70 protein-coding genes (1 of these 70 cut by a window edge) are annotated in these 56,752 nt (G+C 30.8%); 27 read left to right on the plus strand and 43 right to left on the minus strand.

All coding sequences use genetic code 11. The features are described from left to right. Positions 1 to 243, plus strand: a 243-nt coding sequence (locus tag Q9968_RS05765; protein WP_305514380.1) for a transposase, incomplete at its 5' end; no start/stop codon positions are given. Here the strand turns inward: Q9968_RS05765 and Q9968_RS05770 are convergent. From Q9968_RS05770 to Q9968_RS05780, 3 genes are read right to left on the minus strand one after another with little or no spacing between them, the layout of a single operon-like run. Beyond that, entirely contained in the window at positions 238 to 585 is a 348-nt protein-coding gene (locus Q9968_RS05770; RefSeq protein WP_305514382.1) for a hypothetical protein, read from the minus strand. The two genes, Q9968_RS05765 and Q9968_RS05770, sit on opposite strands and share 6 nt — an antisense overlap. Further along, entirely contained in the window at positions 554 to 1,147 is a 594-nt protein-coding gene (locus tag Q9968_RS05775) for a NosD domain-containing protein (protein WP_305514384.1), read from the minus strand. The genes Q9968_RS05770 and Q9968_RS05775 overlap by 32 nt, the downstream gene beginning before the upstream one ends. Further along, complete coding sequence (locus Q9968_RS05780; protein ID WP_305514386.1) at positions 1,123 to 1,665, minus strand: right-handed parallel beta-helix repeat-containing protein; 543 nt, start codon at positions 1,663 to 1,665, stop codon at positions 1,123 to 1,125. Before Q9968_RS05780 ends, Q9968_RS05775 begins: the two co-directional genes overlap by 25 nt. Positions 1,666 to 2,331: 666 nt before the next feature. Here Q9968_RS05780 and Q9968_RS05785 point away from each other — a divergent pair. Beyond that, positions 2,332 to 3,408, plus strand: a complete 1,077-nt coding sequence (locus tag Q9968_RS05785; protein ID WP_305514388.1) for a right-handed parallel beta-helix repeat-containing protein — start codon at positions 2,332 to 2,334, stop codon at positions 3,406 to 3,408. Positions 3,409 to 3,458: 50 nt separating this feature from the next. Then, positions 3,459 to 5,552 (plus strand): hypothetical protein, encoded by a 2,094-nt coding sequence (locus Q9968_RS05790; protein WP_305514390.1) that lies wholly within the window; start codon positions 3,459 to 3,461, stop codon positions 5,550 to 5,552. A 315-nt stretch (positions 5,553 to 5,867) separates the two neighbouring features. Here the strand turns inward: Q9968_RS05790 and Q9968_RS05795 are convergent, their stop codons facing one another. The 22 genes from Q9968_RS05795 to Q9968_RS05900 all read right to left on the minus strand — a co-directional run bounded on the left by Q9968_RS05795 (position 5,868) and on the right by Q9968_RS05900 (position 17,450). Further along, a complete protein-coding gene (locus Q9968_RS05795; RefSeq protein WP_305514392.1) occupies positions 5,868 to 6,503 on the minus strand; it encodes an ERCC4 domain-containing protein in 636 nt (211 codons plus the stop codon). Positions 6,504 to 6,714: 211 nt separating this feature from the next. Further along, positions 6,715 to 7,170, minus strand: a complete 456-nt coding sequence (locus tag Q9968_RS05800; protein ID WP_305514394.1) for a hypothetical protein — start codon at positions 7,168 to 7,170, stop codon at positions 6,715 to 6,717. Between the two features lie 19 nt (positions 7,171 to 7,189). Next, the gene (locus Q9968_RS05805) at positions 7,190 to 7,588 is read right to left on the minus strand and encodes a hypothetical protein (protein ID WP_305514395.1); all 399 of its coding nucleotides are present in this window, start codon (positions 7,586 to 7,588) and stop codon (positions 7,190 to 7,192) included. Beyond that, positions 7,585 to 7,917, minus strand: coding sequence for a hypothetical protein (locus tag Q9968_RS05810; protein WP_305514396.1), 333 nt, complete (start codon positions 7,915 to 7,917; stop codon positions 7,585 to 7,587). Before Q9968_RS05810 ends, Q9968_RS05805 begins: the two co-directional genes overlap by 4 nt. Positions 7,918 to 8,168: 251 nt before the next feature. Beyond that, complete coding sequence (locus Q9968_RS05815; RefSeq protein ID WP_305514397.1) at positions 8,169 to 8,315, minus strand: hypothetical protein; 147 nt, start codon at positions 8,313 to 8,315, stop codon at positions 8,169 to 8,171. 40 nt (positions 8,316 to 8,355) lie between these two features. Continuing rightward, positions 8,356 to 8,574 (minus strand): hypothetical protein, encoded by a 219-nt coding sequence (locus Q9968_RS05820; protein ID WP_305514399.1) that lies wholly within the window; start codon positions 8,572 to 8,574, stop codon positions 8,356 to 8,358. A gap of 140 nt (positions 8,575 to 8,714) precedes the next feature. Then, entirely contained in the window at positions 8,715 to 8,846 is a 132-nt protein-coding gene (locus Q9968_RS05825) for a hypothetical protein (protein WP_305514401.1), read from the minus strand. Further along, on the minus strand, positions 8,843 to 8,986 hold the full coding sequence (locus tag Q9968_RS05830; protein WP_305514403.1) for a hypothetical protein: 144 nt from the start codon (positions 8,984 to 8,986) through the stop codon (positions 8,843 to 8,845). The genes Q9968_RS05825 and Q9968_RS05830 overlap by 4 nt, the downstream gene beginning before the upstream one ends. Positions 8,987 to 9,074: 88 nt before the next feature. Next, a complete protein-coding gene (locus Q9968_RS05835) occupies positions 9,075 to 9,311 on the minus strand; it encodes a hypothetical protein (protein WP_305514405.1) in 237 nt (78 codons plus the stop codon). A 22-nt stretch (positions 9,312 to 9,333) separates the two neighbouring features. Further along, positions 9,334 to 9,783, minus strand: a complete 450-nt coding sequence (locus Q9968_RS05840) for a hypothetical protein (protein WP_305514407.1) — start codon at positions 9,781 to 9,783, stop codon at positions 9,334 to 9,336. 2 nt (positions 9,784 to 9,785) lie between these two features. Next, positions 9,786 to 11,402, minus strand: coding sequence for a helicase C-terminal domain-containing protein (locus Q9968_RS05845; protein WP_305514408.1), 1,617 nt, complete (start codon positions 11,400 to 11,402; stop codon positions 9,786 to 9,788). Then, positions 11,389 to 11,706, minus strand: a complete 318-nt coding sequence (locus tag Q9968_RS05850) for a hypothetical protein (protein ID WP_305514410.1) — start codon at positions 11,704 to 11,706, stop codon at positions 11,389 to 11,391. The genes Q9968_RS05845 and Q9968_RS05850 overlap by 14 nt, the downstream gene beginning before the upstream one ends. Positions 11,707 to 11,966: 260 nt before the next feature. Beyond that, positions 11,967 to 13,982: a hypothetical protein gene (locus Q9968_RS05855; protein ID WP_305514412.1), complete on the minus strand. Its 2,016-nt coding sequence runs from the start codon at positions 13,980 to 13,982 to the stop codon at positions 11,967 to 11,969. A 3-nt stretch (positions 13,983 to 13,985) separates the two neighbouring features. Beyond that, a complete protein-coding gene (locus Q9968_RS05860) occupies positions 13,986 to 14,837 on the minus strand; it encodes a hypothetical protein (RefSeq protein WP_305514414.1) in 852 nt (283 codons plus the stop codon). 5 nt (positions 14,838 to 14,842) lie between these two features. Then, a complete protein-coding gene (locus Q9968_RS05865) occupies positions 14,843 to 15,199 on the minus strand; it encodes a hypothetical protein (RefSeq protein WP_305514416.1) in 357 nt (118 codons plus the stop codon). Positions 15,200 to 15,203: 4 nt separating this feature from the next. Beyond that, positions 15,204 to 15,584 (minus strand): STIV orfB116 family protein, encoded by a 381-nt coding sequence (locus tag Q9968_RS05870; RefSeq protein ID WP_305514418.1) that lies wholly within the window; start codon positions 15,582 to 15,584, stop codon positions 15,204 to 15,206. Continuing rightward, on the minus strand, positions 15,581 to 15,850 hold the full coding sequence (locus Q9968_RS05875; protein ID WP_305514420.1) for a hypothetical protein: 270 nt from the start codon (positions 15,848 to 15,850) through the stop codon (positions 15,581 to 15,583). Before Q9968_RS05875 ends, Q9968_RS05870 begins: the two co-directional genes overlap by 4 nt. Then, positions 15,847 to 16,131: a hypothetical protein gene (locus tag Q9968_RS05880; RefSeq protein WP_305514422.1), complete on the minus strand. Its 285-nt coding sequence runs from the start codon at positions 16,129 to 16,131 to the stop codon at positions 15,847 to 15,849. The genes Q9968_RS05875 and Q9968_RS05880 overlap by 4 nt, the downstream gene beginning before the upstream one ends. Then, on the minus strand, positions 16,128 to 16,493 hold the full coding sequence (locus Q9968_RS05885; RefSeq protein WP_305514424.1) for a hypothetical protein: 366 nt from the start codon (positions 16,491 to 16,493) through the stop codon (positions 16,128 to 16,130). The genes Q9968_RS05880 and Q9968_RS05885 overlap by 4 nt, the downstream gene beginning before the upstream one ends. Beyond that, positions 16,490 to 16,870 (minus strand): hypothetical protein, encoded by a 381-nt coding sequence (locus Q9968_RS05890; protein WP_305514426.1) that lies wholly within the window; start codon positions 16,868 to 16,870, stop codon positions 16,490 to 16,492. The genes Q9968_RS05885 and Q9968_RS05890 overlap by 4 nt, the downstream gene beginning before the upstream one ends. 17 nt (positions 16,871 to 16,887) lie before the next feature. Continuing rightward, the gene (locus Q9968_RS05895) at positions 16,888 to 17,040 is read right to left on the minus strand and encodes a hypothetical protein (RefSeq protein ID WP_305514428.1); all 153 of its coding nucleotides are present in this window, start codon (positions 17,038 to 17,040) and stop codon (positions 16,888 to 16,890) included. Further along, positions 17,040 to 17,450, minus strand: a complete 411-nt coding sequence (locus tag Q9968_RS05900) for a hypothetical protein (RefSeq protein WP_305514430.1) — start codon at positions 17,448 to 17,450, stop codon at positions 17,040 to 17,042. Before Q9968_RS05900 ends, Q9968_RS05895 begins: the two co-directional genes overlap by 1 nt. Before the next feature lie 192 nt (positions 17,451 to 17,642). Between Q9968_RS05900 and Q9968_RS05905 the strand changes: the two genes are divergently transcribed. Beyond that, a complete protein-coding gene (locus tag Q9968_RS05905; RefSeq protein WP_305514432.1) occupies positions 17,643 to 17,780 on the plus strand; it encodes a hypothetical protein in 138 nt (45 codons plus the stop codon). A 623-nt stretch (positions 17,781 to 18,403) separates the two neighbouring features. Here Q9968_RS05905 and Q9968_RS05910 read toward each other — a convergent pair. The 6 genes from Q9968_RS05910 to glp all read right to left on the minus strand — a co-directional run bounded on the left by Q9968_RS05910 (position 18,404) and on the right by glp (position 23,113). Further along, the gene (locus tag Q9968_RS05910; protein WP_305514434.1) at positions 18,404 to 18,793 is read right to left on the minus strand and encodes a hypothetical protein; all 390 of its coding nucleotides are present in this window, start codon (positions 18,791 to 18,793) and stop codon (positions 18,404 to 18,406) included. Positions 18,794 to 18,795: 2 nt separating this feature from the next. Further along, on the minus strand, positions 18,796 to 19,254 hold the full coding sequence (locus Q9968_RS05915; RefSeq protein WP_305514436.1) for a hypothetical protein: 459 nt from the start codon (positions 19,252 to 19,254) through the stop codon (positions 18,796 to 18,798). Continuing rightward, positions 19,255 to 20,031 (minus strand): TIGR04255 family protein, encoded by a 777-nt coding sequence (locus Q9968_RS05920; protein ID WP_305514438.1) that lies wholly within the window; start codon positions 20,029 to 20,031, stop codon positions 19,255 to 19,257. Positions 20,032 to 20,150: 119 nt separating this feature from the next. Continuing rightward, positions 20,151 to 20,456, minus strand: coding sequence for a hypothetical protein (locus tag Q9968_RS05925; RefSeq protein ID WP_305514440.1), 306 nt, complete (start codon positions 20,454 to 20,456; stop codon positions 20,151 to 20,153). A 4-nt stretch (positions 20,457 to 20,460) separates the two neighbouring features. Beyond that, positions 20,461 to 21,813 carry a hypothetical protein gene (locus Q9968_RS05930; RefSeq protein WP_305514442.1) on the minus strand — a complete coding sequence of 451 codons (1,353 nt, stop codon included), beginning with the start codon at positions 21,811 to 21,813 and terminating at the stop codon, positions 20,461 to 20,463. A gap of 76 nt (positions 21,814 to 21,889) precedes the next feature. Beyond that, positions 21,890 to 23,113 carry a gephyrin-like molybdotransferase Glp gene (gene glp / locus Q9968_RS05935; RefSeq protein WP_305514444.1) on the minus strand — a complete coding sequence of 408 codons (1,224 nt, stop codon included), beginning with the start codon at positions 23,111 to 23,113 and terminating at the stop codon, positions 21,890 to 21,892. 114 nt (positions 23,114 to 23,227) lie between these two features. Between glp and eif1A the strand changes: the two genes are divergently transcribed. Further along, positions 23,228 to 23,533, plus strand: coding sequence for a translation initiation factor eIF-1A (gene eif1A, locus Q9968_RS05940; RefSeq protein WP_305514446.1), 306 nt, complete (start codon positions 23,228 to 23,230; stop codon positions 23,531 to 23,533). Positions 23,534 to 23,559: 26 nt separating this feature from the next. Then, positions 23,560 to 24,330, plus strand: coding sequence for a serine protein kinase RIO (locus tag Q9968_RS05945; protein ID WP_305514448.1), 771 nt, complete (start codon positions 23,560 to 23,562; stop codon positions 24,328 to 24,330). Positions 24,331 to 24,361: 31 nt separating this feature from the next. On the opposite strand, the gene Q9968_RS05950 is transcribed toward Q9968_RS05945, so the two are convergent. Next, positions 24,362 to 25,027: a M48 family metallopeptidase gene (locus Q9968_RS05950; RefSeq protein ID WP_305514450.1), complete on the minus strand. Its 666-nt coding sequence runs from the start codon at positions 25,025 to 25,027 to the stop codon at positions 24,362 to 24,364. A gap of 231 nt (positions 25,028 to 25,258) precedes the next feature. Here Q9968_RS05950 and Q9968_RS05955 point away from each other — a divergent pair, with 231 nt between their 5' ends. From Q9968_RS05955 to mtrA, 8 genes are all read left to right on the plus strand, one after another. Next, positions 25,259 to 26,857 carry an ABC transporter substrate-binding protein gene (locus Q9968_RS05955; RefSeq protein WP_305514452.1) on the plus strand — a complete coding sequence of 533 codons (1,599 nt, stop codon included), beginning with the start codon at positions 25,259 to 25,261 and terminating at the stop codon, positions 26,855 to 26,857. 106 nt (positions 26,858 to 26,963) lie between these two features. Continuing rightward, positions 26,964 to 27,956, plus strand: coding sequence for an ABC transporter permease (locus Q9968_RS05960; RefSeq protein WP_305514454.1), 993 nt, complete (start codon positions 26,964 to 26,966; stop codon positions 27,954 to 27,956). Next, positions 27,946 to 28,791, plus strand: coding sequence for an ABC transporter permease (locus tag Q9968_RS05965; protein ID WP_305514455.1), 846 nt, complete (start codon positions 27,946 to 27,948; stop codon positions 28,789 to 28,791). Before Q9968_RS05960 ends, Q9968_RS05965 begins: the two co-directional genes overlap by 11 nt. A gap of 10 nt (positions 28,792 to 28,801) precedes the next feature. Next, complete coding sequence (locus Q9968_RS05970) at positions 28,802 to 29,758, plus strand: ABC transporter ATP-binding protein (protein WP_305514457.1); 957 nt, start codon at positions 28,802 to 28,804, stop codon at positions 29,756 to 29,758. 12 nt (positions 29,759 to 29,770) lie between these two features. Further along, positions 29,771 to 30,394 carry an ABC transporter ATP-binding protein gene (locus tag Q9968_RS05975; protein WP_305514459.1) on the plus strand — a complete coding sequence of 208 codons (624 nt, stop codon included), beginning with the start codon at positions 29,771 to 29,773 and terminating at the stop codon, positions 30,392 to 30,394. Positions 30,395 to 30,663: 269 nt separating this feature from the next. Next, on the plus strand, positions 30,664 to 31,182 hold the full coding sequence (locus tag Q9968_RS05980; protein ID WP_305514461.1) for a nitroreductase family protein: 519 nt from the start codon (positions 30,664 to 30,666) through the stop codon (positions 31,180 to 31,182). An 84-nt stretch (positions 31,183 to 31,266) separates the two neighbouring features. Further along, positions 31,267 to 31,557 carry a hypothetical protein gene (locus Q9968_RS05985; protein ID WP_305514463.1) on the plus strand — a complete coding sequence of 97 codons (291 nt, stop codon included), beginning with the start codon at positions 31,267 to 31,269 and terminating at the stop codon, positions 31,555 to 31,557. Between the two features lie 74 nt (positions 31,558 to 31,631). Continuing rightward, on the plus strand, positions 31,632 to 32,195 hold the full coding sequence (gene mtrA / locus Q9968_RS05990; protein ID WP_305514465.1) for a tetrahydromethanopterin S-methyltransferase subunit A: 564 nt from the start codon (positions 31,632 to 31,634) through the stop codon (positions 32,193 to 32,195). 67 nt (positions 32,196 to 32,262) lie between these two features. Here the strand turns inward: mtrA and Q9968_RS05995 are convergent, their stop codons facing one another. After that, positions 32,263 to 34,140, minus strand: a complete 1,878-nt coding sequence (locus Q9968_RS05995) for a YhgE/Pip domain-containing protein (RefSeq protein ID WP_305514467.1) — start codon at positions 34,138 to 34,140, stop codon at positions 32,263 to 32,265. A gap of 358 nt (positions 34,141 to 34,498) precedes the next feature. Between Q9968_RS05995 and Q9968_RS06000 the strand changes: the two genes are divergently transcribed. The 4 genes from Q9968_RS06000 to Q9968_RS06015 all read left to right on the plus strand — a co-directional run bounded on the left by Q9968_RS06000 (position 34,499) and on the right by Q9968_RS06015 (position 37,586). Continuing rightward, on the plus strand, positions 34,499 to 34,663 hold the full coding sequence (locus Q9968_RS06000; protein ID WP_305514469.1) for a hypothetical protein: 165 nt from the start codon (positions 34,499 to 34,501) through the stop codon (positions 34,661 to 34,663). Positions 34,664 to 34,948: 285 nt separating this feature from the next. Continuing rightward, entirely contained in the window at positions 34,949 to 35,293 is a 345-nt protein-coding gene (locus Q9968_RS06005) for a hypothetical protein (RefSeq protein ID WP_305514471.1), read from the plus strand. Positions 35,294 to 35,371: 78 nt separating this feature from the next. After that, positions 35,372 to 35,947 carry a restriction endonuclease subunit S gene (locus Q9968_RS06010; protein WP_305514473.1) on the plus strand — a complete coding sequence of 192 codons (576 nt, stop codon included), beginning with the start codon at positions 35,372 to 35,374 and terminating at the stop codon, positions 35,945 to 35,947. Next, complete coding sequence (locus Q9968_RS06015) at positions 35,931 to 37,586, plus strand: N-6 DNA methylase (protein ID WP_305514475.1); 1,656 nt, start codon at positions 35,931 to 35,933, stop codon at positions 37,584 to 37,586. The genes Q9968_RS06010 and Q9968_RS06015 overlap by 17 nt, the downstream gene beginning before the upstream one ends. On the opposite strand, the gene Q9968_RS06020 is transcribed toward Q9968_RS06015, so the two are convergent. From Q9968_RS06020 to Q9968_RS06055, 8 genes are all read right to left on the minus strand, one after another. Then, positions 37,569 to 38,513 carry an ARPP-1 family domain-containing protein gene (locus Q9968_RS06020; protein ID WP_305514479.1) on the minus strand — a complete coding sequence of 315 codons (945 nt, stop codon included), beginning with the start codon at positions 38,511 to 38,513 and terminating at the stop codon, positions 37,569 to 37,571. The genes Q9968_RS06015 and Q9968_RS06020 overlap by 18 nt on opposite strands. A 4-nt stretch (positions 38,514 to 38,517) precedes the next feature. Then, positions 38,518 to 38,889 carry an HIRAN domain-containing protein gene (locus tag Q9968_RS06025; RefSeq protein WP_305514481.1) on the minus strand — a complete coding sequence of 124 codons (372 nt, stop codon included), beginning with the start codon at positions 38,887 to 38,889 and terminating at the stop codon, positions 38,518 to 38,520. 104 nt (positions 38,890 to 38,993) lie between these two features. After that, on the minus strand, positions 38,994 to 39,605 hold the full coding sequence (locus tag Q9968_RS06030) for an orotate phosphoribosyltransferase-like protein (RefSeq protein ID WP_305514483.1): 612 nt from the start codon (positions 39,603 to 39,605) through the stop codon (positions 38,994 to 38,996). A gap of 9 nt (positions 39,606 to 39,614) precedes the next feature. Next, positions 39,615 to 40,571: a Gfo/Idh/MocA family protein gene (locus Q9968_RS06035; RefSeq protein ID WP_305514485.1), complete on the minus strand. Its 957-nt coding sequence runs from the start codon at positions 40,569 to 40,571 to the stop codon at positions 39,615 to 39,617. 14 nt (positions 40,572 to 40,585) lie between these two features. Continuing rightward, entirely contained in the window at positions 40,586 to 41,455 is an 870-nt protein-coding gene (gene hemC / locus Q9968_RS06040; protein ID WP_305514487.1) for a hydroxymethylbilane synthase, read from the minus strand. 110 nt (positions 41,456 to 41,565) lie between these two features. After that, on the minus strand, positions 41,566 to 42,984 hold the full coding sequence (gene cfbE / locus Q9968_RS06045; protein ID WP_305514489.1) for a coenzyme F430 synthase: 1,419 nt from the start codon (positions 42,982 to 42,984) through the stop codon (positions 41,566 to 41,568). Further along, positions 42,977 to 44,836, minus strand: coding sequence for a bifunctional NADP phosphatase/NAD kinase (locus tag Q9968_RS06050; protein WP_305514491.1), 1,860 nt, complete (start codon positions 44,834 to 44,836; stop codon positions 42,977 to 42,979). The genes cfbE and Q9968_RS06050 overlap by 8 nt, the downstream gene beginning before the upstream one ends. 4 nt (positions 44,837 to 44,840) lie before the next feature. Continuing rightward, positions 44,841 to 45,299: a pyruvoyl-dependent arginine decarboxylase gene (locus Q9968_RS06055; RefSeq protein ID WP_305514493.1), complete on the minus strand. Its 459-nt coding sequence runs from the start codon at positions 45,297 to 45,299 to the stop codon at positions 44,841 to 44,843. Between the two features lie 156 nt (positions 45,300 to 45,455). Here Q9968_RS06055 and Q9968_RS06060 point away from each other — a divergent pair, with 156 nt between their 5' ends. From Q9968_RS06060 to Q9968_RS06070, 3 genes are all read left to right on the plus strand, one after another. Further along, a complete protein-coding gene (locus Q9968_RS06060) occupies positions 45,456 to 45,851 on the plus strand; it encodes a translation initiation factor IF-5A (protein WP_305514495.1) in 396 nt (131 codons plus the stop codon). A gap of 33 nt (positions 45,852 to 45,884) precedes the next feature. Then, a complete protein-coding gene (gene speB, locus Q9968_RS06065; protein ID WP_305514497.1) occupies positions 45,885 to 46,751 on the plus strand; it encodes an agmatinase in 867 nt (288 codons plus the stop codon). A gap of 569 nt (positions 46,752 to 47,320) precedes the next feature. After that, positions 47,321 to 48,658, plus strand: coding sequence for an NCS2 family permease (locus Q9968_RS06070; RefSeq protein WP_305514499.1), 1,338 nt, complete (start codon positions 47,321 to 47,323; stop codon positions 48,656 to 48,658). A gap of 446 nt (positions 48,659 to 49,104) precedes the next feature. Here Q9968_RS06070 and Q9968_RS06075 read toward each other — a convergent pair whose 3' ends face one another. Continuing rightward, positions 49,105 to 49,389: a winged helix DNA-binding protein gene (locus tag Q9968_RS06075; RefSeq protein WP_305514501.1), complete on the minus strand. Its 285-nt coding sequence runs from the start codon at positions 49,387 to 49,389 to the stop codon at positions 49,105 to 49,107. A gap of 227 nt (positions 49,390 to 49,616) precedes the next feature. Here Q9968_RS06075 and Q9968_RS06080 point away from each other — a divergent pair, with 227 nt between their 5' ends. From Q9968_RS06080 to ade, 5 genes are all read left to right on the plus strand, one after another. Continuing rightward, positions 49,617 to 50,171: a hypothetical protein gene (locus tag Q9968_RS06080; RefSeq protein WP_305514503.1), complete on the plus strand. Its 555-nt coding sequence runs from the start codon at positions 49,617 to 49,619 to the stop codon at positions 50,169 to 50,171. Positions 50,172 to 50,174: 3 nt separating this feature from the next. Next, positions 50,175 to 51,104, plus strand: a complete 930-nt coding sequence (locus Q9968_RS06085; protein WP_305514505.1) for a zinc ribbon domain-containing protein — start codon at positions 50,175 to 50,177, stop codon at positions 51,102 to 51,104. A 9-nt stretch (positions 51,105 to 51,113) separates the two neighbouring features. Continuing rightward, complete coding sequence (locus Q9968_RS06090; RefSeq protein WP_305514507.1) at positions 51,114 to 51,932, plus strand: zinc-ribbon domain-containing protein; 819 nt, start codon at positions 51,114 to 51,116, stop codon at positions 51,930 to 51,932. 712 nt (positions 51,933 to 52,644) lie between these two features. After that, complete coding sequence (locus Q9968_RS06095; RefSeq protein WP_305514509.1) at positions 52,645 to 53,865, plus strand: TIGR00300 family protein; 1,221 nt, start codon at positions 52,645 to 52,647, stop codon at positions 53,863 to 53,865. Next, positions 53,866 to 55,581 (plus strand): adenine deaminase, encoded by a 1,716-nt coding sequence (gene ade, locus Q9968_RS06100; protein WP_305514511.1) that lies wholly within the window; start codon positions 53,866 to 53,868, stop codon positions 55,579 to 55,581. It abuts the gene before it with no gap. Here the strand turns inward: ade and Q9968_RS06105 are convergent. Continuing rightward, positions 55,578 to 56,204: a DUF447 domain-containing protein gene (locus Q9968_RS06105; RefSeq protein ID WP_305514513.1), complete on the minus strand. Its 627-nt coding sequence runs from the start codon at positions 56,202 to 56,204 to the stop codon at positions 55,578 to 55,580. The genes ade and Q9968_RS06105 overlap by 4 nt on opposite strands. An 82-nt stretch (positions 56,205 to 56,286) precedes the next feature. Between Q9968_RS06105 and Q9968_RS06110 the strand changes: the two genes are divergently transcribed. After that, positions 56,287 to 56,752, plus strand: partial view of an SIS domain-containing protein gene (locus Q9968_RS06110; protein ID WP_305514515.1) — the 5' end (the start) only. 545 nt of this gene lie beyond the right edge of the window; 466 of the gene's 1,011 nt are visible here — the first part of the coding sequence; the start codon lies at positions 56,287 to 56,289; its stop codon lies beyond the right edge, outside the window.

Below are 56,752 nucleotides of genomic sequence, written 5' to 3' on the forward strand. Positions count from 1 at the left end.
AGTGTGCATCATGCTATCTTTTTCACTGAGTTATGCAATATTTTAAATATGGACTTAATTCATTTACCTCCATATTCTCCAAAATATAATCCAATAGAACGAGTTTGGAGGACAATAAAAGCAAAAATATCAAGAAAATTCATAACAAGCATTGAACAATTAAAATTTATCTTTAAAAACAAATTTGAACAAGTAGTAGATAATGAAAGTTTCTGGGAAAATTGGCTCTGGAAGTTTCTATAAAATATTATAATTTTTAGTGTCGCAAACTATAGCAGTAATCTTATTTTCACCACTTAAACCGTTGATGTATACATGACCGTACATATCGGTTTCATCATCCACACTGTCACCTGAGTTTAGGGTGTATGTGATTTTTTCACCAATAATCAGCTCACCTGCAATGTCATTTAAAACAAGTATCACAGGACCGCCCTTAACATAACTGATAGTAATGTATGTATCAGTTTTAGCTTTCGGAATCAAGATGCTGTTGTCACCTGTTTCGATTGCAGCAAACTCCAGATGGAAATCGGTTTCAGATATGGGTTCGTCAATCCTTTTGATTCGTTTCGATTGCAGCAAACTCCAGATGGAAAACCTCAATGCCCTCTGCAATATTGTTGTTTTTAACAATGATGTCATCGGTAGGGTTCAACTCAAGACTTTTAAGCACCTTCAACCAGTAAAAAGTAACACTTGCCGGATTGACACTACTGTTTAGAGTTTCAACAGTGTTTCCTGTCATGTTTATTGAACCGATTGCTGAAGGAAACCCATGATCCTCGTTTTCAGCTTCAGAATAAATCAAAAGATTATTTTCCCGTAGAACAAAAGTATTGTTTATGATATCAAGGTTATCTGATGATTTTTTAAGGCTTATTACTGGCAGATTGTCATAGGTATTGTTTTCCCATTGTTTTAAATTATTGTAATAGGAAGTTTCAAGATAACCGCAGGTAATGAATTTGTTGTTTTTGATAACTGATCCCTTGGTTGATGCACCTCCGTAGAAAACTGCATAGGCATTGTTTATGAAAGTGTTGTTTTCAACCAATACATCACCTGAAGTGGATACAATGCTCACACCGTCAAGTACCGGTCCGTCAAAGGTATTGTTGATTACCTGGATGTTATGGGCACCCATAAGATTAACCACCTTGTACCGATCTCACTTGTAATCACGTGAGTGGTTGTGTCTGTGAAATATGAATTCCTGATAGTTGAATCAGATGTTGATGATAAATACACACCGCTTTCAAAGTTAATGAACCTGCAGTTGTCAATAACAATATTTCTAGAACCGCTAACCTGAATCGCCTGACCTTCTATAATTCCCATATAACTCGGCAACGGTTTGGCATTAATGAATGTGATTCCATTAATTTTGATTCCGTCACCTCTTATTTGAATTCTACAATTGCTAGACCCAGAAGTAATATTAACATTTTCACCTTTTAAAGTGATGCTTTTAGTTATTATAATCGTATCAGTGTTAATATTGTAACTCTTGGATTCACCTAAATTTACCGTATCTCCATCACTTGCCTTGTTGATTGCACTTTGAATATCATCAGTTGTGGTACCGTTGACTCTGTATTCCGTGCTTAACGTAGTTTCATCTGCAACAGATTGTCTGATTATCGTTTTCAGCTGAAACCGCACTAATTGATAGTATAATTACTAATGCAAGCAGTAATATGATACAAATGCTTTTTCTTGTTCATAATTTACTCTCATTAATTCGAATTAAAAAGAGCTAATAAAATATTGATTAAAAAATAAGATTAGAATTTGGCTAATCTTTAATTAATATATTAATATTATCATTGATATAAAACTCGTTAATTAACCTTTAATTATTTATGTGAAATCTTTGTGTTTTGTTTTATTTGATTTTATTTTTAATAATTTTTCTTTTTTTGTAATTTTAGTTAGTATTATTTGGTAGGTTTTGCCCCCCTCGAAGAGTCATGTTTTAATAATATGGAGCAATTAGAGTGAAAATCAAAAAAAACAAGCATAATCCTTAAATATATATAATTAATATAAATATATTCGATGTGTGAATTTTTACACATCAAAAACTTTTAAAGAGTTTAAAATATTGATTAAAAAAAATAGAGGTTAAAATATAAAAAAATTAATTTGAATAAAAAAATGATTAAATCATTTTTCTCCCCCTTTATTAATAAAGAATCGTTGTGAAATGAATGATAATTCATAATTAATAAGATAGGAACATCTCAAATTAACAAAATATTATATAATAACCTCTAATTTTTAATTTATGTTTGAACTCTGTAATTAAATTTATGGAGGAAAAAATTTATGAGATTAAACTATAAAATCGTAATTGCAATGTTGGTTCTTGCAATTTTTGCAGTTGGATCCGTTTCAGCAGCAGAAGTTGTAGCTGATGATGTAATTGATGACTCAGTAGATGATGTTGTCATTGATGATGTGCCTTTATCTGATTCTGTTCAAGATGAAGATGATACAATTTATGATGAAATTCAAACTACTCGTGGTTATGATGTAAATGACTCAATGGATTCAAATACTATAAATCAACGTATTATTAATGCATCAACTGGTAGTGGAGTAGTTAATTTCACTCCAGGAACATATAAAAGTATGGCATTAGTCTTAAAAGACAATGTGGCATTATATGGTAACGGAGCAACAATTTATGGTAATGGCACAGACAATGTGTTTACTATTACTGGAAAATCTAATTTCACAATTACTGGATTTAACATAATTGTTAATTCTACACAAAAAGCTGCAATCTATGGATCAAATGTGTTTAATGTAGCAATTACTGATAATACAATTACTGGTGGAAAAGATGGAATAAACATATTCAAAACTTATGAAAATGTAACAATTACTGGAAATACAATTTCAGGTGTTACTAGAGATGCAATTTCCTTAGTAAATCATAAAACCTTTTCAGATTCTGAATGGAGTAATTGGCCAAGTTCAGTAGTTTCAAATAACAATATTACTGGTGGACAATATGCAATGTTCTTTGGAGGCAACTTTAAAGGAACAATAAGTGGCAACACCATCACTAATTCTACTTATGGTATGCAATTTGCAGGTAAAAAAAATGAAACTAATGGTAAATTGCATGCAAATATATATGGAAATACAATGACAGGTGTTCAAACCGGAATTGATATGAATCACCCATCTGTTGTTTACTTAAATATGTATTTCAATAATATTGTAACTGCAAATCCTACAGTTAATTATGCAATATCCTGTAATTCCTATTTTATAAATGCAACTCATGGACCAATTTATGTATTTTTAAATAATCTAAATGGATTAATTAAACAATCATTTATTAGTAAATGTACACTGTTTTATCCAAATACTAATTATATTATAGTACCGTAGATATTTATGAAAAAATATAGCATTATTTTTTAATATTCATTTTTTTAATAATGATTTCATCAGTGAGTGCAGCAGATATTGGATTGAATGAATCAGCAGAGTTAAATTTAGAAAATGAAGTATCTTCGGAGACTATTCCTATTTATGAAGCTCAAGATGCTAATTTAAATAATGAATTAGAACTTCAAGAAAATTATTCTAATGAAGTCACAGATGTGGCTGATCCTGTTGAAGATAATTATTCTAATCAAAGTTCTATGGATGAAGAGAATTCTATTAAAGAATCTCCACAAAATGAATCTAATGAAACTGGTGTTGTTGGTTTTGAGGATTTGTATGGTTGGACTACTCATGGTAATGTTACTGTTAATGATGATGGTTATGATGGATCATGTGTTGTTTTAAATAATGGTGCTGGTATTAGTCAAATGGTAGATTGGTCTAATATTGATAAAATAGGATTCTTCTATAAAACTTCAGCTATGACTAGTTTCTTTGCATTTATTGAAAATGAATCAAATATTAATATTATTAGTAATATTTTCATGACAGATACAGACTGGACTTATATTGAATATGATACTAGTTCTATAAACGAACCTTTAGAGTTAAAATTCATTACTACAATGGGAACTGCATATCTTGATTCTTTAAATTTTACCTTTAAAACTACTTCTGAAGACAATAATACTTTAGAAAATGAAACAAATGGTACTAATTCCAGCAATATTACTAATGGAACTGGTGTTGTTGGTTTTGAGGATTTGTCTGGTTGGACTACTCATGGAGGTACTGTTACTATTAATGATGATGGTTATGATGGATCATGTGTTGTTTTAAATAATGGTGCTGGTATTAGTCAAATGGTAGATTGGTCTAATATTGATAAAATAGGATTCTTCTATAAAACTTCAGCTATGACTTTTCTCATTGCACATATTGGAAATGAATCAAATACTATTATTAGTAATATTTTCATGACAGATACAGACTGGACTTATATTGAATATGATACTAGTTCTATAAACGAACCTTTAAAGTTAGAAATCTTTGCTAGAAGTGGAACTGCATATCTTGATTCTTTAAATTGTACCTTTAAAACTACTTCTGAAGACAATAATACTTTAGAAAATGAAACAAATGGTACTAATTCCAGCAATATTACTAATGGAACTGTTAATGTGCCCATGAATACCTCTGTTTCTATTTTTTCTAATGAGTTTGGTGTTGTTATTATTTCTTTAACTGTGAAAGACAATAGTTCCAATGTTGTTTCTGGTGTTGAGGTTAGTTATGTTATTGGTGATGGTAATTCTGTTTCTGATGTTACTGATTCAGAAGGTAAGATTACTATTCCTAATTTAACTGGTGAAGTTACTATTAAAGCATCTTTTGCTGGTAATGCTAATTATTCAGCATCAAATGCTACTGCTAGTTTTAATTTCACACAATCCAATGAAACTAACACAACCGGAAATATAACTAATGAAACAACATCTGGAAACACTACAAGTGGAAACAACACTAATGCAACTGGTGGAAACACTACAGAAGACAATACTACTGTCGTGCCTACTACTGTTGGTACTAAACTTACTGCTTCTAATGTAAACATGGTTTATAATGGTGGTAAATATTTAGTTGTTACTTTAAAAGATAAAAATGGTAATGTTTTAGCAGGTCAAAGAATTAGCATTAAGTTAAATGGAAAAACTTATACTAGAACTACAAATAATAAAGGTCAAGCTTCACTAGCTTTAAGTTTAGTTCCAAAAACTTACACCGCTACTATTAACTTTGCAGGAAAAGATAAATATACTAAATCATCAACTACTGCAAAAATTGTAGTTACTAAAGCAACTCCAAAACTTACAGCTACTAAAAAGACTTTCAAAATTAAAACAAAAACCAAAAAATACACTGTAACATTAAAAACCAACAAAGGAAAAGTCATGAAAAACACAAAAGTTACTTTAAAAGTTAAAGGTAAAACATATAATGCAAAAACCAACAGTAAAGGTAAAGCAATGTTTAAAATTACCAAATTAACTAAAAAAGGAACTTTCAAAGCAGTAGTAAAATATGGTGGGAACAAATATTACAAAGCATTAAGCAAAACTGTGAAAATCGTTGTTAAAAAATAAAATTTATCAAAATTTTGATTTATTCGTCAAGAAAAGAAAAAAAAAAAAAAAAAATTAAAAGAAGAGACTATTAAAATACTTGCACCGCCAATATGTTTAAAGCCTTTGGAAAATATTAGACCGAGATTGTCTACATCCATTTTCAATACTCCAAGTTTATTCGCCCCTTTTGCAATTTCAGCAAGATGGTTGAAATAAAGAATAAATGCCTGTTTTTTATTGCTTGTTTTTGTTTTAATTTTTTCTTATACTCTTTAGTGTATCGTTCAGCACTTGTTGGTTTATCATATTTATTTAATAAGAACTTAATATCATTCATTTTATCGCATGCAGTATTTTATTTGCCAGGACATCACCAATACCTGGAACTTTAATTAGGTCATCATATGTTAACTGGCATATATCATTAATTGTTTTTAATCCGAGGAAGTTCACTATGTTTTTTGCTCTTTCACCGCTAATATCATCAACACAATATGCAAGAACATTAAAAGCGGGGTTTACACTTTTGGTTCCGAATTGACGAACTAATGTTTTATCGTCTAGGCATTTTTCTGCTGTTACTCTCATTAATTCGAATGTTTCATTTAATGTTCGTGTTCCATGAATGATTTTAGTGTAGGTGTTGAGTCTTGCTATTGCACCAGTTATCATTTTATGATCTAAACCATTATGTTGGAATGCTTCGAGGTAGTCACGGTTGGTTCCATGAATTACCACAAAATGCATCTGGTAGTTTTCCATTTGTTTTTGTGTTTCATTCCAGAGTCTGCCGTCTGTTATGCTGCTCATGAAATCTGACCATGTTTTGAATTCCATGACAACTTTATTATTGAACAGGTAGTCTCCGGTTGGGAGTTCAGCGGTTTTTACTTGACATCTTTGTTTTTTATAGTAAGCTGTTGCTAATGGTATTCTGCTTTTTTCACGAGTGTCTATTGTGATTTGCATTTTATCAGTTCCTGTTCAAGGTGGTTGATTTCATCTAATAATGTGTTTACTGTTGTTTTTAATTGAATTATTTCAGAGTATATTTTATCGTATTTTTCTTCAGTCAGAGTATTCATTTTTTGCATGTTGTTTAGGATGTTTAGTTGTTTTTCTAGTTTTTCTGCATCGTGTTTGTTGTCGAGTCTGTATCCGTGTGCATTGTAATATTTTTTTATTTTAATCCCCCAGGGAATTGTTTTAATGCATTTTGTCCCATTCGTGTTTTTTCCAGTAGGATTGCATTGTTGAGCATTTGGTGTTCTGATTGCAGTTGTTGTTTTAATGCTTTGTTTTCTTCTTTTAATTGCATTATTTGTGTTTCACAATCGCAGATATTATCGGATTGTTTCAATGCAATATTTTCCTCGTGGAGAGTATTCAACATATCTTCAACTTCTTGACAAGACATTTCCTCACCATAATCTCTCATTTTAGGACAACATTTAGTAAATCTTTTCTCTGATTCTATCCCTCTACTACTGAAATGAATCCCTAAAACATTCATTTTACCATTTAAACAATTATTGATAGCAGATTCCAATATTTCTAATGGTATATTATCAAATTCACATAACACTTGAAATTTAACAGTTACTAATGTTGGAACATTCTGTTTAATATCAGTCATTCTAAATCAACTCATCATTTTAAACAAATAATGTTATTTTTATTCTCTCCTCATACTTTCCTGATAGTTGTTCAACTTTGCAACATTCAACTCGAATATCATCTAAATCAAAATCTTTTTTCAATCGTTCTAATTTACTTAAGTTAAATGTTTTCACAATAATAGTCCAATTTGTGTGTTCATCACATTCAATTTTAGCAAAAGGGTCTAAATATGTTCTCATTCTCCCTTTTATTTGTTTTATTGCTTCTTCTTTATCTCTTCTGATTTCTGCCAATTCGACATTCAAATCATTTTCTTTTAGTCTTAAATCTTGTACTCCCTTAAAAGAATACTCTTTTTCCTCTTCTTCAAATCCCTCATTTCGAGTACAATAAGGTACACCAAAGGGGTCAGTATCATCATTCATATAACTCATTCTAATTCAACTCCTAATTCCTCTGCAATATCATCTATTACTTCTGATGCATAACACAATGGTGATATATCTCTATGTTCTTTGTTAAGATATTCATCAAAATATTTCTGTAAGATTTCCTTGACTTTAAATTGATAATCATCATATTCAGCACTTATATTGTCTTTTTCTTCACTTTTAGAAAGGTACAATGCTTTATATGAATCATATCCATCAAGTAACCCATAATTCTCTTTGTTAAGTTCTTGGATTGTTTCTTCTTGTTTATTCAACTCATCACAAGCATCACTCATAAAATGCAAACATTTATTTTCTTTTTTTATCTTCAATAAGAACTCCATAATCTTTTGTTTCATGTAATAAATATCGCTCATCAGTCATTCCACATTCACCGCAATTAACGATTCTCATATTATTAGAATCGTAATACTTTACTTACTCCACCGCAACGGTCAATTCTACATCTTCCGTTCATATGGATTAAGTAGATATTGTTCGCTTCCCCGCAATGCCGATAATTCAAAACGATACGGGTCATGTTCCTGAACCATGATTTTCTGATACGAACCTTGATGTAGTTTCATACTTCCACCGTTACTAATTCACAAATTGCATCACTTACACTTTTATTTATATTAAATTTCATCTGCCACCAGTAGATATAATCCCATTGCAGATAAAAATCGTTCTTCGGATAAATCAAATCAACTTTAATGCCAATATTCAATTACTCCACTTCCTTATAAGTCATTTCAAATACATCAAGTTTACAAGGATAATATGCCTCCTTCATATCTCCATAACCAAGACCTTCCACTTTTAATGCCTTGTAAATAATTATCCCTTTCAGATTCTTGTTTTAATAACCTTAACAATTTATCCTGACGAATACAATCAGGTATTTCATCATGAATACACCGAGTACTAACATACCATGGATAAACTGTAATTAAATACGCTTTAACATCTTCAATAATTTGATCCATTATATCATCTTCCGGTAACGTTCCTGACGTTTATTAAATTCACGTAAATTTCTTCAATAATCATAACAATACATAACAATAACCCCCAAGATAACACCCGTGTAAAATGAAATTATTATCATCTCTAATCATCCATCATATCATATTTTTTTCATGATTTCTTCTTTTTCAGATTCCAATACTTGGATTGCCTCTTCACATGCTTGTTTTTTCCTTTTGTAATATGCTATAGTTACATTGATTTCTCTTAATGTAGTGTTTACTTCATTCATATTTCCACCTCTACGGTTATTATGGGTAAGAATTCTCCATCATTATAGATGAATTTTGATTTATGTTTTGGTTTTGGTAATGATTCATTTTCCATTAGTTTTGCTACCGATATTATGAATCTTTCATTAATATTTGTCATTTTAATGCCACCAATTCCAAATTATATCTCCTATGAATATTCCAATAATTAACAGGAGGTAAACATAGGTAGATGAAATCATAGATATTCAAAGTGTTCTACCTTTTTTTTGTAATTGTTCTCGTCTGCGTTCCAATTGCTGTGTTGCTTGCTGTAAACAAACAATCACATAACTGTAATCACAATCAACACCATCTTCTAATGGTTCTAATTCAGATAATACAGTGTTTAATCTACTTTTATACTTATTGCAATCTTTTATTTCTTTAATCATTGATTCTCCCCTCTTATTAATATTAATAATAAAAATAAGAGTATAATACATGTGATTATACTCCAGAAACTAATCATTCTTTATTCAACTCCAAGCGGATAGCATATTTTTCAAGCTTAATGTGGTCATTGATTAAGTCTAATTGTTGACGAATCAAACTAGTATTGGCTTTTGCTGTTCTCCAGGCATCATAATCATTTCTTAAAAATGTTTCCACGAAAGCAGTTATTTGTTTTTCAGTAGGTAATTTACTTAAACCTTCTTTTTCTTTAATCTTATCTGGAGATAATCTCCATTCATTAGCCTTATGCAAATAAGTTAATTCCAAGTCCAATTCTTTATCAATTGCTTTTTCCAATTCCATTAACTTATCTTGCTTATTATTAATCATAATAGTTAATGTTGTGACTGGTGAAACATCACCATTATTGTTAACTAATTTATCTGGTAAACCTTTATTCTGAATTAATGGTTTCCTTTCTTTTGCTTCATTTGCGATGTCTTTTTCATTTAAATTACTCATTTTTATTTTCCTCCTTTTGCTTTAACAGGTCGAGATAATGGTCTAGGTTTCACATAACCCTGAATTGCTTCAAGGAAATACTCATTAAATAAGTAATTATAATCACGTACCAGACGGTCAAAATCCTTGTCCAATACATAAGTTGTACAATAATCAGACATGTCACGTATTCCACGACCATATGCTTGCATTAATGGCATGATTGTTTGATAAGCATACCATACTTTATCATAATGTTTACGAATATTAATCTGGGTTGATGCTAAGCTTGGGAACGGCATTTTAAATAGTATTTGATAACGGCATTTATCTCCTTTGAAATCCACCCCGTCTTTAATTCCAGCACCTATTAATATTACTGGACGGTTTGTTTTTTCAAAACGGTTAATAGTTTCTTCACGTGATGCTCCCTGTGCAACCCAAATATTTCGATTATTGAGGCTTTTTTTAATCCACCATGCTTGTTGATTACTTGATGTATGTATAACACCTTTTTCAAACATGTGTTTACTAATGATTTCTTTAATCTTATCCAAGACTTTATTATCCTTCCACTTCGGTACCCTATTCGGATTAAAACCACTCATACTTTTAATATACTCTTTCAGTATAGGCCTATGCTCTACAGGAAATGGGCTTTTCTGATAAATATAATAAGTTTCAGTTGGATCTATTCCAATCCAATTACAAAATTTATTTTTATCTCCAAGTGTTCCTGTCAGGAATAAACGAGTTGATCCGAATTGAAGTAATGTTTCAGTATAATCTTTTATCATAATAGGTTTGAATTCAACTTTCAAACCAGTATTATAATCAGAGTCGGCTAATATTTCTTTTTTAGTGGGTAAGTCAATAACCCATTTGTCATTGGTTAACTGATTAATTAATAAACCATATCTTTTAACTAATCTTTCGTTTTGTTTGGCTTCTTTTTCATTACGTGGAAAACGAGATTTAACCGCACTTATTAGTTTTTCAAGTATATTAACCCAGTAACCATAACTATTAATGCTTTTAAGTGTAGCTCCTTTTCGTATTGGTTCAAATATATCAAAACCATATTTTTTAATAATGGTTTTTCGGTTTAATGTGGTGCTTACCAGATTCATTATTTTTTTCTCAAAATTATGCGTTTCATCTAATATTAATAAATCTCTGGTTTGGAATAGTCCGGCATATGCTCCTGCATAGAATAGGTAGTCATAATTTGTTATGATGTTAGTTGATTCTAATGCATGTCGTAAGGCCCATATGTATTCACAGTCACTGCATTTGGATTCGTTTTCTATTTCCATTTGACAATTATCACAATAGCCTCCATAATTACAAGTGTAATTGCTTCTGCCTTTGATTTCTGTTAGCATGTTTGCGAAATCATCGAGGTATTGTGATTGTAGTTGATTGGTCATTGTGCAGATGTAGCTGTCATTAACCATATTGGCTATTGTTGTTGCTATAGCGGATTTCCCGATTCCTGTTCCGGCCTCAAGGATAATATTTTTGAATCCCATTTCCATGGCTTCCCGTATTTCATCAATAATTTTGATTTGTTCAGGTCGTGGAGAGTATTTGTTTTTAAAACTCCAGTAATGGTAATTTTCCCATTTATTGTTTTCCATAACCTTTTACCTCCTCGTTTTTTATTTTTTTCTCGAATTCTCTTAGATTGTTTAAATCTTCATTTAATAATTTAATTGCTTCTTTTGTTTGCCTATAATTAGCATTTGTATAATTTCTTCCGTGTTTTAGAGCATTGAATGCTTGTATATGTGAATGTAATTCGTTTGATAAATTATTGATTTGATTTTCCAATTCTATCCTATTGGGATTGAATATGCAGTAGTGTTGGTGTGTGCAGCAGGAGTGTTTATCTGTTCCTGGGCTGTAGTAGCATGTGTTGTAATCAATAATTTTTTTCAGCATTTTATTTTTCTCCATATTTTTTTGTTACTTTGTTACTTTGTTACTTGGACTTTCACAAACTTTTGAGTTTTTTTTGTTACTTTGTTACTTTGTTACTTGGACTTTCACAAACTTTTTCATAAATAGTAGGGGGTCCCTACCATGACCAGGTAACAAAAATCAAAGTCAAAGGAAAATCCTTAAAACATATGATTAAAGCACGAAAAAAGCTCTAATTTGTTACCTGAGCTAAAAGTAACAAACAGGTAACAAAAGTAACATTACTCTCCATCCTCCATTAAACTAATATTAGGATATAAGAACTCCATAAACTCATCAAAGTTAATCTTAATCACTTTCATAGTTTTAGATTTACCAAATCTAGTATTCTTCACATTCCATCCCAATAATTCACCAATACTTTTTAAATCGGCACAAAAATCTAAATGATCACCCAATGTTTTACGCAAACCCTGAGTCAAACAAATATACTTAGTACCATTCCGACTAGTAAACGGAATAGCCCATGTCAACAAACGATTATTAACAATACTCCAATTAATATTAGTGAAATCATCACTGGTAGTAGCAGCATTAACATCTAAAGTCTGAGTGGATCTATCACCATACGAATCATAAACATTGATTTTTTTACGTGCATTGTTAAATTCAGAAACAAAAAAATTTCGTATATCTTCACGTTGAGTATCATCCAAATCACCAATGGTTTCAGATTCCTCCCATGTGGTTAACCATTCAGGTACTTCACTACCCATCTCAAAGAAAAATTGGCCAATTATTTTATCTGCCGTACTTTTCCAATCATCCAATAATAAACCAGGACTGGTAACTATATACTGAATAGCATATTCCCCCAGGAAACCTAAACTTTTCAAATGAGATAAATGAGGAGATTTCACATGAAATTTATTCTCAAATTCTTTTTTCTCAAAATCAGTTTTACGCTGATTATAACTGAATGTAATTACATGCATACGGTTAATAATCGCATCATCCTCAGGGAGATACATGTTTGCAGTGAATAATATAGGTGCAAATGCCGGTATTCCTTTGTAATGACCCCCACTATATCTGGCTCTTGCAGTTGTTGATTGAACACATAATTTAATCATTTCCTTAATAGATTTACGATTAAAAACACTTGCAGGTTCATTAACAATAACCGGGTCACAGGATTTACTAACAACTGCTCCAAGACGAGCAACAGTATCTATACTTGAACCCCCAATATCATTAACCTCAGTATTAGGTTCATCATGAATAAACAATCCAATACGAGCTAAAGTGGTTTTACCTGATTGACTTGTGCCCTTTAAGTATAACCATTCCATATCATTTCCTGCTTGTTTCATTGCATAACTGAACTCTGCCATTAAACACCATTTCAAGACAGTAGCCAAAGTAGATTCATGGCCTTTATAATATAATGATAATTCATGTAATGATTTAGCAGTACGAGCCATCTCTTCACGTGAAGGCACACGTACATTTTTTTTAACCACAGTAACCTTATCATCTTCAACATTATAATACACTCCAGGATTATCAATATCCTGTTTAATTTCAGCAAGACCTGCTTCAATCATACTGTTAATCATGCATGAAACTGCACCCGGAACCAGTCCTGGATTATGTGAATATCCTGCATCCATTAAGTAATTGCTGATTTCATTAATGGTTGCACCACTACCATCACCAGTGGTGGTGAACATTTTATCAGATAAATGAGTGGCCCATTTAATCTTGAAACTCCGTGGTTGATCTAATAATAATGGGTCATAGATAATTAATTCATGAGGTACTGCTTCAATTACCGGTGTGAATTTACTGTCGGTTTCACCATTACGTTTGAAACTGATTTTTTCCTGCAATACTTGTTTGAATTTAAAATTAGTGATAATGTTAGTACTGTCATCAATTTTACCTTCAACAATATCAGTATATTTACGAGGTTCAATAATGGTTTTTAACTCTTTAAATTCATGTGGAGTTAAGTATTTCTGTAAATGTGATTTAACCGGCAATGGTGCAGTTACTCCATCATAGATATTGGTTATTTTTTCTTCAATAGGTGTTATGTTAATTATTTCGCTAATTATAGAGCAAGTAGACTCTATATTAACATAGTTATTATAGAGCCATTGAGCAATATAAGGTAAGATATCTTCTGTTTTTTGCTCTTCTGAATAAGGAATATCAGATAAAAAGGTAACTATTTCATTAATCCTGTTATCTGGTAAACTCCTATAGGTTTCAGTACTTGCTGCTTTACTCATTTTTTACTCCAGTAATTCTTTTGCTTCATTATATTCTGATTCAGTGATTTTTCCCATGTCGAGTAAATCAAGTAATTTGTTTTTAATACTTGCATGATTAACAATAACTTCATTAGCTTGTAATTCTTTAACTGCCATGTTTAAGAATTTGTTATTGTCACACATGTCTTTGAAACTCATACTTGGTTTATCACCGGATAAGTCTTCTGTCACTATTTCAGTTGCATTTACTTCGATAGCTTCATCATCAATTGATGGTGCTTTAGGTTTATTACCTAAATTACTAGTTTTCCCTGCAGTTTTAGGTTTTGGAGCAGGTGACTTGGAAGGTGCTTCAGGCTTATTTGGTTTTTGGGCAGATGTATCCTCCATCATTTCTTCAGCCGGAGTTCCGCTTAAACTTTTATGCAAAGCAACAATACCTCTTAAAGCATTACTTAATGTTTTACTTCCTGCACGTGTTTGCGCCATACTGGCCATCTGGAAGTAGTCACGGTTTAACCAGTTTTGTTCATTGTCTAAGCAGTATGCTTCCGCACCACCTATAATGGTTCCATCACTTATACGGATTAATTTTGCTTTGGCTTTAAATCCTTTTGCTTCAAATACTTCAACTGGTTCTGCATCTCCAGTCATAACATCCAAACCAAATGCATTGCCAAGTGCTATCCAGTCTTCATACTCTAAGTGTCTTTTACCATTAACCATTACTGGATTTGGTTTATTATTCAACACTTCATTAACAACAGCCAATGCCTGAGTATTCTCAGCTTTAATCATTGACTCATTTTTAATTAAATCAATAGATTGAGGTGTTGTGGAATTATCCACAACAGTTAATTCACCATCACTCATTAGAATCACCTTTCATCAATTGGTGTTGGAAACTCCATCTTATCCTCATCATCCTGCAATACTTTATAAATAAATTTAGGATTACCAGTTTTAGATTTAGGAGGAATAATCTCAACAACTTCAACACGTGTAAATACATCCATTTCCAAATTAACATAAGTTCTTTTGAGATCTGCATGTGCAGGTAAAGTCTGAAGAATATATTCACCTTCGTCTTCATCATACCCTTTGTAAAGAGTGATCTGTTTTCCGTAATCTCCTTTATCAAATCTGTATAAATATCCTTCGGCGTAGTTACCTACTTCTGCCGGTTTCCAGTATCTGTCTTCAGATGGTCCTTTTTCAACTTCTTTTAATGCCATACACTTATGCCTCCATAGTTATTTCTTTTAAAATTTTCTGTGATTTTTCAATATCTTTCAATGTTTGTTTTTCAAATCTTACCAGACTGAACATTAGTCTGTTTTTGTAGTCTACGTAGCTCGGATGTTCCGGTAAACGACCTTTCAATGATACGAGTAGTAATACATCGTCATAGCTAATATTCAAGTTAATACGGTCATGTGGAATAGTTACTCCACAAAACTTTGTTAGACAATCCGCCATTTGCTTATGACCTATGGCGGATTTCCATTTAGTGTTTAATACTTTTTCAATGAATTCCTGCTTGGATAATGGTTCATCTATCCTTTTGATACGGGGGTCGATGAACATTCCGTTACTGAATCCATTTACAATGTAGATCATTTTTGGTTTTCCTCCAATCGTTTTTTCTTTTCAGTTAACCTTTCAATACAATTCTCCAATTTCTGTATTTCAAGATTAATGTAATACTCTTCGTCCAACATATGGTTAGGATTTAATGGTACACCCAGTTTTTCTGCAATGGCTTCTGCTATCCAGTCCTGTTGACTGATACCAGTTAATCCGCAGACATGGGTTTTCATTAAATCAACCAGATTCTTATCAATGCGAGGGTTAATACGTGTACGGTTACCGTAATCTTCACTCATATTATCGCCTCCATATGATTATAGAATGTTCCTGATTCCACACTGGAAACTCCAACAATCCAAAAGCAGAATAATATGAAAACTAACAGGAGAATGATAATAGCTGCTACGCAAATAACATAAAAGTTCCTATGGCAGAATTGATTCAATTGAATCATTGTTTGATGATGTTTTTGCTCATTACTATATCTTGGATTTAATATTGTGCTTTTATCATCCTGTGTTTCTCTGATTAGTGGAATCAGGAGTAGAGATAGTATGGAGATGATATTGTTAATCATTTTGCATCATCTCCACTATGGTAGGAATTAATTGATTGAAACCGGTTGGTTCCAGTTTTGTTATCAATTTTTGATAACTGTGAATTTATCTCATCTAATACTCTGATTATTTCCAGTTCTGTCATGTAATCAAAAGTATTAGAATCACAGATAAGTGCTTTAAGAATTCGGATAGTGTTAATATCTAATGAATCTTTAACACTATCCACCTTTTGATTAAAGGTTACACCATGTATTTCGTAGTCATTCCTGATACGTGCATATTCTCCAGTAGTGTAAAAATCACCGTCTAATCTGCAGATGAAACCTTCTTCTTGGCCACAAATTGGGCATTCAATACAGTTACCTATACTGCTGCTCATGCTGTCACCTCTTCAAGATAATCAGGATTTTTTTCAATCATGCGGATTAACTCATGAGTTGTTAAACCATGTTTCATTAGAAAATCGAATTGGTCATTATGATGCATACTATTCAAGAATCTGTATGCTTTTTCAGTAGCATGATCATCTGGATTTTCCATATTATGGATTTTCCAGTAAAGGTTCTTCTTGAGTATGTACACTTCTTTGAGTTTAAGGAAGTCTTCAGGAGTTAATACTTCAAAGTCTTCTGCTCCGATTGCATCTAAGTATTGGTATTTTAACTCATCGTATTCTTTTTCAAGGTTACGGTATTGTCTTTTGAGTTGATTAATTTCGCTTTGAGTGGGTGCTTTGTTTACTTCAGTGAAAGCCATACGGTATCCCCTCCTAGTTATTGGGATTGTTTTGCCATTAACTCTTTGAGGTGTTTACGGTAGAGTACACTATCGATTACATGCTCTTTGAGTTCGGCTGCGGTGAATTTTTTACCGTCAATGTCAACTATCATGTCTGGTTTTAAAAAAATAGGGTTATGGGATGACATTAAATATCATCTCCATAACTTGCCATTGCGTTGCAGATTTCATTTTCGTATTGTTCTGCTGCGAGTTCCGCTTTTAAAAAGGAGTTATTGTTTAACTCCATAATGTAGCCTTCAAACTCATCATTGTAACCTAACACTTCATATACAGTGAAGTCACCTAATTCCGCTAAACTGATTACTAGATCTTCAAGGTTTATTATGCTTGATTCATCTACTTGGTGGATGTATTTTTTTGGTAGGTTGTTTAGTAGGTCTTCGAGTTCTGCGGTTTGTTCTTTAAAATAAGTTAACTCATTGCCGAGTATTTTGTTGTTGGCTTCGAGTTTTGTGTTTTGTTCTCGGAGATAGTGTAGTTCTTCGAGTATTTCTTTGATTTTTATTTTTTCAGTATTTTCAATATTTTCAGTCATTTTCAATTCACCTTGTCGGTTTTATATGAAGTTACAATAACGGCCAGGTTATGTATCTTCAAGTTATGTAATATTAGTGGAAGTAGTATATAAATGTTGTTGTAAATAAAGGTTAATTTATGTACAATAATAATATATACAAGTTCCAACAAATAATAATGCATATCACAAAAACAAGTGAGGTTAGATATCATGGTTGAAACTACAATGACATTTAGTATCGACAAGGATTTAAAACAAGAATTAAAGATTATTGCATTAAAGCAAGATAAATCAGTAAAAGATATACTTGCAGAACTAATTCAAGATTTTGTAAATGAAAATAAGTAGTATTTTTTTTAAATTTTTTTATTAATGTGTTTAAGTTGTATTTATTTCTTAGCATAGCTAAGGCAGTTAAACTGCTCACAACTCTCCATTTCGACTGGAACTAAATAAGAAAAACTTATAAAGCATTTAACACATATATTATAATCGTTACTACAATTCATTTTATCCTTGTCGGTTAACTTGTTTTTGGTAACATGTAGTTTAAGATAGTGAGTTCGGCCAGGAACGTTTGAACTATCTTTTACTACGAATATTACATTCAATATTTCTGTTTTTCAACATATATAAAACATAACCCCTCCACACCATAAAGAATCCCCACCACTTATGACAAGGACATCATCCCCAAAATATTCTACATATGTCAAGTTAATATTAGATTGTTTAACTATTTAAATATTATTATACACCTAAAATGAACAACAATATAATAATATAATACAATTATCTATAATTGTTTAGCACCAAAAAATAAAACACCGTATTTTAAATTTCACTGTTTAACAAAAAACAACAAAAATTGATAACTCATACAATTCACAAAAAAACAGTACAAACTACTAAAAAAAACATTAATGTAAAAAAAATATTACAATAACCAAGATAAAAAAAAACAGTGAAAATTAACCATTCAAAATAGGCCTTACAGGATGAATATTAAATTCATTCAAAATATCCAAAATCAACTCAGCATTATTCTTAGAATTCCTAACATCATTAGGACGCAAACTTAATTCATAATCAGCACGATTCCTCAAATTCCTTAACTTACGAAGATACTCACCCAATTCCCGCTCCTCATCATACCCAGAATCTTCTAAAGCATTAATTAATATAGAATGAGCATTGCTAGACGGCAAGGTTTTTAAAAAAGCTTTTTCATAATAATCCCTAGATTCACCAAAACATGCATAATATAAACGTCCAATACCAGAACGCTGATACTCCTCTTCATCAGAATGATCCAATAAAAAAAGTCCCACATCATAAAACTTTTTCCACTTAAAAACCATATTTACCACAAATCCACAGAAACTAATTTTTTCAAAGAACTTGGAAATTTATCAAAAGACCTAATTTTTTTATTAACTTTTCTTAATAACTCCCAATCACTATCAAAAGAAGAATCATTACTATTAATATAAATAACTAATTGATTTAACAATGAATCCTCAGGATCTATAGAGAATTCAATACAAAAATCATTGTTTTTAAAAGATAATTGAAGTAAATTTTTAAGTTCATTTAAATAATCAAATAAATCATCATGTAATAAAATAAATTCATGAATTTCTTTTGGATTAATTAAATTAAAATTATTAGATAATTCATTAAATTTAAATTCAAATGATTCAAAATATTTTAAATAAGAAATGGGATTTGATTCAAAATAATTATCATTTAAACTAGCAGGTGAGGTAACATACATCTCAGTTGATTCATCATAATTAATTTCTGGAGGACTCATAACCATTCATTCTCCTTTAATAATTTTTTCAAACTTAGAAGTAATAGAATAATCAAACTTATCAAAAATCAAATGATTCATGTCAATTAAATTATCTTTAATCTCATCAATATAATTAATATTATGAAGAACACAATCAAAATCTAATATAAATATTTTATCTGCATTCTCATTAGGAAAACTTGGATTAAATAACCCATATTGCATAGTCATTAAATAATCATCTTTTTTAAAATTTACTTTAGTGAATATTTGAACCAAATTTTCCTCATTTTTCTCAAGATTATTAATAATTGCCATATTTGTTAAATCAGGACTAAAAAATTCAGAAACATTATTATTAACATTTTTATCTGTAACTTGATTAATATACCTTAATCCTAAAAAGTTTAATTTCCGATAATCAAACTGATTAAAAGCATCCATAAGTAATAAGATTTCATCTAAAAAATCTGAAAACCCTGAATATGCTTTTTCTCTATATTCTAAAACTAAATCATTAGCAGTTAATGTAACACTTTTTTTATGGTCTTGAGTTTTAAATATCCAAACTAGCTCTCCTTCACGAGTAATTCTGCGAGGTTGACCAGAATTAATATCAATATCCAAATTAATTTTATTATGAGGGATGACTTCTAAAACTGGAAAAACATTTGAAATTTTATTAGCGAAATCTTTAACTATAAATTTATCAGTACCCACCAATTCTTTAATAGTTTGGAATTCAATTCTAAAAATGACTTGACTAATAAAATTTTCATCCAAACGAATACCCTTTTCCATATAAATCACCCTATATCCAAAAAATTGAATTATAATTATTTTATAATTATAATTCATGACACATATAAATTTTACTAAAAAAATTCTCAAAAATTATAATTAAAAAAAAATAATTAATTTTAATCATAATCAATGAACTTTTGAATTAACTTCTCATCACTAATAGTAACTCCAAATTCTTCAACCATGTCAAAAGTTTCTTGAACCCTATCCCAAACATTAATTTCACTAATATTAACATCAATAGACTCTTTTAAATTAAAATATTCTTTAACAAATAAAAATCCCACATATAAAATATTCCCAAAATCAAAGATAATCTTATCAACATCATTTGGGATATCTTCAAATAAATCAATCGCATCTTGTTTACCCATACAAGTATTATTCCATGGGTCACCTATCATAATTCTTTTTTCATTCATTACATCACCTTTCCTTTAGTTCATCCCATGCATTTTGACGTGCACGAATATTATTAATCTCATCCCACAAAGCATTAACTTCCATATCCTTTTCCTGTTTCAATGCCTCATTTTCCTTTTCAAGACTATCAATTTTAGCCTCCATTTCCCTCCTTACTTCAGAAGTGTAAACTTTTGTCTCAATATTCTCAAGACTTAAATCCGGCAATGCAGATAAGTACGCCTCTTTTACTTCATCAACACCTATCTGAATATATGAAGGATCTGTTTTCACCGGTGCAACATGACCCTCCATAATAGTACATATTCTTAAATTACCACATGTTCTTGCAATAGTTGTCTGGAAGAATTTTCTTAAAGCATGAGCATGAAATTTCGGTATTTTATCTATCTTTTTTTGCCTATCTTCAATTGATAACTCTCCATTAGATATTGCTTCATCAATTTTACTGATACGATATTTTCGTAGTTTCTTATTTTTCCTAGCAAATATATCTGCTACTGATTGAACTTTCATAGGTCCTTTGAAATATTTTCTTTTATTTCCAAACAGAGCATCTGATTTAGACATTGTTAAATTTAATCCTTTTTTCTTATTAACATAAGGCAAGTATTCATTTTTGAGTTTGCGTAGGTTCTGCAGAATCAAGTTGCATGTTTCAGGCCCTATTCCTGTAATGCATGATACATTGAATCTTTTAGTTTTATGTGGTGTTAGTTCCAGGACACATATCATGTCTTCAGGTGCATTATCTATGAATTCATTTACATCAACAAAGTCATGATATTCTTTTGTTCCTGTCATGAAGTCATCGATGGTTAATTGTAATGCATCTGTTAATCTTAATCCGCTGTCTTTTAATGTGCTGATTAATATTTTATGTGCGAGGGAGGAATCATCAATGACGAATTTAATATCTTCTTTTGTGAGTAAATACCATTTTGGTGGTGTTCTTTTCATATTTGTTTTTGGGTATTCAACTGAATAGTATTTGAGGAAAGTTTTGATAAGGTCCAAATCTGCAACAATTGTATTTGTACTGTTTCCTCTTTTTTCACAGAATTCAATATACCCATCGAAGTATTGTTTTATTTTTGAGTTAGGACTGTTAATATCAAAGTGGGTTATTCTTTTTTCTATTATCTGGTTGCCGTCGTCATCTGTACCATGACTTATGATTTTTTCTGTTACTATGGATTGTTGGTTTTTGCAGGTGATTATTATTTCTTCTAGTGTAGTGTTTAATGCTTTTGTGAATTTGGTTAGTGTTTTGTAGTAATTTGCTTTGCTTGATCCACTTAAGTTTTTGGAGTTTAGGAAGTTAGTATAGTAAATGTCTTCGGTTATGTTTTTCATGATGGTTTTCACCTCTATAGTTTATACTATAGGTGGTGGAAATATTTAAATTTTTACTAACTTCGACTTTAGAAATCTAACTAAATAAATAAACTTCTACTTCTTCTCCTTCATCAACAAGTTCAACCAGTTTTAGAATTTTCACATACCCATCAGCTGTGGACAATGAAAATATTGCTCCCGAATCTTTAAATATTGGTTGTATATTATCTCCATCGACTTTAACTAATTGGTATTGCATCCTTCCAACTTGTGAGTGGATTCTTTTAGTGATTTTACCTTTAACAACATTTAATTCAAAGTCCTTATCAATTCCAGCCAATTTTGTTAAAGGTTCAGCTACAAATGCATTAAAGATCATCAATGCTGAAACTGGATTGCCCGGTAGCCCCATAACAATTTTGCCGTCAATAACCCCTACAATAGTCGGTTTTCCCGGTTGAACAGATATTCCATGAACGTAAACTTCGCCTAATTCATCAAGCACATGTTTTAAAACATCTCCTAAACCAGCAGAAGTTCCTCCAGAACAGAACAAAATATCAACTTCTTTTAGAGACTCCTCTATCTTTTCTTTTACTTCATCATAGTTGTCCCTCATAACTCCTAAAAAATGTGCATCGGAACCGCAGGAAATTGCATCGTTTTTAATCATTCCTCCATTTACATCATAAATTTTACCATATTCCAGTCTCTCTCCTTGAAGAGTAATTTCGTTTCCAGATGAAAGTATGCCCACACTAGGTTTTTTATAAACTTCAATTGTTTCAAATCCTTGTGAAAGTAAAACTCCGATTTTGCCAGGATTTAAGAAATCTCCTTTCTCAAGGATTAATTTAGATTCCCCAATATCAGATCCTTTTTTAGCAACCTCTTGGCTAGGAGTCGCAGTGGTCAATAAATTAACTTTACCATCCATTTTTTCCGCATATTCTACCATAACAACTGCATCGGCACCTTCAGGCATTGCAGCACCAGTGCTGATTTCAATACATTTGCCTTTTTCGACTTTCTTATCAGTTGTCGCCCCAGCTTCTAAAAAGTCAATAACTTCCAAAGTATTTGGTGATTCTTCAGATGCGCCAAAACTGTCACTGGAAATGATTGCAAAACCATCCTTCAATGCTTTGTCAAATGGAGGGAAATCCATTTTAGAATAAACGTCTTCAAATAATATCCTGCCATAAGCTTCATCAACAGAGACTTCCTCACTTTCTGCTTTTAAATTCTCATCAAATAATTTTTGAATAATGTCAATAGCTTCATCACATTCTTTAATTTTTAAAAATTCAGTTCCCATAATAACCACTAAAATAGTAAAATCCAATAAATTAATATATAGTATATTAATATAAATATAAATAACTTAATCTTATCGATAGAAGTACATTATTATAATATTGGAGGAGAGTATTTGTCAAAACCGAATAATAACCAACAACAAGAATATAGAAGAGTAAGAACCCCTAAAAAAGGTGAAATACCTGGAATAGTTGAACAAATTATGGGACACGGAAAATTAAAAGTCCGTTGTTCTGATGGAAACATTAGAATGACCAGAATTCCTGGAAAAATGAAGAAACGTATTTGGATTCGTGAAGGAGATGTTATTCTAGTTAAACCGTGGGATTTCCAATCTGATGAAAAAGCAGATGTTATCTGGAGATACACAAAAACCGAGTCCAACTGGCTTGAAAGAAAAGGCTACTTAAAAATGTAGTCTCTTCACCTATTTTTTTGATTTTAATGGATTCAAAAATAGCTAAAGCAGATGCAAAACATGAAAAAATTCATTCCGAAAAAAGAAGAAAGGATAATTCTGAGAGAAAAACCGGAAATGAAATTTTTGATAAAATTACATTAGAAACACTATACAAATTAGCTAATCAAGGCCATATTGATATTTTAAATGGTGCTATAAGTACGGGTAAAGAAGCTAATGTGCTTACGGGCATAACTGATGATGAAAAATTTGTTGCAGTTAAAATTTATAGAATTGCAACCTCTGATTTTAAAAAAATGGATTATTATCTTAAATGCGATCCGAGATTTAATGTCAAAACTAAAAATAAAAGAAAAATCATCTATTCTTGGGTTACAAAAGAGTTTAAAAACTTAACAAGATTATATAATGCAGGAGTTAATGTTCCAAAACCAATAACCTGTGCAAATAATGTTTTATTAATTGAATTTATTGGAGATAAAAAAGGCAATCCCGCCCAACCTGTTAAAAACCAACCCCCACAAAATCCAGACGAATTTTGGAATATTTTACTTGTTGAATTAAAACGATTTGTAAATGATGCAAAACTAGTGCATGGTGATTTATCAAATTATAATATCTTAAATTTAGATGAAAAACCTGTAATCATTGATGTTTCACAATCAGTAGTGTTAGATAACCCAATTTCAAAAGAATTACTTGAAAGAGACATTAAAACACTTGTAAGAGAATATAAGAAGATTGGTGTTGAAACTAGTTTTGAGGAAGTTTGGGAATATGTTAACCCTTACTGAAAGATGTTTTACTTAGAATGAAAAATACTTTTCAACTGCTCTCTCGGGAGACTTTCCAATTTGGACAATTTTTGTCCATTAATTTTTTAAAATTTTGGCCATGATTGAATTCTATCAGGTGGCATAATTCATGTATCATTACATATTCTAAACATTCAGGGTCTTTTTTTGCAAGATTTAAACTTAATGTAATTCCACCATCTTGTTTACAGTTTCCCCAGTTTTTCATTTTGCGAACACCAACATCTTTAGGTTTTCTTCCAACAATTTTTGTGCATTTAGTTAACACATTCGGAATAGCTGATTTCAGCTCTTTTCGATAAAATTCATCTAAGATATTTTTCCTTTTCTCAATAGTGCTTTTTTTTGAAATTGGAAGGTAAAGAATTGATTTTTCTCTGTCAATTAATACTTGTTTAACAGCAGAGTTTGAAATTAACTGCAAGTTAAATTCCTCGCCCCAAACATAATGTTTTTCACCATTATCGTATTTTAAGGGAGGTTCAATATCATTTTCAAGAATGTACTTTTGCTTTTTCAAAATCCATTCCTTTTTCGAATTAATAAACTTAACTATTTCTTCATCTGGGATAGATAATGGTGCAGATACTTTAACTTCTCCATTTGGAGGTAAAATACGTATGTACATGTGTTTTATATTTTTTTTAACAGTGATGGGAATATTTTCGATTTTCATTTAATTAAAAAATAAGATCAATAATATATTTAAACCTTGTTGTGATGTAGAATCAAATTTGAAGTCTGCTGGATAAAATGCAGTTGACTAAAAATCAACCATAAAGTATTTATATTAGGATAATTAACAATATAACATTTAATATTTTATAAACATTAAGTATTACTTTTTTATTAATTAATTGTATATATTGTAATACTTTTTACATTAAATTATATGGAGTAATTTAGTATGGATAAAAAGAAATTGGCAATTATTGCAGTTGTTATAATAATTGCAGTTATTGGTGTAGCAACGTTATTTAACGGACCATCCACTACAAGAAATCCTGATGAATTAGTTGTTGCTGCTACTGGACATGGTGGAGAACTTGAAAGCGGGTTTGATCCTATGTATGGTTGGGCTTATAATGGTGAGCCTTTAATTCAAAGTTCTTTATTTAAATTTGATAACAATAGAAGTATAGTAGATGATTTGGGAACTGGATACACAACAGAAGATAGTAAAACATGGGTAGCTACAATAAGGGATGATGCTAAGTTTAGTGATGGTAAAAAAGTTACTGCTGAAGATGTAGCATTCAGTTTTAACACAGCCGCTAAATCAGAAGGATATTTATTTTATGATGAATTTGAAAAAGCTGAAGCTATGAATGATACTGCGGTTAAAGTAACATTAAAACAACCAAAAGCAGAGTTTTTATTTACTCTTGCAAGGCAACCTATTGTTCCTCATTATTACTATGATAATACTACATACGGTACAAAACCAATTGGTTCTGGTCCGTATAAATTAGTTCAATGGGATAAAGGTCAACAAGCTATTTTTGAACTAAATGAACATTATTATGGTAAAAAACCAGCATTTAAGAAATTAACAATATTATACTATGAAAATGATGCTGCATTTGCAGCTGCAAAAAGAGGGGAAGTGGATATAGCTGCAGTACCTACAATTTATGGTAATCAATCTGTTGATGGGATGGAACTAAAAGGTTTACCTTCATATGATTCTAGATATATAACCCTGCCATTTAATAATGATAGTGGTGAAAAAACAGATGAAGGATTTGCAAAGGGAAATAATGTCACGTCTGATATTGCCATTAGAAAAGCAATGTATACAGGTTTAAATAGACAAAAATTAGTTGATGAAGTGTTTTCAGGTTATGGGGATCCTGATTTTACAGGTGTAGATAAATTACCTTGGTTTAATGAAGAAGCTAAATTACCTGATTCTAATCCTGAAAAAGCAAAAGAAATATTAAAAGATGGTGGGTGGATAGATACTGATAATGATGGAATTGTTGAGAAAAATGGGACAAAAGCTTCTTTTACTTTATTATATGGTGCTTCTAATCCTGATTCACAACAATTAGCTATTGGATTCGCTGATCAGATGAAAGAAATAGGAATTGAAGTAATTCCTGAAGGTAAAAGTGGTGATGCAATGATGCCATTAAAATTCTCTAATGCAGCAATTAATGGATACGGAACTAATGATATAGATCCAGTACATAAAGCATATCTTAGTAGTGTAGCAGGACAATCATATGCTAATCCTAACTTTTATAAAAATCCAACTGTTGATAAATATTTAAACCAATCAAATTGTGCAACATCCCTTGATGAAACATATAACTTTATTAAATTAGCAGCATGGGATGGAACTACTGGCTTTGGTCCTAAAGGTGATTGTGTAAATATATATATTTATGATCAAGAATATCTTCTTTTTGTAGATAAAAGTTTGGACATTGGAACTCCTTTAATCCAACCTCATGGATGTGGAGATATATATGGAAATATATACGATTGGAAACGGGTTTAATTAATTAAATAAAAATTTAATTAAATCTTTTTTTTCTTTTTTTAAAATATTTGTATTATTTTCATGAATTTCAGAGCTTTCTTATGTTTTCTATTATGGTGGATGTATGAATCATCAAAAATTATTCAAATTTTTATCTTATAAACTAATAAGATTAATAATATTATTAATTGCTGTTGCGTTAATAAGCTTTATTTTAGTAGATATGTCTCCTATAGATCCAGTTAAATCATATATTGGAGAAATAAGTGCTAGTCCCGAACATATTGTTAAGCTTGAGGCTTATTGGGGGGTGAATGAACCCATAACTACAAAAATGTTTAATTGGTTAGGAAATTTAGCAAAAGGGGATTTTGGAACTTCATTGATATTTAGAATGCCAGTATTAAATGTTATTTCTGAAAAGTTCACTGCATCACTAGCTTTAATGATTACTTCCTGGTCTATTTCTGGAATTTTAGGTTTTGGATTAGGTGTTGTTGCTGCAATGTATAGAGGTAAATTGGTTGATAAGATTATTAAAACATATTGTTATGTTCTAATATCTGCTCCAACATTTTGGATTGCCCTACTTTTACTAATGATTTTTGCAGTTCAATTAGGGTGGTTTCCTACTGGTTTAGGTGTGCCTGTTGGTGAATTATCAGAAAATGTTTCATTCTTTGATTGGGTTTATCGGTTAATTTTACCTGCAATTACATTAAGTGTTATAGGAATTGCTCAAATAGCCATGTTTACGAGGGATAAATTAATAAATGTCATGTCATCTGATTTTATTTTATTCGCAAAAGCTAGAGGGGAATCCGGTTGGAATTTAATAAGAAGGCACGGTATTAAAAATATTTTACTGCCTGCAATAACCCTACAGTTTTTATCTTTCAATGAACTCTTTGGTGGAACTGTATTAGTAGAACAAGTATTTTCTTATCCTGGTATTGGTAGAGCTACAGTAGCTGCAGGTTTAAGATCGGATGTTCCATTATTATTAGGTATTGTTTTATTTAGTACAATTTTTGTCTTTTTTGGCAACATGATTGCAGACATAATATACAATTTTGTAGATCCTAGGATAAAAGAAGGGGAATTTAATGAAAAATGAAAAGCTAAATTTATCTTTTAAATTAAACTTAAGAACAAAAACTATTTTAATCATTCTTTTAACAGTTTTAGCTTTAGTTATTATAATTATTAATAGTCTTTTCATTGATGCAAGTTCAATTTCGACTAAATTTACTTTAAGAAATTTACCTCCTTCTTTTGAACACCTTTTTGGTACTGATTGGATGGGTAGGGACATGTTAACAAGAACTTTAAAAGGTTTGGGTCTTAGTATTCAAGTTGGTGCTTTTTCTTCAATAATCAGTACTTTGTTGGGGGTCATAATTGGATTTTTATCTAGTTTCAATAAATATTTAGATAGCTTTGTTAATTGGTTAATTGATTTATTTTCATCTATCCCACATATACTTCTCATTATTCTAATTTCAATTTCATTAGGAGGTGGGGCTTTTGGAGTAATTGTTGGAGTTGGTGTTACTCATTGGACAGCACTTGCAAGAGTTTTAAGAGCAGAATTAAAACAAATTAAAACATCTGAATATATAAATATTTCTAAACATTTTGGAAAGTCCAATTTTTGGATTGCTAAAAATCATTTCTTACCTTTAGTGCTTACTCAAATTGTTTTAGGTACAATATTGATATTTCCACATGCAATAATGCATGAAGCCGGCGTGACCTTTTTAGGTTTTGGAATATCTCCTCATGAACCTGCTATAGGCATTATATTGTCTGAATCAATGAAATATTTGGCTATTGGAGCTTGGTGGTTAGCATTTTTCCCAGGAATATCATTATTAATCATTGTTTTAACATTTGATATAATCGGTGAAAATATACAAAAAATGATTGATCCAACACATGCAAATGAATAAAGGTTAAACCATGTCAGAAAGTTTATTAAATGTAAGTAATATTTCTATTTCTTTTACTCAATATGTCCAAGGTCTTAATCAACGAAATTTAAAGGTTATTTCTGATTTATCTATTGATATTTCTAAAGGCGAAATTGTTGCTGTTTTAGGTTCAAGCGGTTCAGGTAAAAGTTTACTAGCACATGGGGTTCTTGGTATTTTACCTAGAAATGCAAATCTTGAAGGAAAAATGAAATACAAAGGCAAAATTCTAAATAAAGAATTAAAAGAAAAGTTAAGGGGGGATGAAATTACTTTAATTCCTCAGTCAGTTAACTTTTTAGACCCATTAATGAAAGTTGCAGATCAGTCAATAGGTCAATATAAAGATAATGAAGATAAGAAAATTAAAAAACAAAAGCAAAGAAAAGTTTTTGAAAAATATGGATTAGGTGAAGAAGTGGACAATATGTATCCTTTCCAATTATCTGGGGGAATGGCAAGAAGGGTTCTCGTATCAACGGCTTTACTTTCAAACCCAGAATTAGTCATAGCAGATGAACCTACTCCAGGTTTAGATGAAAAAGCAGTACAAGAAACATTAGACTATTTAAAAGAAATGGCTGATGATGGAGTAGGAATATTATTAATAACTCATGATATTAGTGCTGCTTTAAAAATTGCTGATAAAATAGCTGTTTTTTATGCAGGGTATGTAATTGAAATAGCTAATGTTTCAGACTTTACAGGTAGAGGTGAAAAACTAAATCATCCATATACTCGTGCTTTATACAGAGCTTTACCCGAAAATGAATTTAAATTAACTGAAGGTCATCAACCTTTACAAGGTGATGAAATTGAATGTTGTCCTTATGTTAAACGCTGTGAATATTCAATTGAAAAATGCCATAAATCAATTCCAGAATTAAAAGACTTTAATGATAGGAAAGTTAGATGCTTTAAATGTGAGGAACTTGATGGAGATTAATGAGGTTATTTCATGGAGATTAAAGGAGAAAATATTAGTTTTAGATACAATATCGATTCAGATTGGATTTTAAAGGATGTTAATATTTTTCTTAAAACTAACCAAATTATAGGTTTAATGGGCAGTAGTGGAAGTGGAAAATCTACATTGTGTAAAATTTTAACTGGCTATATTAACAACTATGAAGGAGATGTTTATTTGGATGGAGAAAAAGTTAATAATAACGGGTTTAATCCCATCCAATTAGTTTTTCAACATCCTGAAAAAACTATAAATCCTAAATGGAAGATGAATAAAGCTTTAAATGAATCTTGGAATCCTCCAAAAGAATTATTAGACAAATTTGGTATTCAACAAAGCTGGTTGAATCGTTGGCCTAATGAGCTTTCTGGTGGGGAACTTCAAAGATTTGCAGTTATTCGTGCCCTCAGTCCTAAAACAAAATTTTTAATTGCTGATGAAATGACTACTATGTTGGATGCAGTTACTCAAGTTCAAATTTGGCAAAATGTGATTAATATTGCTAAAGAAAGAAAAATAGGCGTTTTAGTAGTTAGTCATGATAAAAAATTATTAAATCGTCTTTGTGATGAAACAATTCATTTAAATATTCCATTTAAAATATTCTTCATCTAATATTTATCGGCCAATAATATAATTTTATTTATCTTTCCCGTTCATTGACTTCAAAAACTTGTTTGATTTAAATATTTGCAAGTTTTTTATTAAAAACTTTTTCTTAATATTTGGAGTTATTTTTATAATTTAAAGCTAATTAATCAGTTATTTTGAAAAATTTAAATGAATAGATTAATCGAAAAAATTAGTTATCACACAAGTTTTTGAAAGAGTCCGTTCATTATACATCACAATATATAATTACTTATTTTTCTAAAAATATTAGTATGGGACTTATGGATGTAATGCTTAAAAGAAGGAGTACAAGGAAATTTGGTGACGAGCAGATAACAAAAGAAGAATTGGATAAAATCTTGCAAGCGGCACTTCTTGCTCCAACAAGTATGAATAGAAAACCATGTAACTTTATGGTAGTTGAAAGGGCTGAAACCTTGGAAAAATTATCAAAATCTAAGAATCATGGTGCAGATTTAATCAAAGGGGCTAATAAGGCCATAGTTGTTATTGCAGATACGATGATTGCAGATACCTGGTGTGAGGACTCATCAATTGCTCTGACTTATATGCATTTAATGGCAACAGAACTGGAGGTAGGAAGTTGCTGGGTACAAATACACTTAAGAAGTAAAGATGGCATTGATTCAGAAGAAATTGTAAGGGATATTTTAAAAATTGATAATCATTACAGGATTGTGGGGATTCTTGCATTGGGTCACTCAGAAGATATCCCTAAACCCCACAAGGAAGCTGACATTGATAAGAGTAGGATACACTTTTTAGTTTAAATACTTTTTACCCTTAAATAGTTACAAAATATTTATATATGTTTTAAATTAACTCTTATACATAGGTAATTAGAAGGTATTAAAATGCATGTTAAAGATTTATTGGATTATCTAGATGTTAAAATTAAATTACCACAACATTGGTATTCAACAGATATTAGTAATGATTTTGAAGGTGCAGAACTTATTCAAAATGATGAAGTTATTAAAATAGAAACAGTTGGTGAAAAAAACACAAAATTGATTGTTATTGATGTTAATGACGGAATGAGTGTGGTTACAAAATTCCCAGACGGTAAAGTAATTGGTGTTAAATATTTAGATAATAAAGATGATTTTGAATATATTGGAAAACCTTCTGAATTATATTATTAATAGTTAAGGATTATTGAGACATATTTAATGTTCATGAATTTTAAATTCAATTAAAATAAATGGAGGAATCTATCATGGCTGATAAAAAAGCACCTGCAGATGGTTGGCCGGTTATTAGTGGTGACTATATTGTAGGTGACCCAGAAAGTCCTGTTGCGGTAACTACTCTTGCTTCCCATATCGAAGCTGATTTGACAGGAGCAGCTATTGCAGGACCATGTAAAACAGAAAACTTAGGTATTGAGAAAGTAGTTGCAAATATTATATCCAATCCGAACATTAGATTTTTAATTTTGGCTGGTGCCGAAGTACAAGGTCATATCACTGGTCAAAGTTTTAAAGCGTTATACGAAAACGGTGCGGATGCAGATAAAAAGAAAATCATTGGCGCTACTGGGGCAATTCCATTTGTTGAAAATGTTCCTCTTGAAGGTGTTGAAAGATTCCAGCAACAATTAGAAATTGTTGATTTAATTGACACTGAAGATATTGGGGCAATTCAATCAAAAATCAATGAATGTGTTGAAAAAGATCCTGGAGCACTAGAAGCAGAACCTATTGTAATGGAAGTTGACGAAGAAGAAGAAAAATTAGTAATTGTCAACAAAAAAGATTCTAAGAAAAAAACTGAGGCATAACTTGTCTCAGTTTACTGTTTTTTTTTTAAAAAATTAAAAAATAGGATTGAATTAGCTAGTTCAATCCTTAAAATAAACCTGTATCATTTAAACGCTCTTCAAAGTAGTGGGCTGCATCATCTGCTTTTTCTTTAATAATGACTGCAACAATGACTGTTACAACAGCAATTCCAATTGAAATAGCTAATGCTGGAAGATAATTGGACCAAACCACTCCTAATTGGGCTTCTCTAATCAAATCAATAGCATATGTCATTGGCAGGTATGGATAAAGTGTTTGGAAAACATTATCCATAATTTCAATTGGATAGATTCCTCCAGTTCCAGAAATTTGAAGTACTAAAAGAACCACTCCAATTCCTTTTCCAACTTGTCCCAGGGCAGATATTAAAGAATACATTAACACCATAAAGGTCACCGATATCAGTGCTGCTGAAAATGTAAACAGTAATGGATTCTCAATTTCAACTCCTAATAAAAATAATCCTGAAATTGTAACAGCTGCTTGAAGCAAACTCATTATTATAAATAATAATAGTTTTCCAAAGTACATTTCAATAGGTGAATATTTGGTTTCAGTACTACTTTCTATTCTAAGCATTACGCAGGTAATTACCGCTCCAACCCACATTGATAAAACAATGTAAAATGGTGCAACATTAGATCCATAATTTTCAACGGGATATACTTCGTTACGTTCTAATTTAATCGGGGAATAAATATAATCTCCGATTTGTGATTCGTTAACTCCGGTTATTCCTGAAAGTGAATTTGATGCACCATATAATGCACTAGCTGCTGAAAATAATGCTTGTGTCGCTGAATTTGATAATAATTGGGAACCTGCTGCAAGACTTAGCGCGCCGTTTGCTAATTCAGTAGAACCATCTGCTAACTTGTTTGCACCGTCAGCTACATTGCTGGCTCCTCCTGCAACATCACTTGCACCATTTGCAAGTTTTGAAGAACTGCTGGCTAATTGAACAGAACCCTCTGCCAGGTCACTGGATCCTCCCGCTAGTTTCGAACTCGAATTTGCAAGATTAACTGAACTCTCAACTACTCCTTTTACAGGTCCAGGTAATGTTGATGGATCAACTGATGATTCTAAATCACTTGCACCTTTTTGAACTTGCTTGGAACCAGATTTAATTTTATCTGCTGATGAGGATACTTTGCTTGCTCCGTTTTCAACAGATTTTGACCCTGACTTTATTTTGTTGGCACCATGATTCACATCTGAAGCACCTGATTTTACTTTACTGGCACCGGAACTCACGGAATTTGCTCCAGATGATACGTGGTCTGCTCCAGAGGCGATTTTATTCGCTCCATTTGAAAGTTGAGTAGCCCCGCTTGAAAGTTGTCCTGCTCCTGAAGATAAACCGTCTTGTAATTCACCTAATTTTCCATATGCGGCTATGTCAATAAATTCAACGATTTTAGCATTTATACGGGTATAAACGGCATTTGCTGCAGCATCAGTGAGTTTATTTGCAACAGGGTTGGCTTTAATATTAACAAGGTAATTTATTTTTGCGGATTTTGGATTGTCGGTTGTTATTGAAATGACATCTTTACTTAAATCCTTGGGAATTATCATCCCAGCATAATAGTCACCATTATTAACTCCTTCTCGCAGTTCATCTTCTGTGACAAAAACCCATTTATAGTTGCTGTCATTTTTCAGGTCTTTTACAATTTCATTTCCAACATTCAACTTTTGATTTTCGTATGTAGCTCCTTTATCAAGATTTGCTATTGCAAATTCGATGGAATCGGTATTTTCATAAGGATTCCAACATGCTTGGATATTTAAAAGAGCGTATAGTGAAGGTAAGATTATTATAGCAACTAATACAATTATTACAATTGGATTAGAAAATGATGCTTTTAAATCTCTTTTCATAATTTCAACAATATTGTTGATCTCTCTTCCACTCATTTTATTCACGTGTCCCGTTTAAGACGATATCTAGGAAGTCTTAAATATATATCTCGCTTTGGAGTTTTTATAAACTCTCCAAAGAATCATTGGTTTAAAAAAGAATACTGATTATGCTAAAATATAATGCCTAACTTTGTGCATTTTTCGTTGTTTGATTTTAAAGTAAAAAATTCACTTAATTTTACATTATAATTTCATTAATTTTTAAAAATACATTATTTCGACAGAAAAGTTGCTATTCCTATTTTAATGACATCTAATTCATCATCGGTTAAGAAAACCACCTTGTAAAAGCAATCCATTAAATATTCTTCAAGACTTATAGAAGCCAAATTCAGATATTCCTTTGAGTTTATTGATTAAAATACACCAATGCTCTTTAGGTATTTATTGGATTTTCCATTCTAAAAAGATTAACTTCAGATTAATTACTGTAGTAGCTTCAGATATTCCATTTTTTCAAAACATGAAATGGGGTATTGATGATTTCAATACTTCCATTTACAACTTCCATATGTAAGTAAGTATTTAATTACATTTAATTATTATGTTTTTGTGGGCTTCTGTCTCACACTTTTTTGCATTTTTTTAAAAAATACAAAAACTTTATATATTTCACGAAATACATAGTATATTACAGTTTTAAAAGTGCATTTTTTGAAAGATATGATATTAATAGTTAAATTTATATATTATGAAAATTAATGTATTATTACAAAAATGCATAACTTTTTAAAAAATGCATTAATTTTAAAAACCACACCATTGTATTTAAAGGTGACAAAAAAATAACCGAGGTAATAATATGAATGCTAAAATTAACTGGAGTGAAAAAGTAAAAAATTTGGATGAAACTATAAGAAAAGAAATTGGTATTGAAGAAGAGAACCATACTAAACATATATTAATCAATGTACAGACAAATGCCTCCGAAGATATTGGACCGGCATTTATCGTTGGGGAAGATGAAATATTCCTTGATTTATTTGTACTGTCATCACAAGGACTTGGAATAACATCAACTGCTGTTTTGAAAGATAACATTCAAAGTATAGGGGTTATTGGAGGCGTTTCTGCAGAAAAAGTTAACTTATCAGAAGTTACTGACGAAACACCGCTGCTTGATGATGTTACTGATTTATATCAATAGATTAGTTTTGCCTCACCACCAAAACTAATGCTCATTCAACCACCATTATTTTTTTCCAACTTTCTTCAAGGGATTGAAATGCAAGAAATAAAATTAACTGATATAGCTGAAATAAATTCTGGCCTTTCATATAGGCGTTATTTAGATGAAAATGGGGATAAATTCAAAATAATTGTACAGAGATCCATAAAAAAAGATGGAGTATTGTCTGATTTTGAAGAAGTAACTTTAAATCACCACATTAAAGGCAGGTATTTTACACAAAGAAATGATGTGCTAATTAAAATGACATATCCCTATGATATAGTCTGCGTTAAACAAGAAAATTTGGTTATAAGTGATAAAATTGCAATAATACGACTTAAAAAAGGTTATGATCCAGAATTTATTGCACATTTACTTGCTAATGCCCATATTAAAAAACAACTTCATGAACTTGGAGGCAGTGGTAAAATGCCTCACACATCACTAAAAGAAATAAAGCAACTTCAACTTCATGTTCCTGATTTAGAAACACAAATCAAATATGGAAAATTATTGGATACAATAAATGATAAAATATTTGAGGATTTGCGCCAAGTTGAATATGACAGGAACCTCAAAGAAGCAATATTGAATGATTTATGGGATGGGGGTAATGAACTTAAAATCTAATAACTACAATATTTTAAAACAATTAATGTCAAATTCAAGAAGATTCAAGCTGCCTCCTCAAATTGACTACATTGTCCTTTACACATTTTTGTATAAATATTGCTCTGATATTGTAAAAGATTATTTGTTGATGGAGCTAAAAAATGCTGAAGTCACTCTTGACGAAGCTTATGTGAATAAAGTTTTCCAATCACAGCTTCGTCTTGATTCATTAAAATTAAATGGGTTTTTTATTAAAAGGCCTGAAGCTTTTATTGAAGAAGTAGTCAATGATAATTACTTAAAACCGGACTTTTTACAATATTTTTTAAATGCATTTCCAAAATATGCAGTATTCAGTTCGGAATATCATAATATGGAATATTTCAACCATTTATTCAAAACAATTGATGAAATTGATATATATGAATTTAGCAATGAGGGAAGTGAAAATATCTGTGAGGTGATATATTTAATTTCAAAATTAAACGTTTTTGAGCAAGATTTTGAATTTAAGGAGGTATTTAATGTAATCTCTTCCTCAAGATTGATACATGTGGAATCAAATCCTGATTATATCACCCAAGTTCTGTCTGAACTTGTTTTAAGTGATAAAAAAAGGATGGGCAGTGTGTATGATCCTTTTATTAAAAATGGAGATTCTATCATGTCCTTAAATGAGAGTAACATCCAGTATTGTTATGGTAAAGATGAAAATAAATCAAATTTCTTATATGTATTTGCTAAATTTTTTATAAATAATTTTCCATCAAATAATGTCTTTTTAAAGCATGAAAATGCAATTAATTCTATAGATATAAATGGAGCTTCATTTGATGTTATTTTATCAAGAATTCTTATAGCTATTAAAAATTATCATTCCTCAAATTTTCAACAGAATATGGAAATTGTTAAAAGGAGTAAACGTTGTGAAATTGAAACATTGTTAGTTGATAAATTAAATATTGATGAGAATTCTTTTAAACAAGATTATGAGTTAAATAAAGCTCTTGAAAATCTTGTTGATAAAATTGACTTAAACGATTCAAATGTTGATTTTTCCGGAGAGTATAAATCATTAGCGGATAGTGAATTTTTATTTTTAATTAATCTTGCTGATTCACTAAAAGATGATGGAATCATGGTCATTAGTATTTCTGAAAATTTCTTATTTAAAGATTCACTTGAAATTCTTAGGAAGTATTTGACTCTTGAGAAGAATTACATAGACACAATTATTCGCATTCCTAGTGAAATTGATAAATCAGGGCCTGAAGTTGTTATTGTATTTAGAAAAGATAAGGTTTATCGGAATATCTTATTTATTGACATGTCTTCAGATTATGAAACACAAAGAGCTAAACGAGTTTTCCCAGGTTTATTTAGGAAAAATCTCATTTTAGATAATAAAACAATAGATAAAATGAAAAAAGTATTTTCAGACAAATTAACAGTATCTAAATTTTCAAATTTCATTTCAATAAATGAAATTAAAAATAATAAGTTTAATTTGTCTGTTTCTCGCTATGTAGATACTTTTGAAGGGGAATTCATTTCACTAGATGAGTTAATTTCACAAAAAGAAGATATTGATTCTAACATTAACAGGTTAAATCTAAAAATTGAAAAAATGATGGATGAATTAAATATCCGTTTTTAAGCGGATATCCTCATAAACATCATCATTTATAATCTCTTCTGCTTTATTAAAGTAAGATAAGTGTATAATTTGATTTTCATAAAGGTATAGTTTTCCAAGCCCTTCGGGATTTTCAAAATCATATGGTTTTTCTAACCCCATGTTTTCTCTTTTTTCAAATGTAGAATCAAATACATTGTTTATTATTTCTCTTACAGTATCAATATTCACTGTAAATATTTTATCTTCAATTTTCGCGTCAATTAAATAACTTTTTAATATTTTTTCATGAAATGCATTGTAAATTGTTGGGTTTAAAAATAATTCAAATCCTTTAATTTCACCATTAATCATGATTAAAACACCATTTTGACCATCAACAATTTCAAATTCTTTAATAATTTTATCGTGATTGCTTTTCAATTGTTCATAGCTTTCTTCCATTGCACTGGTTGGTGAAGCATATGAATTTTCATCTTCTAAATCATTAATAGATGACCAAATGACGTCTTGGTATTGGGATCTACTTCTTGAGGCGATTTCTTTTGACCTTCTTGTGTTATAATTTGCAATATAGTCCGAATTTTTAAATTCACTTTTGTATCCCCATCTACCTCTTTCAGTACAGCTCACTGGAATTTTCATAGTACTTTTTGGCTCCATAACTATTGTATTGTTAACTAATCGGTTTTGATCTCCTCCGATTACTTCTTCTCCATCAATTAGGATTAAGGGGGTTATTGCATTGTTTTCAACAATTAATGTGTTTACTGTTGAGACTTCACATTCTTTAACTTGAACTAATCCTAGTTCGAATCCATTTTTAAGTGTTAAAATGTCTAACTTATTGTTAATTTGGGTTTTTAGGGGTATTATTGTAATATTTTTATGGCTTTGTGGAGTTAGGATATCAATATCTCTATTTACTTCATCTAATTTAATTGTCATGTTATCACTCTTTTAGCTCAACTTTTGATAAATCTTCACAGAGGAAATGAACATCACTTTCAAGATTTTTAATTTCTTCACTGAGTTCATCAATTGACAGTACTTTAGCTATTGCATCATTGTGGTGTATAAATTGTATTTTTGCAAAGTATTCATCAGTAATTTTGTCATATAATCTTCCAGCACTCATTGTACCTTTAATTACTGTGTTGGTGCTGTTGGATACATAACCTATTTTTCCAAAATATCTCATTTCACAAGCTATTGCTTCTGTATCTTGTCTATTTTCTGGTTCTTTTGTCAGCTTCACAATTCCATTTAGAACTAATGGTTTTGCCCCGTGCATATTCTCAAATGCCATTAGCGTAATATACATTTTTTACCTCCTTGTGTGTATCTTGTGTGTTACTATTATTTAAGGGTATCGTTAAATTGTAAAAAAATATTAAAAAAGAGTTAATAAAAAGGAAAAAATAGATTTTATAATCTGCTGACTTTAATTAAAGATTCAACAGGCACACCTTCAATTTCTGAAAGCCCTGCTTTATCAATTAACACTGTAACACAAGTAGGTTCTCCACCTAAATCTTTAACAGTGTGGATAACTTCTTTTGCAGTTTTGCCACTGGTAATTACATCATCAACAATAACAACTTTTTTGCCTTCAACAGTTCCGAAGTTAGTGCTGATTGTACCTTCATCATCAATTTCATCAGCATCTTTTCTGTGTTTTTGAGGGTGGAATATTGCAAGAGAAGTGTTTATGCCAGTCATGTCCTCAATTAAATCAGCCATTACGGTTGCAAATGGAATTCCACTAACTGCAATGCCTACAATGGTATCCACTTCCCCATGTGATAATGCCATGTCACTTAGGGCACCTGAAACATAACTTAAACGTGTTGAATTTCCACCTATGCTTTTCCAGTTAATAGCAAAGTCAACTGGTGCTTCTGCTTTCATTTCAGCTGTTTTTTGAAGGGTTAACCATCTTGCGGTGTCCATACTCACATTGAGTTCATCAGCTATTTCTCCAGTGGTAAATCCATGTTGTCTGAGTTCCTTAGCTTTTTGAATTAATTTTTGTTTCACGCTATCACCTTATTTTAGTTCTTCAAAACTAATCGGTTTATGTTCATTAGAGGATTTGTTAGCAGCAATAACCATTTTAAGGGCTTTAAGTCCATCTTCACCAGTGATTTCTGGTTCAATTCCATTCATCACTGCATTTACGAAGGATTTTAATTCGCCTTTAAGGGGTTCTTCATGTTTAATTTGAATATCTTGAGCAAATTTACCGTATACTTCAATACTCTGTTTGATGTAATCGACTGAGATTATTCCAGCAGTACCGGTAACTTCTAATTCTCTACGTTTATATGGAGTTAACCAATTTACTTCAACTATTCCAGTAGATTCATTATCAAAATTCACCATAATTTCTGCATGGTCTTCGAATTCACTGTCATCGAAACTACAGTTCATTGAACCATAAACTTGAACAACTTCTTCTTCAAATAAGTAATTCATTATGTCTAAATCATGAATAGCTAAATCTATTGACACACCGACATCTTTAATTCTTGGTGGAAGGGGCCCTACTCTTTTTGCAAAAGCAGATACCACGTCTCCAATAACTCCGTCATCAATAAGTTCTTTAGCTTTTTGAACAGCGGGATTAAATCTTTCAACATGTCCTGTTGCAAGCATGACTCCTGCTTCTTTAGCCGCGGAAATCATTTCTTCAGCTTCTTGCACGGTAAATGCAATTGGTTTTTCTACTAAAACATGTTTTCCATGATCAATAGCTTCCATTACAACTGCATGGTGGAATGTGGTTGGTACACATACACTTACTGCTTCAATTTCAGGATTTTCTAATAGTTCGCTATATTCAGTAAAACCTTTAGCACCATACTTTTTCTCAATTTTTTTAAGTGCTCTTTCACTTACATCACTTACAGCGACTAAATTTGCTTCTTCCATTTTGTGGTAAACACGAACATGGTTTTCACCCATTGCGCCTACACCGACAACTCCTACATTAATAGTTTTCAATCTAATTCCTCCGTTTAAACGTAATCCTTGAAAAGTTTCCCAATACGGCCACCAAGTTCAACCGCACTGCGAACAGATCCCTTTTCTGTTTGTCCTTTAAGGATTTCTCCTTCTTTAGTTAATAAAATTGAATAAATACTGAACTCATTATTTTTCACACGTGCTATAGCACCAATTGGCCATTGGCATCCAACGCCAAGTTCCTCTAGCACTTTTTTCTCAGCAAGTACTTCCTGCATTGAAACATAATCATTTAATTTAGAAATTAACTCGTTTTTATCAGAGTCACGTCTTGTAATAATAGCCAGTGCCCCTTGACCTGCCGGTGGCGTAATATACTCTAGTGGAAATACATTTTTAATATATTTTGTTAGATTTAATCTTTTAAGGCCAGCTTCAGCCATAATTGTTGCATCTAAATCGCTATTTAAGGCTTTTTGAATTCTAGTTTCAATATTTCCTCTGATGGGTTTAAGTTCAAATTCCTTTTCGTAATGATTACAAAAAGCTTCTCTTCTAAGACTACTAGTTCCAAGGCGTGAACCCGGACCTAGATTATTCCAGTCTTTTTTAGAGATTAATACTTCATTTGGAGATTCACGTTTTGGAACAGCTATAACTTTTAAATCTTCATCCAATTCAGTAGGCAAATCTTTAAAACTATGAACTGTAAAGTCAACTTCTTCTTCTAAAAGAGCAATATCCAATTCCTTAGTAAAAAGTCCTTTCGAATCCATATTGTACAATTGGGAGGTAGTAATTTTATCTCCTTTTGTCTTAATAATTTCAATATCAATAGTTTCGCCAGTTATTTTACTTAAATCTGAGCAAACTTGTTTTGTTTGAGCTAAAGCCAATTGGCTTCCACGGGTTCCAACAATCATTAGTTATCTCCAAAATTTAAAATTTATTTATAAGCTTATAACTTATAATATTTGCTACATTATTAATTTTTACATTAATATTTATTAAATGTTTCAATTTTTAAAAAATTTTATCTTTGTGAAAGTTTCCGGTAATCTGAACGATAAATAAAAAGGAGGTTTTTATTATTTTTTATAGCTAAATCGTAAATATCTTCATAATTTTCGAAATATAAGTAGTTTTGAGTTGTTTTTTTAGAAATTGACAATCCTAATTCTCCGGTCAAAATCAGATCTATGTTAACATTATTTAAATATTGTGTTAATTTTTCTTCATCAATCTCTTCGCAGGTAATCCCATAATCTCCTCCGATGGAAACATAATAATCATCTAGATCCTTAATCATGTTTATTGATTCTTTTATAGCTTGAGTATTCAGTCCGGGATTTATTTCTTCGATGATAATTGAGTTTTGCATTGTTTTTTTATTGGTTCTGCCGGGGATGCCTTTATAATTTTCAACTCCATTTATTATTTTGTCCAAATCAATTTCTAAACTCAGACAAGTTAAAATTACTCCTAATGTATTGCTGACATGATGAGGTCCGGGTGCAAAGCAATTCAGGCGAAGTTCGCCTGAAACAATATTGCTATTAACAGTTTTAATGTCATGATATATTATTTCAAGTTGTGTCCGGTCTAAATCATATTCCACATTTTTGATAAATAAATTTGAAGATGGGTCATTCAGTGAAAAGCTATTGATTTTGCCATGTTTTATATTAGAATAATATTTATCCAATGCTTCTTTTTGGATACATACGCATTTACATCTGAATACTTGTTTTTTAGCTTCACTTGCAGAACTTTTACCTTTTGCTATTGGATAGTCTTCGGTGATGTTTAATAGAAGTCCAACATCTCCAATTCCACTTGCTCCTAGGGAGGATTCAAAAATAGCGCAATCATATTTTCGTATGTTTTTGCTTTCAACGATGCCTTCAGCTATCTCACAAATGGGATTTGCAGTTTTATATGCTAAATCAATCGTTTCCTTGATATTGGCAGGCGCAATTGAAATATTTTTTTTTAGAATAATCTCTTTTCTGTTTTCATATAGCAATGCTCCTAAACTTGATAATATCAGTGGATTTTTATCAATTAATATTTCTTTAAGCATAAAAACGGAGGTGGTCTTTCCTTTAACTCCTGTAACTTCTATTTTGACTATATCTTCTCCCCAATCAATTAAAAGTTCTTTCATGATTTCATGATGGCTTTTGAAAGTATAGTTTAAGTTGGAATTATATGATTCAACCTCTTCAAAACTCAATGGCATATGGATTGGATATATTATAGTTATATCTCCTTTCAGATCTGCCAAATCACTTAATCGGATTAATTTAACATTATAAACGTCAAGCAGTTTACTGTCGGTACTGTTTAATGTATTGTATAGGTCATATACAAAGACATTTTTACCTTCTTTAGCTAAACTAATGGCTATTTTAACTCCTCCATGAGTTAAATCAATAACAAGATTATTCATTATTGCACCGATTATGTGTTTCAATTCCACCTTCTTTTAATTTGTCTTTTACTTTTTCATAGAAGTATTTACTTGAAGTTCTAATGAAGTATGCATCTTTCCTAGATTTTTTGAATTTAATTTCTTCTTCATATTTTGCTTCCTCATTAATCTGACCATCCATTACAAATACTGCATTTTTACCTTTTTTAAGCAATTTAACAGTGATTTCACTATTATCCGATACTACAAATGGCCTTACTCCAAGTTTATATGGACAAATTGGAATTATGACAAATCCCGCAACTTTCGGATCTACAATAGGTCCTCCTGCAGACATGGAATATGCTGTTGAACCGCTGGGGGTCGATATGATTAATCCGTCTGCTCTAACTTCTTCAATTATCTCCCCATCAACTAAAATCTCGAAATTAAGCATTTTCGCAGGTTTGTCAGTCATAACAACTACTTCGTTCATTGCTGTGAAATTATGATTTTCATGTGATACAACAAGTCGGGTTCTTTTTTCTTTATAATAATCTCCTTTTAAGATATCTTTAAATGCATCAAATGTATTTTCAACTTCAATTTCTGTTAAAAATCCTACTGTACCCATATTTATTCCAAAAATCGGAATTTCTGGTTTCAGCCTGGACTGCGCTCTTAATAGTGTGCCGTCCCCGCCGAGAATTGTTGCCATGTCACACTCAAAATTATATAACTCTTCAGCTAATTTTTCATAATCTATATTAAAATCAATGTCATCAAGCATGTTAGCAATTTTAGGGTAAGTTTCTTGGGTTTCTTTAATAATCTTTTCTAAATTAGGGTTTTGTTTAATTTCAGTTAATTTTTGAGCTAATTCTTTTTCAATGACTACTTCACAGCCATTTGTTAAAATATGGTCAATAATTTTTGCTGAAAATAAAATGGGTTTATCTTGATCAATTCTTGAAATAATTCCAATTTTACCAATAACATCTGCTTGATTATTATTTAAGATATCAATAATTTGTTTGTGCATTTCTCTGTTATTTGCAGCCACAACAATTGTTTTTTCATAAATGCTTAAGATATTGTTGAGTTTTTGACCGTATTTGTCTGTAATTATGCATCCTGCTTCTTCAAGAATTAATTTTCCTGCTGCAATATCAATTATTCTGCTTCCTCTTAAATCAAGAAACGCATCATATTTTCCGCTTGCAACATATGAAAGTTCCAAAACAACACTTCCAAGTACTCTCATACGTCTAGCACGGTCAACAAGGGTTGATGCTTCTGAAGTTCCTGTTTTTGTAAATCCTCCAAGAGTCATTTTGTTTATTTTAACATTATCCCGTGGTTTAACTTTTTCATTATTCAACAAGCATCCTTTACCTTTTTCAGCTTCAAAATAATTGCCGCTTGCTATATTATATACGAAACCAAGCTCCACATCATTTATTGTTGCAAGATTGCCTTGGTTAACTTCTGCCACAGCGATTGAAATAGCATATGCAGGAATTTCATTAATGGCATTATTTGTACCGTCAATCGGATCAATTAAAAATATGAATTTCGGAGTTTCATCTTCGCTCAAATCAGTTCTTCTCAATTCCTGGGTTAGGATAATACTTCTTTTTGTACCTTTTCCAAGTTTCAATTCCCCTACTTCTTCACTAACTAAATATGATAATACTTCTGCATTCTTTAGAATATTTATGAGTTTTTCTTCAGCTATTTGGTCGATATATGATGTTGGGGTTCCATCAGCTCCGATTTTTATTTCTGTTCCCCCTAATTCGGTTCCAACATATTCTCTAACAGCTGGACCAACTGCTTTGATTATTTTATTTACCAATTTTTTGGCGATTTTTTTGGTTTCGCTGTCCATATTATCACTCTATAATTTCGTCATTTAGATAAACTACTGAGGATACAACTGATGCAATGTTTTCAACAGTTGTGGTGGAATATTCAACTTTCAAATCTTTAATTTCACAGTGGCGTTTATTCATCATGTATTTAACCATTTTTTCGGATTCATCGATTAAATCACCAGTGTTTTTATTAATCCCTGTTGTTTCAACTACACAACCCAGTTTCTCACCAATAGCTACTGCGACAACTGCAGTTATAACATCACCTGGATTGTCTGAAGTCACTTCTGATAAAACACAGTTTACCATAGCACCGGCTTTAAGTTTTGGAAGTTTGCATATCTCAGCATTGCCTGCAAGCATGCTAGATACTTTAATCAGGTTAACATCTCCAATTCCAGCTTTGCTTAGTGCATTATCGAAAGCATTTAATTTTGCAGGTCCTTCGTCTTTTCCAGTAACAATTGCTATTTTCATGTTTATCACTTATTTTTTAATATGTATTTTAATGTATTTAATCATTATAATAAACGAATACTTTAAATAAAATGGAGAAGATAATTTATATTAATCTAATAATATTCCTTATTATAAGATTAAAAACCGGTTTTTAAATAAAATGGAGGAAAATTAATGTCAACAAAAGTTGTAGAAATTAAAACATTAAAAGTTGGAAAATATATTGTTTTAGGCGGAGAAGCTTGTAAAATTATTAGTTATACTACTTCATCTCCTGGTAAACACGGAGCTGCAAAAGCAAGAATCGAAGCAGTTGGTGTTTTCGATAATCAAAAAAGAAGTCTTGTTAAACCTGTAGATAACAAAGTTGATATTCCTATTATTGATAAAAGATTAGGACAAGTTATTTCTATTCAAGGGGCTAATGTTCAAATTATGGACTTAGAAAATTACGATACTATTGACTTACCAATGCCTGAAGATTTAAAAGATGAAATTACTGAAGGCAGAGAGGTTGAATATATTGTCGCTATGGGAAATATGAAAATAATGAGAACTAGAGGATCATAAGTTCTCTTAATCATTTTCCTTTTTAGATTTATTATGCTTTTAAATACTTATGAACCATGGAAATTTGCATTTTCTCAGGAAATTGAGAATTTAAAAGAAAATTCATATGGAATAATTGGAGTTCCATTTGACAGTACTACTTCTTATCATTCCGGTGCACGTTTAGGACCGATTGTTGTTCGCGAAGCTTCATTTAGTTTTGAAAAATACAATACTGTTTTTAATAAGGATTTAACAACTACTTTCCATGATTTTGGAGATGTTAATGTTATTCCTGGAAATTGTGAAGCAACTTGCAAGATTATTGAGCAAACTGTTGGCGAACTTTTAGATTTAAATATTAAGCCAATAATCATTGGCGGCGAACATTCCGCTTCTATTGGAGCTATTAAAATTCTAAGTGAAAAATATGATAAATTGACTGTTATTCACCTAGATGCTCACAGAGACCTTGCTTTTGAATTCATTGGTGAAAAGTATTCTCATGCAACTGTCATGAGAAGAGCTCATGAAAACGGTGTTGATTTGGTTCAAATCGGAATTAGGTCCTCTTCTTTAGAAGAAGATGAATTTGTAAAATCAACTTATAATATTCAAACATTTAAAAATAAGGATGTTCACAAACATATGGATGCTGTTGAATATTATTTGACTAATATTGAAGGGCCTATTTATATTTCAGTTGATATGGATGTTGTTGATCCAGCTATCGCTCCTAATGTAGGTAATCCTACTCCTGGGGGATTGTTTGTTTCTGAAATTGAGACTATTATTAAAACGTTAGCTCATAAAAATGTTGTAGGTTTGGATGTTGTTGAAACGGCTAGTGATAAGCTTGGAGACAACACTGCTGTTGTTGCAGCCAAAATTATTTACGATTTTTTAACATTAATCGGATAATTATTAACAATTCTTATTTTAAATAATACTTTAAACTTAGGTTTTGTTAATCATTGTTTCAATATTTTCAATTTATTTTATATCAAACGAACAAGTCTTATTTCTTAAAAAGAATTTATATTATTGAAAATATGTTAAATTCCTTGTTATGTCCTTTAATTTAGGTTTAACTAAATATTTTGTCTTCTTTTAGGTTAATATGGTTATAAAATCATTATATTTACACATGGCTTATTTGAAATTATTATTTACAAGCAGAATCATGACTGGGAATAAGAAGGTTTGGCTTTAAATCTGATTGAAATAGTTGTGTATAATGTTTAAAACAGGCTTTTATTGATGTATTCATGGTTAAAGGCCTATTGAATATGGATAATGTTGGTGATAAGAATAATTAGTTCTTTACCATTTGTATTTCATCGCCATTTTTTCCATAATGGAAATAATCTTTCTGAGCTTTTATTATTTCTCAATATGCCACAAGAATAATTTAGATAAATTTAATACTGATTTTTTCAATATATTATAGTGTCTCAGAGGAACAATTGATTTTTCTGAAGAGGTGTTATATGTTAGATAACTATTTTAATTTTAAGGGAAATGATACAGATTTTAAAACTGAAATATTGGCAGGAATAACTACATTTCTTGCTATGGCTTATATTTTGGGTGTAAACCCAACAATGCTTGCGGATGGTGGAATGTCTGCAACTGGAGTATTTTTTGCAACTGCAATTGCATCAGGTGTTGCATGTATAATTATGGGGCTTGTCTCAAAATATCCTGTTGGGCTTGCTCCTGGAATGGGACTTAACGCACTGTTTACATATACGATTATATTGGGAATGGGTAATACATGGGAAACTGCACTTGCAGCAGTATTTGTTTCAAGTATAGTGTTCTTATTAATTACTATTTCCGGTTTAAGGGAAGCTATTTTAAATATTATTCCTGTTGACTTAAAATTGGGAATTGGTGCAGGTATCGGATTCTTCTTGGCATTCCTTGGACTTAAAGGTTCAGGAATTATTGTAGCTGATCCGTCAACTTATGTTGCAATGGGCAATTTACTTGCTCCTTCAGCACTTTTAGCTTTAATTGGTATTTTTATAACATTAATTTTCCATATTCGTAAAGTGCCGGCTGCTGTGTTCATTGGTATGATAATTACAGCTGTAATTGGTCTTATAATGTCAGTTATAGGATTTGGAGCTGGAAACCCATTAATGCCAACATTACCTGCTCAGGTAATTACTACCAATTTTGATTTGTCATTATTTGGAGGATTTGCAAGAGGATTTGGACAACTTTTCTCAAATATTCCAAACTTACTCATGATTGTATTCTCATTGGTATTTGTTACATTCTTTGATACAACTGGAACTTTAATATCCTTAGGCAGGCAATGCGGATTTATCGATGAAGACGGTCAAGCTGTCGGAATTGAAAAAGCGTTTTTCAGTGATGCAATAAGTGGAATTGTTGGTTCTATTTGCGGTACAAGTACAGTAACTGCATATGTTGAAAGTGCAACTGGTATTGGAATGGGTGCTAAAACAGGTTTAGCAGCTATTGTAACAGGTATATTATTTATTCTTTCAATTTTCTTCTCACCAATCGTATTATCTTTATTTACATCTTCAGTAACTACTGCTGCTTTAGTAATTGTTGGTATCTTAATGATGGCTCAATTAAAAGAGGTAGAATGGGATAATGTTGTTGTTGCGGCTTCAGTCTTTATGACAATCATTATGATGCTTTTATCATACTCAATATCCCTTGGTATTGCATGGGGTTTTGTAACTTACGCAGTTGCAACAATTGCCACTGGCAAATTTAAAGAAATGAATGCAGGAATATATGTTCTTGCAATTGTATTCTTGATATACTTATTCTTTGGACTTTAAACTCACTTCGGTGGGTTTAAACCATTTTTTTAAAAAATTAATATATATTACTGTAAAATCTTGCTTATTTTATCATGTAATTGCTATTATTAGTTCTTTTTCTGCAATTTTCAGATCTTCCTCTCAATAGGAATATGAACTTGTAAAATCGACTTATAATATTAAAACATTTAAAGATGTTATAAACATATGAGGAAATTGAATATTTCTTGAATAATTAATTATTCTATTTATATTTCAATAGATATGGATATAATTGAGTTATATATTGCATTTATTGTTATTTACTCATGAATGTTTATTTATCTATGAAATTGAAATATTGCTTTTTTCTTATAAATGTTGTATGTTTTTGTTATTGAAACTGCATGTGTTGGTTTAGGAGATAATGTTGCAATGGTTCTAGCTAATTAATTCATGATTTTTTAACATTAAAATAAGATATTCTACTTTTGGTCTTTATACTCGTGTTCTATTTTATCAAGGTAATATTTACCTTTATCTGTAATGGCATAAAATCTATATCGTTTATCTTCTTCATTAAGACATTTTACTAATTTCGCTTCTTTCAATGTCTTTAAATATTTGGATACATGATTACTGTTATCATCAATATCTTTGCTAATTTTTGAGGGTATTTTATTTTCTTTTTCTAGAGATTTTAGAACTTTAAACCTTTTTTTAGAGCGTGTTAGTAAAGAAATAATGCTCATATCCTCTTTTCTATCCATATTTTGAATTTTAATTTTAGCTATTTAATAGATATCTATATGATATTAGCATGCTAATAGCAATGTTTATATTCTGTGTTTAATATAATCTAATAATATAAAATATTAAGGTTATAATTTTTCAATAAAATCTATTTAAATCTCATGAGGATATAAATGGAATGTCGAATAATTCTGACCTTAAAAAGTAAATGATTTAATAAATTTAGAGTTAAATAGGTGATAAAATGTTAGTGCGTAATTTAGATTTTCTATCTATTCCAAAAGAATTTTTCAAAGTAGAAATTGATATTCATGACAATAAATCAATTGTTTTAGTTTATATTGAACACAAAGGATACTCGTTAGTTTTAAAAGATGATGGCGATATTAATTCTGTATTTTTACTTAAGACAGATATTCTCCCAAATAATGTTAATGACCACTCTGACAGAGAAGATTTCATTAATGTCATTAAAATGTTGTTAAACAAAATTTACAGTGTTGCAGATATAAAAGAATATGAAAAACAACATCAAGAACATGTATTTTTAAGATTAATGGACATGTTGAATGAGGGAAAGGAGGTAGAGAAGATTAATGAAGAAAATTCTCAAACATATAAAGACATTGAAAAAGGATTCATGAAATTAGAATTAGATATTATGGATAATAAAATCAATGCGTTAAATAGCTCTATTTCTAATGTTTCAAGTAATTTGGATTCCACGGTTAAAGATATGGAAGAAAAAGCTTGGGGAAATAAAATTAAGAAAACTCTTGAACAAAATAATTGGGGTTAAATTATGGTTAATTGTCAAAACTGTGGAGCAGAAATTGTTGGATCAGATTTCTGTTTTAATTGTGGTGAGAAAGTAGAAAAATTTGAGGGTACTTCAGATGTTTGTCCAAAATGTGGAACTACGAATGATAAAAACACAACATTTTGTCGTGAATGTGGTTATAAATTAGAAAATGGAGCTTCTATTTCTTTCAAACAACAAGATTGGAATGTTAGACGTGATGAGATTCTTGCAAGGTATGATAAACTTGCTGAAGAATTCGGAATTAAAGATGAAGATTATTTCTTAACTAGTGTAAAACGTTTTAACATGTTAGAAAAATCTACTAGCAAACATAAAACTATTAATAAGTATATTGGAGGTTTTAATCCAGATAATTATATTGGTAATGAAACTATGATTGATGGTTTTTTCTTAATTAAAGAAAATAAATTCGTTTTTATGGAAATTGATAATAGAAACTGGGAAAAGGTCAATGCTGGAATAAATAATTTTTACTTTGATAAAATTGTATCAATAAGAGTTACTAAACGATTAGGTGATGAAAGTAGATATGAAGATATCACTAAAAGAGCTTGGACATCTCCTCATGATATCAGAAAAGACATTGAAAATAAAATACAATCTCTTAAAGCGACAAGATTTAAAGACATGATTGCAAATAACGACAGTGCAGATATGTTTGATAGATTATTAATAAAATTAGTTGACAATACTTCTTATGAAATTAGACTACCTAGTTTTGAATTTGGTCAAAGTTTAGTGGATTTATATGAATCTTTAAAAGACAAACCACAAACTGTTGTTGTTCAAAATCAAATTTCAAAACCTTCTAAAGCTCAACAATTAAAAGAATTCCAAGAATTATTAAATTCTGGTGCAATTACTCAAGAAGAATTTGATAAATTTAAACAAGATTTATTGTTTGGATGAGGATTTTAAATGGTTAAATGCAATAATTGTGGAATTACTGTTTCAAAGGATTCGGAAAATTGTCCAAATTGTGGAAATGATCTTATTAACTCTGATGAAAATCAAAGTTCATCAGATAATAATATTAACATAAACTCTGATAAATGTGGTGCCGAACTATCTTTTAATAATGACTTTTATCATTCTTGTGGTAATAAATTTGAAAATGAAGATAAAAATCTAAAATGTAGGAATTGTGGATCAGAATTATATGAAAATGTTTTGTTTTGTCCAACATGTGGCTCTAAGGTAATTTTTTCAAAAAAAATAATTCAAATAAAAACATGTCCAAATTGTAGAAAGGAAGTAGAAAATGATGTTGAGTTTTGCCCAGAATGTGGAACTAATATAGGTTCTGATGGGAAAACAAATCATGAATCTGTTCCTACTTCTTTTGAGAATAAAATTAATTTGGAAAAGATTATAAAACCATCTATAATAGCTTTAGTTGTATCTATAATTCTATCTTTATTAGGATTATTCATTGGATTTTCATGGTTCTCATTTATACTAGCGGTTATTTTGACTGTAGGTTTTTTTGCAGGAATTATTGATAATGAAGTTAATGCTATAATATTTGGTTTATTTGTTGGATTGATATTAGGTATTTTAGAAATTCAATTAGTTGAATTAATTTATGGTGCATTTGTTGCAAGATTTTATGAAGGTTTTTTTGGTGAGCATTTAATTATTTTGATGATTTCTGGAGTTATTGTAGCTTATATATCAAATATGTTTTTAAAAGAAACTATTGGGGACATCATCAGTAAATTCAAAGGCATGCTTTAATCTCTTTCTTTTTGTGCGACAAGCAATTATCTTAAATTTTGTCATATGCTCATTTCTTTTTTTTGAGAGTTTTATGTCAGTATAACTATTAACCTATTAACCTTGTTATACAGGATATTATCACTTGAAACTGTGGCACTGGCAACAGTGGTGGGATTACATGATAGTTTAAAGCATAATCTAATCATTATATCTGTATTGTCTTTATTTGGATGATATTTGATGGAGTGGTCTTGAGGAAGTCTGATGTTCTTTTATGGATAAATGATTATGAGAAAGTAAAATACCACTTTAGTCTAAAAACAGTAGAAAAATGACAAATAACTATAATGGATATATTGAGTTAAAAATGAGTATAATATGAATAATAGAAAGTAAAGTATATTTAAATGTGATTGTGGATGGTTTAGGTAATGAAAACTGGAAAACAAAATATTTTGGTGTTCAATATGTTGAACTATTCAAACTCGAAAACGAGATGTATTTAAAATACAACAATGAATATTTCGTGCTGAAGTAAATTGTGGATATTATATGTTTTAAATAACTGATATGCTTGAGATTACTTGTTTGAAAACGGGCACGGGTGGGTCTGATAAGAGGAGAAGTGAGTTATCATTCTGATTTATTTGATTTTTAAAATCATAACAATACCATTAAATATCACCAAAACTAAAACTTTAATATTAACTAAAAAATGGAGCATATTGTTATGAATAAAAGAACTATTGAGCTTTCAGGCCATATTATTGACTCATTGACTTTAACTAAGACAATGGGTATAATTATGGATAAAGGTGGGGAATTTGACATATTGGAAATTGATGTTGGACGTAAAAAATCAGATGAAAGTCATGCAAAGATTGAAGTTTCAGCAGATTCTCCCGAATTATTGGAATCTATTTTAGATGAATTATCTGTACTTGGTGCATCAATTGATGAAATTAAAGAAGTTAATCTTGTTGCATCTGTTAAAGATAAAGTTGCTCCTGAAGGTTTTTATTCATCATCTAATCACACAACTCATATTTTCTATGATGGGGATTGGATTCCTGTTGAAGAAATCGAAATGGACTGTTTGGTTGTTGTTGATGTTGATGCTAAACGTGCTTTTGTAAAACCTATTGCAGAGGTCAAATCCGGAGATAAAATTGTGGTGGGCCTTGATGGTGTTAAAGTTACTCCGCCCCATAGGTCTCGTGAAGAACAACAAGTATTTGAATTCATGAACAGTGAGGTGTCCTCTGAAAAACCTTTAATGAATCTTATACATGGTATTGCTAGAGAGATGAAAGAAATCAAAGCTAAAGGTGGAAAAATAGGTATTGTTGGAGGACCAGCAATTGTACACACTGGGTCTGGTAAATTTTTAGCATCACTTGTAAAAGAAGGATACATTGATGTTATCATGGCGGGCAATGCACTTGCAACTCATGATATTGAATCTGATTTATTCGGCACATCTTTAGGTATTGAAGTAAAAACTGGTAAAATTGTAGCTCATGGCCACACTCACCATATGAGAGCTATTAACAGAATAAATAATTCCGGTTCTATTAAAAATGCAGTTGAAGATGGTACTTTAACTGGTGGAATTATGTACGAATGTATTAAAAACGATGTTCCATTTGTCCTTGCAGGTTCTATTCGCGATGATGGTCCCTTGCCGGATGTTATAACAGATACTGCCGAAGCTCAGAAGTTAATGAGACATTATGCTCAGGAAGTTGATATGGTAATTATGATTGCAACAATGCTTCATTCTATCGCAACTGGTAACTTGCTTCCTTCAAGAGTTAAAAGTATCTGTGTAGATATTAATCCATCCACCGTTACTAAATTGTCTGATAGGGGTAGTGCACAAGTAGTGGGTATTGTAACTGATATTGGAACATTCTTGCCTCTCCTTTACAATGCTTTGAAGGAGGATTAAATGATATTTACTGCATATATCCTTGATGTTTTGACCGATTCAGTTTATCCGGCTAGAATAACGCTGGGAGATGGTGTTTTTAAAGAAATTGTTCCTATTAATGTCACTGAAGAAACTAAAATTGATGTCAAGGGTTTGCTGCTTCCGGGGTTCATCGATTCCCATATTCATATAGAAAGCAGCATGCTAACACCAGCACAATTTGCTAAAATTGCAGTTCGCCACGGTACTACTTCTGTTGTTTGTGATCCTCATGAAATAGCTAATGTTGCTGGAATTGAAGGGATAGAATTCATGATTGATAATGCTTCCATAGTTCCATTTAATTTTTATTTTTCCGCACCTTCTTGTGTGCCGGCTACTTCATTTGAAACAGCAGGTTGTGTTTTAGATTCATCGGATATTGAATATTTGCTTAAAAAAGAGGAAATTGTTGCACTTGGGGAAATGATGAATTTTCCGGGAGTGTTAAGTGGGGATGAAGAGGTAATTAAAAAGTTGGAATTGGCTAGAAAGTATAAAAAACCTATTGATGGGCATGCTCCATTACTTTCAGGTAAGAATTTGGATAAATATCTGGAACAGTATATAGTTACAGACCATGAATGCAGTAATTTTGCTGAAGCTATTGAGAAAAAGCAAAAAGGTATGAAAATTATGGTTCGTGATGGTTCATCTGCTAAAAATATGGAAGCTCTTTTTGATTTTTCACAACGCTTGGCTCATTTGAAAAATCAAGATAGTTTTGGTATAATTCCAACAGAAGTTTTGGAAAGAAGAATCCACTCTCCGATTTTTGATTTTATTGTAAGTGATGACAAACATCCAAATGATTTAATTCATGGCCATTTGGATAAATCCGTTAAAAAAGCAGCTAATTTGGGTGTTGATATAATAAAAGTTATTGGAATGGTCACAATTAATCCTGCAACACATTATGGATTGGATGCAGGGGTTATTGTAACTGGTGCTAAAGCGGATTTCATCATCATTGATAATTTAACCGATTTCAATATATTGAAAACATATATTGGTGGCGAATGTGTATTTGATGGAGAAAATGTTCTGTTTGAGGTTCCTGAAGTCGAATCTAAAAATACTATAAACACTTCAAAAAAATCTTCCGAAGACTTTGAGATATATTATGATGGTGAGGAATGCGAGGTTAATGTAATAAAATGCTTCAATGGGGTGTTGCTTACAGAAAGAGCTACTACTAAACTATATTGTAGAGAAGGCAAAGTGCAGTCGGATATCTATGAAGATGTTTTAAGGATATCTGTTGTTGAGAGATATGGTTTAGAGAATATTGCAAATGCATTTATTAAAGGGTTCGGTCTTAAAAAAGGAGCATTGGCGTCATCAATTGCTCATGATTCCCATAATATCATTGTCATTGGATATGATACTGAAATGATGGCTCGTGCAGTCAACAAAATCATAGATAATAAAGGGGGAATAGCTGTAGTAAGCGAGGACTTTGAAGATTCATTATCTTTACCGATTGCCGGTTTAATGACTAATGAAGATGCATATGAAGTTGCTTCTAAGTTAAATATTTTACATAAAATGTGCTCAGCTCTTGGCTGTAAATTAGACTCTCCATTTATGACTATGGCATTCATGGCATTATTGGTCATTCCGTCTTTGAAAATATCTGATTTGGGCCTATTTGATGTTGATAACTTTGAATTTATTGATGTTATTAAAAATTAAGGTTTTAAACCTTTTTTCATTAACTCTTTTTTTATAGCTTTCATAGCAAGGATATCCTCTTTATGCCCCACTTTAACAACAACACGATTTGCCTCACGAAAACGATTTAAATATTCTTCTTTTTGATTGTCATCAAACATATCAAAGCGTGTAAGGTTAGATAAAGATTCAATCACATAATTAAATCCTCTATTCAAAGCTTTGGTATTTTTATTTATTACTAATTCTTTAACTTCAGCTTTAATAACAATAGCTTCGTCTTTCTTTTTAATTGGATCGCTTTGTTTTATCGCTTCGCTAAAATTAATAACTTCACATTTAAAATAAGCATCAGCATTTTTAATTGAACAATTCTGGTTAAAATAGTTCTCAGGCAAATTTCCAAGTGTAGATAATGTAAATAATTCTGGATCATGAGTAATATTTACAATAAACTCTTTTTGAGATAATATATTATCTAAAGTTTTGCTTCCTTTAAAAATACGGCAAAGTACTTTAGATTTACCAGAGCAAATTATTCCTATAGGGGCTGCATTTTTTATACTCTTTGAGTTTATAGTACTTACAATTGTTTCGTATTGCCTTCCTTTCACCATTCCTATTTTTAATAAATCAATATCCATTTTAACCCTTTTATAAAAAACATTTTTATATCTTGTTTAACAATATATTAATTATAATATTTAATTTTAAGGAGTTTAATCCATGAAATATAAAATGTATGATGAGATGATGGAACAACCTGACTCACTTAGAAAAACTTTTGAATGTGAAAAATCAACAATGGATGAAGTTTCTAAACTGATTCCTGAAAAAGATAAGGTATATTTAATCGGTTGTGGAAGTTCTATTTCAACTTGTTATAGTGTTAGAGATGCAATAAGAATGTCAAGCACAAATATTGACATTGAAGTTTATACTGGTTATGAATTTTACTACAATAAAAAATTAACCATTAATGAAAACTCTATTGCTATTTTTACCTCACAATCTGGTGAAACTGCTGATACTCTTGCTTCACTTAGAAAAACTAATGAATTTAATATTCACAGTGTATCTATTTCTAATGAACCTGAAAGCTCAATGATTAAAGAAGCTAAAACTCCAATTATTACAAGATGTGAAAAAGAAACAGCAATTTTAGGTACTAAAACTTACATTACTCAACTTG

The sequence above is a fragment of the Methanobrevibacter sp. V14 genome, from assembly GCF_963082475.1.
Classification (GTDB): Archaea; Methanobacteriota; Methanobacteria; order Methanobacteriales; family Methanobacteriaceae; genus Methanocatella.

Bases quoted from the DNA above. Each gene is read 5' to 3' on its own strand.
- Q9968_RS06095 (WP_305514509.1), top strand. From the start codon at position 52,645: ATGAATAAAAGAACTATTGAGCTTTCAGGCCATATTATTGACTCATTG.
- Q9968_RS05795 (WP_305514392.1), bottom strand. From the start codon at position 6,503: ATGCAAATCACAATAGACACTCGTGAAAAAAGCAGAATACCATTAGCA.
- Q9968_RS05790 (WP_305514390.1), top strand. From the start codon at position 3,459: ATGATTTCATCAGTGAGTGCAGCAGATATTGGATTGAATGAATCAGCA.
- Q9968_RS05925 (WP_305514440.1), bottom strand. From the start codon at position 20,456: ATGAATGAAAAAAGAATTATGATAGGTGACCCATGGAATAATACTTGT.
- Q9968_RS05945 (WP_305514448.1), top strand. From the start codon at position 23,560: ATGGATTCAAAAATAGCTAAAGCAGATGCAAAACATGAAAAAATTCAT.
- Q9968_RS05890 (WP_305514426.1), bottom strand. From the start codon at position 16,870: ATGGCTTTCACTGAAGTAAACAAAGCACCCACTCAAAGCGAAATTAAT.
- Q9968_RS06075 (WP_305514501.1), bottom strand. From the start codon at position 49,389: ATGGATAGAAAAGAGGATATGAGCATTATTTCTTTACTAACACGCTCT.
- Q9968_RS05995 (WP_305514467.1), bottom strand. From the start codon at position 34,140: ATGAGTGGAAGAGAGATCAACAATATTGTTGAAATTATGAAAAGAGAT.
- Q9968_RS05895 (WP_305514428.1), bottom strand. From the start codon at position 17,040: ATGTCATCCCATAACCCTATTTTTTTAAAACCAGACATGATAGTTGAC.
- Q9968_RS05875 (WP_305514420.1), bottom strand. From the start codon at position 15,850: ATGAGTGAAGATTACGGTAACCGTACACGTATTAACCCTCGCATTGAT.
- Q9968_RS06020 (WP_305514479.1), bottom strand. From the start codon at position 38,513: ATGACAATTAAATTAGATGAAGTAAATAGAGATATTGATATCCTAACT.
- Q9968_RS06105 (WP_305514513.1), bottom strand. From the start codon at position 56,204: ATGGATATTGATTTATTAAAAATAGGAATGGTGAAAGGAAGGCAATAC.
- Q9968_RS06090 (WP_305514507.1), top strand. From the start codon at position 51,114: ATGGTTAAATGCAATAATTGTGGAATTACTGTTTCAAAGGATTCGGAA.
- Q9968_RS05980 (WP_305514461.1), top strand. From the start codon at position 30,664: ATGGGACTTATGGATGTAATGCTTAAAAGAAGGAGTACAAGGAAATTT.
- Q9968_RS05920 (WP_305514438.1), bottom strand. From the start codon at position 20,031: ATGGAAAAGGGTATTCGTTTGGATGAAAATTTTATTAGTCAAGTCATT.
- Q9968_RS06080 (WP_305514503.1), top strand. From the start codon at position 49,617: ATGTTAGTGCGTAATTTAGATTTTCTATCTATTCCAAAAGAATTTTTC.
- Q9968_RS05915 (WP_305514436.1), bottom strand. From the start codon at position 19,254: ATGGTTATGAGTCCTCCAGAAATTAATTATGATGAATCAACTGAGATG.
- Q9968_RS05805 (WP_305514395.1), bottom strand. From the start codon at position 7,588: ATGAGTTATATGAATGATGATACTGACCCCTTTGGTGTACCTTATTGT.
- Q9968_RS05855 (WP_305514412.1), bottom strand. From the start codon at position 13,982: ATGAGTAAAGCAGCAAGTACTGAAACCTATAGGAGTTTACCAGATAAC.
- glp (WP_305514444.1), bottom strand. From the start codon at position 23,113: ATGGGAACTGAATTTTTAAAAATTAAAGAATGTGATGAAGCTATTGAC.
- hemC (WP_305514487.1), bottom strand. From the start codon at position 41,455: ATGATTGTTGGAACCCGTGGAAGCCAATTGGCTTTAGCTCAAACAAAA.
- speB (WP_305514497.1), top strand. From the start codon at position 45,885: ATGCTTTTAAATACTTATGAACCATGGAAATTTGCATTTTCTCAGGAA.
- Q9968_RS05775 (WP_305514384.1), bottom strand. From the start codon at position 1,147: ATGGGTGCCCATAACATCCAGGTAATCAACAATACCTTTGACGGACCG.
- Q9968_RS05840 (WP_305514407.1), bottom strand. From the start codon at position 9,783: ATGAGTAATTTAAATGAAAAAGACATCGCAAATGAAGCAAAAGAAAGG.
- Q9968_RS05880 (WP_305514422.1), bottom strand. From the start codon at position 16,131: ATGATTAACAATATCATCTCCATACTATCTCTACTCCTGATTCCACTA.
- Q9968_RS05820 (WP_305514399.1), bottom strand. From the start codon at position 8,574: ATGGATCAAATTATTGAAGATGTTAAAGCGTATTTAATTACAGTTTAT.
- Q9968_RS05985 (WP_305514463.1), top strand. From the start codon at position 31,267: ATGCATGTTAAAGATTTATTGGATTATCTAGATGTTAAAATTAAATTA.
- cfbE (WP_305514489.1), bottom strand. From the start codon at position 42,984: ATGAATAATCTTGTTATTGATTTAACTCATGGAGGAGTTAAAATAGCC.
- Q9968_RS05850 (WP_305514410.1), bottom strand. From the start codon at position 11,706: ATGCTGAAAAAAATTATTGATTACAACACATGCTACTACAGCCCAGGA.
- Q9968_RS05825 (WP_305514401.1), bottom strand. From the start codon at position 8,846: ATGAATGAAGTAAACACTACATTAAGAGAAATCAATGTAACTATAGCA.
- Q9968_RS06085 (WP_305514505.1), top strand. From the start codon at position 50,175: ATGGTTAATTGTCAAAACTGTGGAGCAGAAATTGTTGGATCAGATTTC.
- Q9968_RS05865 (WP_305514416.1), bottom strand. From the start codon at position 15,199: ATGGCATTAAAAGAAGTTGAAAAAGGACCATCTGAAGACAGATACTGG.
- Q9968_RS06060 (WP_305514495.1), top strand. From the start codon at position 45,456: ATGTCAACAAAAGTTGTAGAAATTAAAACATTAAAAGTTGGAAAATAT.
- Q9968_RS06070 (WP_305514499.1), top strand. From the start codon at position 47,321: ATGTTAGATAACTATTTTAATTTTAAGGGAAATGATACAGATTTTAAA.
- Q9968_RS05905 (WP_305514432.1), top strand. From the start codon at position 17,643: ATGGTTGAAACTACAATGACATTTAGTATCGACAAGGATTTAAAACAA.
- Q9968_RS05860 (WP_305514414.1), bottom strand. From the start codon at position 14,837: ATGAGTGATGGTGAATTAACTGTTGTGGATAATTCCACAACACCTCAA.
- Q9968_RS05800 (WP_305514394.1), bottom strand. From the start codon at position 7,170: ATGACTGATATTAAACAGAATGTTCCAACATTAGTAACTGTTAAATTT.
- Q9968_RS05835 (WP_305514405.1), bottom strand. From the start codon at position 9,311: ATGTATTATACTCTTATTTTTATTATTAATATTAATAAGAGGGGAGAA.
- Q9968_RS05900 (WP_305514430.1), bottom strand. From the start codon at position 17,450: ATGACTGAAAATATTGAAAATACTGAAAAAATAAAAATCAAAGAAATA.
- Q9968_RS05930 (WP_305514442.1), bottom strand. From the start codon at position 21,813: ATGAAAAACATAACCGAAGACATTTACTATACTAACTTCCTAAACTCC.
- mtrA (WP_305514465.1), top strand. From the start codon at position 31,632: ATGGCTGATAAAAAAGCACCTGCAGATGGTTGGCCGGTTATTAGTGGT.
- Q9968_RS05870 (WP_305514418.1), bottom strand. From the start codon at position 15,584: ATGATCTACATTGTAAATGGATTCAGTAACGGAATGTTCATCGACCCC.
- Q9968_RS06025 (WP_305514481.1), bottom strand. From the start codon at position 38,889: ATGTATATTACGCTAATGGCATTTGAGAATATGCACGGGGCAAAACCA.
- Q9968_RS05885 (WP_305514424.1), bottom strand. From the start codon at position 16,493: ATGAGCAGCAGTATAGGTAACTGTATTGAATGCCCAATTTGTGGCCAA.
- Q9968_RS06055 (WP_305514493.1), bottom strand. From the start codon at position 45,299: ATGAAAATAGCAATTGTTACTGGAAAAGACGAAGGACCTGCAAAATTA.
- Q9968_RS05950 (WP_305514450.1), bottom strand. From the start codon at position 25,027: ATGAAAATCGAAAATATTCCCATCACTGTTAAAAAAAATATAAAACAC.
- Q9968_RS05785 (WP_305514388.1), top strand. From the start codon at position 2,332: ATGAGATTAAACTATAAAATCGTAATTGCAATGTTGGTTCTTGCAATT.
- Q9968_RS05955 (WP_305514452.1), top strand. From the start codon at position 25,259: ATGGATAAAAAGAAATTGGCAATTATTGCAGTTGTTATAATAATTGCA.
- Q9968_RS05975 (WP_305514459.1), top strand. From the start codon at position 29,771: ATGGAGATTAAAGGAGAAAATATTAGTTTTAGATACAATATCGATTCA.
- Q9968_RS06050 (WP_305514491.1), bottom strand. From the start codon at position 44,836: ATGGACAGCGAAACCAAAAAAATCGCCAAAAAATTGGTAAATAAAATA.
- Q9968_RS05910 (WP_305514434.1), bottom strand. From the start codon at position 18,793: ATGGTTTTTAAGTGGAAAAAGTTTTATGATGTGGGACTTTTTTTATTG.
- Q9968_RS06010 (WP_305514473.1), top strand. From the start codon at position 35,372: ATGCAAGAAATAAAATTAACTGATATAGCTGAAATAAATTCTGGCCTT.
- ade (WP_305514511.1), top strand. From the start codon at position 53,866: ATGATATTTACTGCATATATCCTTGATGTTTTGACCGATTCAGTTTAT.
- Q9968_RS06005 (WP_305514471.1), top strand. From the start codon at position 34,949: ATGAATGCTAAAATTAACTGGAGTGAAAAAGTAAAAAATTTGGATGAA.
- Q9968_RS06015 (WP_305514475.1), top strand. From the start codon at position 35,931: ATGAACTTAAAATCTAATAACTACAATATTTTAAAACAATTAATGTCA.
- Q9968_RS05960 (WP_305514454.1), top strand. From the start codon at position 26,964: ATGAATCATCAAAAATTATTCAAATTTTTATCTTATAAACTAATAAGA.
- Q9968_RS05830 (WP_305514403.1), bottom strand. From the start codon at position 8,986: ATGACAAATATTAATGAAAGATTCATAATATCGGTAGCAAAACTAATG.
- Q9968_RS05845 (WP_305514408.1), bottom strand. From the start codon at position 11,402: ATGGAAAACAATAAATGGGAAAATTACCATTACTGGAGTTTTAAAAAC.
- Q9968_RS05965 (WP_305514455.1), top strand. From the start codon at position 27,946: ATGAAAAATGAAAAGCTAAATTTATCTTTTAAATTAAACTTAAGAACA.
- Q9968_RS05970 (WP_305514457.1), top strand. From the start codon at position 28,802: ATGTCAGAAAGTTTATTAAATGTAAGTAATATTTCTATTTCTTTTACT.